The sequence below is a fragment of the Streptomyces sp. NPDC086766 genome (genome assembly GCF_044746005.1).
Taxonomy (GTDB): Bacteria; Actinomycetota; Actinomycetes; order Streptomycetales; family Streptomycetaceae; genus Streptomyces.
The window spans coordinates 167254-223968 of record NZ_JBIVBI010000007.1 but is presented as its reverse complement, the minus strand read 5'-3'; the positions used below and the strand labels follow the sequence as shown (position 1 = coordinate 223968).

At 75.3% G+C, this 56715-nt stretch carries 47 protein-coding genes and 1 pseudogene (1 of these 48 only partly in view); 22 read left to right on the top strand and 26 right to left on the bottom strand.

Features of this window, described 5'->3' with window-relative positions; translation table 11 throughout:
• Positions 1–258: 258 nt before the first annotated feature.
• Together ACIPM1_RS16230 and ACIPM1_RS16225 are read left to right on the top strand one after the other, a co-directional pair.
• Positions 259–762: a hydrogenase maturation protease gene (locus ACIPM1_RS16230; protein ID WP_402434517.1), complete on the top strand. Its 504-nt coding sequence runs from the start codon at positions 259–261 to the stop codon at positions 760–762.
• A gap of 174 nt (positions 763–936) precedes the next feature.
• Entirely contained in the window at positions 937–2532 is a 1596-nt protein-coding gene (locus tag ACIPM1_RS16225; RefSeq protein WP_402434514.1) for an MBL fold metallo-hydrolase RNA specificity domain-containing protein, read from the top strand.
• A 100-nt stretch (positions 2533–2632) separates the two neighbouring features.
• Here the strand turns inward: ACIPM1_RS16225 and ACIPM1_RS16220 are convergent, their stop codons facing one another.
• The 6 genes from ACIPM1_RS16220 to ACIPM1_RS16195 all read right to left on the bottom strand — a co-directional run bounded on the left by ACIPM1_RS16220 (position 2633) and on the right by ACIPM1_RS16195 (position 8220).
• Positions 2633–3157 (bottom strand): flavodoxin domain-containing protein, encoded by a 525-nt coding sequence (locus ACIPM1_RS16220; RefSeq protein WP_402434511.1) that lies wholly within the window; start codon positions 3155–3157, stop codon positions 2633–2635.
• A 16-nt stretch (positions 3158–3173) separates the two neighbouring features.
• On the bottom strand, positions 3174–3680 hold the full coding sequence (locus ACIPM1_RS16215; protein ID WP_402434508.1) for a universal stress protein: 507 nt from the start codon (positions 3678–3680) through the stop codon (positions 3174–3176).
• A 238-nt stretch (positions 3681–3918) separates the two neighbouring features.
• Positions 3919–4656, bottom strand: a complete 738-nt coding sequence (locus ACIPM1_RS16210) for a CBS domain-containing protein (protein WP_402434505.1) — start codon at positions 4654–4656, stop codon at positions 3919–3921.
• A 35-nt stretch (positions 4657–4691) separates the two neighbouring features.
• A complete protein-coding gene (locus ACIPM1_RS16205; protein WP_402434502.1) occupies positions 4692–7379 on the bottom strand; it encodes a GNAT family N-acetyltransferase in 2688 nt (895 codons plus the stop codon).
• Between the two features lie 101 nt (positions 7380–7480).
• Positions 7481–7675 (bottom strand): hypothetical protein, encoded by a 195-nt coding sequence (locus ACIPM1_RS16200; RefSeq protein ID WP_402434499.1) that lies wholly within the window; start codon positions 7673–7675, stop codon positions 7481–7483.
• Positions 7672–8220 (bottom strand): hydrogenase maturation protease, encoded by a 549-nt coding sequence (locus tag ACIPM1_RS16195; protein ID WP_402434496.1) that lies wholly within the window; start codon positions 8218–8220, stop codon positions 7672–7674. The genes ACIPM1_RS16200 and ACIPM1_RS16195 overlap by 4 nt, the downstream gene beginning before the upstream one ends.
• 205 nt (positions 8221–8425) lie before the next feature.
• On the opposite strand from ACIPM1_RS16195, the gene ACIPM1_RS16190 reads away from it, so the two are divergent.
• The 4 genes from ACIPM1_RS16190 (at position 8426) to ACIPM1_RS16175 (ending at position 13709) form a co-directional block, all read left to right on the top strand.
• Complete coding sequence (locus tag ACIPM1_RS16190; protein WP_402434493.1) at positions 8426–9295, top strand: universal stress protein; 870 nt, start codon at positions 8426–8428, stop codon at positions 9293–9295.
• Positions 9296–9332: 37 nt separating this feature from the next.
• Complete coding sequence (locus ACIPM1_RS16185; protein ID WP_402434490.1) at positions 9333–11708, top strand: glycoside hydrolase family 65 protein; 2376 nt, start codon at positions 9333–9335, stop codon at positions 11706–11708.
• 125 nt (positions 11709–11833) lie between these two features.
• Positions 11834–12739 carry a universal stress protein gene (locus ACIPM1_RS16180; RefSeq protein WP_356188692.1) on the top strand — a complete coding sequence of 302 codons (906 nt, stop codon included), beginning with the start codon at positions 11834–11836 and terminating at the stop codon, positions 12737–12739.
• 73 nt (positions 12740–12812) lie between these two features.
• Positions 12813–13709, top strand: coding sequence for a universal stress protein (locus ACIPM1_RS16175; RefSeq protein WP_402434485.1), 897 nt, complete (start codon positions 12813–12815; stop codon positions 13707–13709).
• Between the two features lie 159 nt (positions 13710–13868).
• On the opposite strand, the gene ACIPM1_RS16170 is transcribed toward ACIPM1_RS16175, so the two are convergent.
• Positions 13869–14141, bottom strand: a complete 273-nt coding sequence (locus ACIPM1_RS16170; RefSeq protein WP_356188688.1) for a DUF1876 domain-containing protein — start codon at positions 14139–14141, stop codon at positions 13869–13871.
• A gap of 207 nt (positions 14142–14348) precedes the next feature.
• Here ACIPM1_RS16170 and ACIPM1_RS16165 point away from each other — a divergent pair, with 207 nt between their 5' ends.
• Positions 14349–15410: an Acg family FMN-binding oxidoreductase gene (locus ACIPM1_RS16165; RefSeq protein WP_402434482.1), complete on the top strand. Its 1062-nt coding sequence runs from the start codon at positions 14349–14351 to the stop codon at positions 15408–15410.
• A gap of 51 nt (positions 15411–15461) precedes the next feature.
• On the opposite strand, the gene ACIPM1_RS16160 is transcribed toward ACIPM1_RS16165, so the two are convergent.
• Positions 15462–16499, bottom strand: coding sequence for a GerMN domain-containing protein (locus tag ACIPM1_RS16160; RefSeq protein WP_402434479.1), 1038 nt, complete (start codon positions 16497–16499; stop codon positions 15462–15464).
• A 205-nt stretch (positions 16500–16704) separates the two neighbouring features.
• A complete protein-coding gene (locus tag ACIPM1_RS16155) occupies positions 16705–19050 on the bottom strand; it encodes a heavy metal translocating P-type ATPase (protein ID WP_402434476.1) in 2346 nt (781 codons plus the stop codon).
• A 353-nt stretch (positions 19051–19403) separates the two neighbouring features.
• On the opposite strand from ACIPM1_RS16155, the gene ACIPM1_RS16150 reads away from it, so the two are divergent.
• A complete protein-coding gene (locus tag ACIPM1_RS16150; protein ID WP_402434473.1) occupies positions 19404–20285 on the top strand; it encodes a universal stress protein in 882 nt (293 codons plus the stop codon).
• A gap of 143 nt (positions 20286–20428) precedes the next feature.
• Positions 20429–20824: a rhodanese-like domain-containing protein gene (locus ACIPM1_RS16145; RefSeq protein WP_356189902.1), complete on the top strand. Its 396-nt coding sequence runs from the start codon at positions 20429–20431 to the stop codon at positions 20822–20824.
• Positions 20825–20884: 60 nt separating this feature from the next.
• On the opposite strand, the gene ACIPM1_RS16140 is transcribed toward ACIPM1_RS16145, so the two are convergent.
• On the bottom strand, positions 20885–21172 hold the full coding sequence (locus ACIPM1_RS16140) for a metal-sensitive transcriptional regulator (protein ID WP_356189886.1): 288 nt from the start codon (positions 21170–21172) through the stop codon (positions 20885–20887).
• Between the two features lie 264 nt (positions 21173–21436).
• Here ACIPM1_RS16140 and ACIPM1_RS16135 point away from each other — a divergent pair, with 264 nt between their 5' ends.
• Positions 21437–22351: a universal stress protein gene (locus ACIPM1_RS16135; protein WP_402434469.1), complete on the top strand. Its 915-nt coding sequence runs from the start codon at positions 21437–21439 to the stop codon at positions 22349–22351.
• A gap of 176 nt (positions 22352–22527) precedes the next feature.
• Here the strand turns inward: ACIPM1_RS16135 and adhE are convergent, their stop codons facing one another.
• The 4 genes from adhE to ppdK form a co-directional block, all read right to left on the bottom strand.
• Positions 22528–25209: a bifunctional acetaldehyde-CoA/alcohol dehydrogenase gene (gene adhE, locus ACIPM1_RS16130; protein WP_402434466.1), complete on the bottom strand. Its 2682-nt coding sequence runs from the start codon at positions 25207–25209 to the stop codon at positions 22528–22530.
• 360 nt (positions 25210–25569) lie between these two features.
• Positions 25570–26178 carry a CBS domain-containing protein gene (locus ACIPM1_RS16125; RefSeq protein WP_402434463.1) on the bottom strand — a complete coding sequence of 203 codons (609 nt, stop codon included), beginning with the start codon at positions 26176–26178 and terminating at the stop codon, positions 25570–25572.
• Positions 26179–26256: 78 nt separating this feature from the next.
• Positions 26257–26640, bottom strand: coding sequence for a hypothetical protein (locus tag ACIPM1_RS16120; RefSeq protein ID WP_402434460.1), 384 nt, complete (start codon positions 26638–26640; stop codon positions 26257–26259).
• A gap of 105 nt (positions 26641–26745) precedes the next feature.
• Entirely contained in the window at positions 26746–29442 is a 2697-nt protein-coding gene (gene ppdK, locus ACIPM1_RS16115) for a pyruvate, phosphate dikinase (RefSeq protein WP_402434457.1), read from the bottom strand.
• A 244-nt stretch (positions 29443–29686) separates the two neighbouring features.
• Here ppdK and ACIPM1_RS16110 point away from each other — a divergent pair, with 244 nt between their 5' ends.
• The 5 genes from ACIPM1_RS16110 (at position 29687) to ACIPM1_RS16090 (ending at position 35554) form a co-directional block, all read left to right on the top strand.
• Positions 29687–30607 (top strand): universal stress protein, encoded by a 921-nt coding sequence (locus tag ACIPM1_RS16110; protein ID WP_356189874.1) that lies wholly within the window; start codon positions 29687–29689, stop codon positions 30605–30607.
• Between the two features lie 36 nt (positions 30608–30643).
• On the top strand, positions 30644–31564 hold the full coding sequence (locus ACIPM1_RS16105) for a carbamate kinase (RefSeq protein WP_402434452.1): 921 nt from the start codon (positions 30644–30646) through the stop codon (positions 31562–31564).
• A gap of 146 nt (positions 31565–31710) precedes the next feature.
• Complete coding sequence (gene pflB / locus ACIPM1_RS16100) at positions 31711–33969, top strand: formate C-acetyltransferase (RefSeq protein ID WP_402434450.1); 2259 nt, start codon at positions 31711–31713, stop codon at positions 33967–33969.
• Positions 33966–34712 (top strand): pyruvate formate-lyase-activating protein, encoded by a 747-nt coding sequence (pflA, locus tag ACIPM1_RS16095; protein WP_402434447.1) that lies wholly within the window; start codon positions 33966–33968, stop codon positions 34710–34712. Before pflB ends, pflA begins: the two co-directional genes overlap by 4 nt.
• 101 nt (positions 34713–34813) lie before the next feature.
• Complete coding sequence (locus tag ACIPM1_RS16090; protein WP_402434444.1) at positions 34814–35554, top strand: SOS response-associated peptidase; 741 nt, start codon at positions 34814–34816, stop codon at positions 35552–35554.
• A gap of 102 nt (positions 35555–35656) precedes the next feature.
• Here the strand turns inward: ACIPM1_RS16090 and ACIPM1_RS16085 are convergent, their stop codons facing one another.
• Complete coding sequence (locus ACIPM1_RS16085; protein WP_402434441.1) at positions 35657–36076, bottom strand: MarR family winged helix-turn-helix transcriptional regulator; 420 nt, start codon at positions 36074–36076, stop codon at positions 35657–35659.
• 61 nt (positions 36077–36137) lie between these two features.
• On the opposite strand from ACIPM1_RS16085, the gene ACIPM1_RS16080 reads away from it, so the two are divergent.
• Complete coding sequence (locus tag ACIPM1_RS16080) at positions 36138–36932, top strand: alpha/beta fold hydrolase (protein ID WP_402434438.1); 795 nt, start codon at positions 36138–36140, stop codon at positions 36930–36932.
• Positions 36933–37049: 117 nt separating this feature from the next.
• Positions 37050–38222 (top strand): AI-2E family transporter, encoded by a 1173-nt coding sequence (locus ACIPM1_RS16075; protein ID WP_402434849.1) that lies wholly within the window; start codon positions 37050–37052, stop codon positions 38220–38222.
• A gap of 38 nt (positions 38223–38260) precedes the next feature.
• On the opposite strand, the gene ACIPM1_RS16070 is transcribed toward ACIPM1_RS16075, so the two are convergent.
• The 7 genes from ACIPM1_RS16070 to ACIPM1_RS16040 all read right to left on the bottom strand — a co-directional run bounded on the left by ACIPM1_RS16070 (position 38261) and on the right by ACIPM1_RS16040 (position 48765).
• Entirely contained in the window at positions 38261–38884 is a 624-nt protein-coding gene (locus ACIPM1_RS16070; RefSeq protein ID WP_402434435.1) for a hypothetical protein, read from the bottom strand.
• Positions 38885–39069: 185 nt separating this feature from the next.
• On the bottom strand, positions 39070–39441 hold the full coding sequence (locus tag ACIPM1_RS16065) for a hypothetical protein (protein WP_402434432.1): 372 nt from the start codon (positions 39439–39441) through the stop codon (positions 39070–39072).
• Positions 39442–40029: 588 nt separating this feature from the next.
• A complete protein-coding gene (locus ACIPM1_RS16060; protein ID WP_402434429.1) occupies positions 40030–42825 on the bottom strand; it encodes a prolyl oligopeptidase family serine peptidase in 2796 nt (931 codons plus the stop codon).
• Positions 42798–44582 (bottom strand): N-acetylglutaminylglutamine amidotransferase, encoded by a 1785-nt coding sequence (locus ACIPM1_RS16055; RefSeq protein ID WP_402434426.1) that lies wholly within the window; start codon positions 44580–44582, stop codon positions 42798–42800. The genes ACIPM1_RS16060 and ACIPM1_RS16055 overlap by 28 nt, the downstream gene beginning before the upstream one ends.
• Before the next feature lie 263 nt (positions 44583–44845).
• Complete coding sequence (locus ACIPM1_RS16050) at positions 44846–46057, bottom strand: YbdK family carboxylate-amine ligase (RefSeq protein WP_402434423.1); 1212 nt, start codon at positions 46055–46057, stop codon at positions 44846–44848.
• Between the two features lie 219 nt (positions 46058–46276).
• Positions 46277–46876, bottom strand: a complete 600-nt coding sequence (locus tag ACIPM1_RS16045) for a general stress protein (protein WP_402434420.1) — start codon at positions 46874–46876, stop codon at positions 46277–46279.
• Between the two features lie 125 nt (positions 46877–47001).
• A complete protein-coding gene (locus ACIPM1_RS16040) occupies positions 47002–48765 on the bottom strand; it encodes a SpoIIE family protein phosphatase (RefSeq protein WP_402434417.1) in 1764 nt (587 codons plus the stop codon).
• Between the two features lie 384 nt (positions 48766–49149).
• Here ACIPM1_RS16040 and ACIPM1_RS16035 point away from each other — a divergent pair, with 384 nt between their 5' ends.
• A complete protein-coding gene (locus tag ACIPM1_RS16035; RefSeq protein WP_402434414.1) occupies positions 49150–49626 on the top strand; it encodes an ATP-binding protein in 477 nt (158 codons plus the stop codon).
• A 13-nt stretch (positions 49627–49639) separates the two neighbouring features.
• On the opposite strand, the gene ACIPM1_RS16030 is transcribed toward ACIPM1_RS16035, so the two are convergent.
• Complete coding sequence (locus ACIPM1_RS16030; RefSeq protein ID WP_402434411.1) at positions 49640–51025, bottom strand: hypothetical protein; 1386 nt, start codon at positions 51023–51025, stop codon at positions 49640–49642.
• 112 nt (positions 51026–51137) lie between these two features.
• Between ACIPM1_RS16030 and ACIPM1_RS16025 the strand changes: the two genes are divergently transcribed.
• Together ACIPM1_RS16025 and ACIPM1_RS16020 are read left to right on the top strand one after the other, a co-directional pair.
• On the top strand, positions 51138–52472 hold the full coding sequence (locus ACIPM1_RS16025; protein ID WP_402434408.1) for a molybdopterin-dependent oxidoreductase: 1335 nt from the start codon (positions 51138–51140) through the stop codon (positions 52470–52472).
• Positions 52472–52966, top strand: coding sequence for a hypothetical protein (locus tag ACIPM1_RS16020; protein WP_402434405.1), 495 nt, complete (start codon positions 52472–52474; stop codon positions 52964–52966). The genes ACIPM1_RS16025 and ACIPM1_RS16020 overlap by 1 nt, the downstream gene beginning before the upstream one ends.
• A gap of 611 nt (positions 52967–53577) precedes the next feature.
• Here the strand turns inward: ACIPM1_RS16020 and ACIPM1_RS16015 are convergent.
• From ACIPM1_RS16015 to ACIPM1_RS16005, 3 genes and pseudogenes are all read right to left on the bottom strand, one after another.
• Positions 53578–53928 (bottom strand): annotated as a pseudogene (locus ACIPM1_RS16015) (class I SAM-dependent methyltransferase); the annotation flags it as partial.
• Positions 53925–54542, bottom strand: a complete 618-nt coding sequence (locus ACIPM1_RS16010; RefSeq protein ID WP_402434402.1) for a DUF2064 domain-containing protein — start codon at positions 54540–54542, stop codon at positions 53925–53927. The gene ACIPM1_RS16010 and the pseudogene ACIPM1_RS16015, both read right to left, overlap by 4 nt.
• Positions 54539–55252 carry a glycosyltransferase family 2 protein gene (locus tag ACIPM1_RS16005; RefSeq protein ID WP_356189835.1) on the bottom strand — a complete coding sequence of 238 codons (714 nt, stop codon included), beginning with the start codon at positions 55250–55252 and terminating at the stop codon, positions 54539–54541. The genes ACIPM1_RS16010 and ACIPM1_RS16005 overlap by 4 nt, the downstream gene beginning before the upstream one ends.
• Positions 55253–55492: 240 nt before the next feature.
• Between ACIPM1_RS16005 and ACIPM1_RS16000 the strand changes: the two genes are divergently transcribed.
• On the top strand, positions 55493–56245 hold the full coding sequence (locus ACIPM1_RS16000; RefSeq protein ID WP_402434846.1) for a response regulator transcription factor: 753 nt from the start codon (positions 55493–55495) through the stop codon (positions 56243–56245).
• A protein-coding gene (locus ACIPM1_RS15995; protein ID WP_402434399.1) for a sensor histidine kinase crosses the window boundary here: on the top strand, positions 56227–56715 show its 5' portion. 624 nt of this gene lie beyond the right edge of the window; the window shows 489 of its 1113 coding nt (coding positions 1–489); the start codon lies at positions 56227–56229; its stop codon lies beyond the right edge, outside the window. The genes ACIPM1_RS16000 and ACIPM1_RS15995 overlap by 19 nt, the downstream gene beginning before the upstream one ends.

Sequence of the window (56715 nt, the reverse complement as noted above, 5' to 3'; positions counted from 1 at the left end):
CCGGGGGCCACGGCACACCACGGGCCACCCGGGCCCGAACCTGGGTCCTTCGGCCCAAGGAGCGGGTGCGGGCGCGCGCCCCACCGGGGCGAGGGCCGGTTTCCGGGCGGGACCCCACCGGGGCGAGGGCCGCGCAGCCGCCCGCCGGGGCCCTTCGGCCCATGGCAGGGCGCCCGCGGCCCCGCACGCTGGAGGGACCGGCCGGGCGTCCGGCGGACCGGGGGAGCGGCAGGCGGAGGGGGTGGAGGGAGAGGAACCATGACCGTCCCCACACGTATCGCGGTCGTCGCCGTCGGGGACCCCGCGCGGCACGACCAGGGCCTCGGCCGGTCGGTGCTGGCGCGGTTGCGGGAGCGGGCCGCCGGCCGGCCGCTGCCGCCGGGCACGGTGCTCGCGGAGTGCGCCGAACCGGATCCGGGGCGGCTCGTCAGGCTGTGGGACCACGCGGGACTCGCCGTCGTGCTGGAGTCCGCCCCCGCCCGTGACGGCGACCCGGGGCGTGTCTACCGGCTCGACCTGCCCGGCGCCGAGCTGCGCCGGCCGGGCGCGATGGGCGCGCACGGTCTGGGCGAGGCAATCGAACTGGGCCGGGCGCTGGACCGTCTGCCCGGTCATCTGGTGGCGTACGCCGTCGCCGCGGCCGACACCTCGGCCGGGGAGGGGCTGTCCCCGCCCGTCGCGTCGGCGGTCGGCCTCCTCGCCGAGCGGGTGGAGGAGGAGATCGTCCGGCACCGGGTGGCGGCGGCGCACCGACACCCGTGACGGCACGTGTCGACGGGAAGGACCACCCGCTTCTCGCGGATCCTGATTGCGCGGTGCGCGGTTTCGCCGGCCGCTTCTCCGCGTCTGTCTCAGGTCCTTCCCGTCACTTACAGGACACCACTTCCGGCGCCCGTACGCCAGGGCCGTTCGGCCCCGACCGCCGAGGAGCACGACATGACCGTCGCAGGGGAGCCCCACGCGTCCGCGCAGACCGCCGCCGCGGAGACGGCCACCGCGGATTCCGCCGCGGAGACGGCCACCGCGGATTCCGCCGCCGTGGAGACCACCACCGTGCGGTCCGCAGCCGCGCAGTCCACCGTCGCCAAGTCCGACGTCGAATCCGCCGTCGCGGGGACCGGCCGGGCGCCGGGCGCCCGTTCGCGGCCGGCCCTGCTGACCTTCCTGGGCGGCGTGGGCACGGTCACCGGCAGCAAGTTCCTGGTCGAGAGCGACCACGCCCGCGTCCTGGTCGACTGCGGCCTCTTCCAGGGGCTCGCCGACCTGCGGCGGCGCAACTGGCGCCGGCTGCCCTGCGACGCCGAGGACATCGAGGCGGTGGTCGTGACCCACGCCCATCTGGACCACTGCGGCTACCTCCCCCGGCTGGTGCGGCAGGGATTCCGGGGCCCCGTCGTGACCACCGAGTCCAGCGCCCGGCTCATCGAGATCGTGCTGCGGGACAGCGCCCGGCTGCAGACCGAGGCCGCCCGGCACGCCAACGAGCACGGCTGGTCCCGGCACCGGCCCGCACAGCCGCTCTACGACGACGCGGACGTGGACCGCACGGTCCGGCTGCTGCGCCCGGTACGGACCGGCACGACGAGCGACGTGGCGGCCGGCACCCGGCTCACCCTGCACCCGGCCGGCCACATCCTCGGCTCGGCCTGGGCCCGGCTCACCCTGGAGGACGGCCACACCCTTGCCGTCAGCGGCGACCTGGGGCGCCCGGGCCATCCGCTGCTGCTCCCCCCGGAGCCGTTCAGCGGGGCGGACGTGCTGCTGATGGAGTCGACGTACGGCAGCCGCCGGCACGAGGAGGAGGCCGGGCGCGCCCACTTCACCGACGTGCTGCACCGCACCCTGGCGCGCGGCGGCACCGTGGTCATCCCGTCCTTCGCCCTCGACCGCACCGAGGTCGTCCTGCACGAGCTGGCCGAACTGCGCCGCACCGGACGGCTGCCCGCCGCGGTCCCGGTGTACGTCGACAGCCCCATGGCGCTGGCCGCCCTCGACGTCTACCGGGACGCCATCGTCGCCGGGGCGTCCGAACTGCGTCCGGAGGTCGTCGCCGCGGGGACGGCCGTGCTGAGCCCCGAGCCGTTCACCGCCGTGCGCTCCGTCCCGGAGTCCGTGGAGATCGCCCGGGCGGGCGGCCCCGCCGTCATCGTCTCGTCGGCCGGCATGGCCACCGGCGGCCGGGTCCTGCACCATCTGCGGCGCCTGCTGCCCGACTCGCGCAACGCGGTCGTCGTGGTCGGGTTCGCCGCCGAGGGCACCAGGGCCAGGGATCTCGTCGACGGCGCCCGGGTGCTGAAGATGTTCGGCGAGTACGTCCCCGTACGGGCCGAGGTCGCCGACGTTCCGCACTTCTCGGCGCACGCCGACGCCGCCCAGATCGTCGAATGGCTGCGCGGGGCGCCGGCCCCGCACACCACCTACCTCGTGCACGGCGAGCCCGACGCGTCCGAGGCGCTGCGCGACCGCATCGACCGGACCCTGGGCTGGACCGCCGTCGTCCCGCGTTCCGGGGAGCACGTGCTGGTGCGCTGAGCCGCGCGGCCGGTCCACGGGCCCGTCGAGGTCGGCGGGACCGGCCTCGCCGAGCTTCACACGGCGGACGGCGGGGAGGGCGGAACGCCCCCGTGGACGGTCAAGCGCCGGGGCGGCGTTCTCGGGCCAGCTCATCGGCGATGTCCGCGGCCCACCGCTCGACGGCGTCCCAGTCGCGGTGGTCGCCGTACCGCCCGCCGAACAGCCGGAACAGGAAGCGTCCCGTGCGCGGCAGCTGGGCCGGCGTGACGACACCCGAGAACAGGCGGTGGCTCCGGAACGCCGGCACCGCGGGCAGGCCCGCCTCGATCGCCGGGAGCTCCTTCGCCACCCAGCGCCTCATCGGACCGCGCAGGGCGGCCGGCATCCCGACGCTGAAGATCCACAGGGGCCGGGAGCCGAGCAGGTCGTGATGGTCGCGGACGAAGTCCCGGGCCGGGGCGAGCCAGCTCTGGTCGTGGACGGCGCTGCCGAGGACGAACGCCCGGTAGGCGCCGGCGTCGTCGACCTCCGCCAGGGGCCGGGCCTCTGCCGTCAGCCCGGCACGGCCGAGCACGTCGGCCGCCCGTTCGGCGATCTCGCGGGTGGAGCCGTGCGCGGACGCGTAACCGACCAGGACGTCCATGACGCCTCCCCGTGCCTCAGACGGCGGTGCCGGCGACCCGGTGGGCCCGGCCGCCCCGGGCGCCGGCGGGCCGGCCGGTGGCGGGCACCTCGACCACCGGGACCTTCGCGTGCCGCAGGCACTCACGGCCGACCGCGCCGATGGCTCCCTCGTCGCCCGGCCCGTGCAGGGTGCGGCCCAGGGCGAGCAGCCGCGCGCCGCGCGCCCGGTCCAAGAGGACGCGTGCGGCGGGCCCTTCCACCAGTTCGGCGCGCACGCCGGGACCGGTCCGCGGGCCGAGGGCGGAGCGCACGGTGTCGGCGAGCAGCCGCGCGGCCTCGTCGCGTTCGGCCTCGGCCGTCGGGCGGGCCGACACCGGGGCGTACGGAGCGATGTGCGGCCCCGTGGGCTCCCAGGCGTGTACGGCGACGACCTCCGCGTGCACGGCGCCGGCCTGTTCGGCGGCCCAGCGCAGGGCGGCCGCGGACGCCTCGGAACCGTCGACGCCCACGACGATGTCCCCGCCGGTGGCGAATGCGGTCATGGTCGGCCTCCCTTCTGGACGTCCGGCTTCCACCGTGCCCCGGACCGGGCCCCGGGCGCGTGGGCCGACAGGCTCCTCCCGGCGTCCGAGGGTCCCTGGACCGACTGCCGCGGGCGGTGTCCCGGCGGCCCGCCGCGCGGGATCCCGCAGACGCGGCGGTCCGGGGCGCACCCCTACTGGAGGGCCTCACGGCCGACGGCCCGCGCATGTGGGGCGCGGAGGACCGGTGCGCCGGTGCTCACAGCCTGCGCAGCCAGTCGTCGGCCACGCCGTGCAGGGCCTGTTCCACCGGCCGCAGACGCGTGTCGTCCAGCCGGTACGACAGCCGGTCGACGACGTCCACCACGCCGTCGATCCGGCGGGTCATGCCGACCGCGACGGGGATGTCGCCGCGCCGCTCCAGCTGCCCGGTCAACGTGACGACGCCGTCCCGCACGGTGGCCTCGACGACGTGCGGGGCCAGCCACAGCGTGTTCCCGAACACCTCCTCCTCCACCTCCCGGCGGATCTCCTCGTCGGCGCGCAGGAAACCCCGCAGCAGTTCGCGGCGGGTGACGATGCCGACGAGCCGGTCCTCCTCGTCCACCACGGGCAGGCGCTCGACGCGGTGCTCGGCCATCACCCGGGCGGCATGGGTGACGGTGGCGTCGGCGCGCACGGTGACCGCGGGCGCCGACATCACCCCGCCGGCCGACCGCGCACGGCTCTTGGCCGCGCGCCGGCGCGCCCCGCGGACCAGCCCGCGCAGCCGGTAGGACCGGCCGCCGAAGGCGCCCACCGGGGCGGGCCGGCGGGCCTCGCGCAGCAGCAGGTCCGTCTCGGAGATCACGCCGACCACGTGGTGGTCCTCGTCGATCACCGGGAGCCCGCTGATCCGGTGGTCCCCGAGCCTGCGCACCACTTCCTTGAACGGCGTGCCGGTCTCGGCGGTGACGACGTCGGTGACCATCACGGCGCCGATCTTCGTGGCCTTCATCGCTGTAGCTCCTCCAACAGGGGGTCGGTTCCCGGTCAGCGCAGGCGGCGCAGATACGGGTCGTGCGGGTGGCGCGGCACGAGCCGCACACGGACGTCGAGCGCCGTGACGCCGTGCGGTCCGGCCAGCACCGGGTTGAGGTCGGCCTCGGCGAGCTGCGGCAGGTCGCAGGCCATCCGGGACAGGTGGTGCAGCAGCTGCTCCAGCCCTTCGAGGTCGGCGGCCGGGCTGCCGGCGTAGCCGAAGAGCAGCGGGGAGCAGCGTGGGGACGTGATCAGCTCGCGCACGTCCCGTTCGGTGAGCGGGGCGAGCCGTCCCGCGTGGTCGGCGAGCAGTTCGGTGGCCGTGCCGCCGAGGCCGAAGACCACCAGCGGCCCGAAGACCTCGTCCTGCACGACCCCGGCGAACAGCTCCGTGCCGCGTTCGGCGAGCGGCTGGACCACCACCCCGGTGAGCCGGTCGCCGAACCGGGTGACCAGGTCCCGGTGTGCGGCCCTGACCTGCGGGGCGTTGCGCAGGTCCAGATGGAGGGCGTGCTGCTCGCTCTTGTGCAGCAGCCCGGGCCAGTGGGCCTTCATCACCACGCGCCCGTCGGGCCCGGCCAGCCGCTCCGCGGCGTCGACCGCCTCGTCCTCGTCCCGGGCCCAGGCCCACGGGATCTGCCGGATGCCGTAGCAGCCCAGGAGGGCGGCGGTGGCCGGCGGGTCCAGCCAGTCGCCCTCGGGGTGCTCGTCCAGGAACGCGGCGACCAGCTCGCGCGCCCGGTCGCTCTCCACGTCCGTCAGCTCCGGTACGGAGCCGGGGAGCTGGTCGAGCCAGCGGGCTCGGGCGGCCGCGTGGGCCAGGGCGCGCGCGGCGTCCTCGGCGTCGCTGTACGCGGGCACCGTCCCGTCGTCGTGCGCCGGGAGGAGCTCGACCCGGGCCGCCTGCGCGGGCAGCACCGCGAGCACCGGGCGGGGCAGCGGGCCGGGGCGGTGGGTGAGGGACCGCACCAGGTCCTCCCCGGTGGCCTCGGCGAGCGCCGTGGGGACCAGGGCCACCAGCACGGCGTCCACGGCTCCGTGCCTGGTCAGGCGGTCCACACAGGCGCGGAGCTGCTCCTCGCCGACGGCCGCGGTCGCGTCGACGGGGTTGGTGGCGGTGGCGCCCTCGGGCAGCAGCGCGAGGAGCTCGTCCACCAGCCCCGTGGCGAGCGGCGGTACGACGAGCCCCGCGTCCGCGCACGCGTCGGCGGCGAGCACGCCCGCCCCGCCCGCGTTGCTCAGCACGGCGACCCGGGTGCCTGCCGGCAGCGGTTGGGAGTGCAACAGGGCGGCTGCGTCGAGGAGTTCACCGATGGAACGGGTGGCCGTGACCCCGGCCTGGGTGAACAGCGCCCGGCGGGTCATGGTGCGGGTGGCGGCCGCCGCCGTGTGCGACGCGGCGGCCCGGCGGCCCGCCTCCGAGCGTCCGGCGTCCACGGTCAGCACCGGCATGGTGCGGGCCACCCGGCGGGCGGTGCGGGAGAAGGCGCGCGGGTTGCCGAAGGACTCCAGGTGCAGCAGCGCCAGGTCGGTGTGCCCGTCGGCCTCCCACCACTGGAGCATGTCGTTGCCGCTGACGTCGTACTTGTCGCCGAGCGAGACGAAGGTGGACACGCCGATGCCGAGCCGTGCCAGCCCGGCGAGCAGGGCGATGCCGACCCCGCCGGACTGTACGGCGACCCCGGCGGTGCCCGGCCCCGGATGGCGGGCGGCGAAGGTGGCGTCCAGGCGGACGTCCTGCTCGGTGTCGGCCAGGCCCAGGCAGTTGGGGCCCACCAGCCGCATCCCGTACCGGCGGCAGGCCCCCAGCAGGGCGCCCGACTGGTGGACGTCGAGGCCGGCCGTGACGACGAGCAGCGCGGCCACGCCGGCCGTGCCGCACTCCTCGGCGACCCGTGGCACGGCCGCCGCGGGGACGGCCACGACGGCGAGTTCGGGCACCTGCGGCAGCGCGGCGACGGACGGGTACGCGTGCACCCCGGCGACGGACCGGGCCTCGGGGTGCACGGCGAACAGCCGGCCGGTGTAGGAGCCGGTGCGGATGTTGCGCAGGATCGCCCGGCCGACCGAGCCGGGGCGGCGGCCCGCGCCGATCACCGCGACGGACCGGGGCCGCAGCAGGGGCCGCAGGCTGACGAGGTCGGCGGCGCGGCCGCGGGTGTCCACCGCCGTCAAGTAGGTCTCGTCCTCGGTCAGTTCGACCAGGCAGTGCACCTCGGGCCCCTCGTAGCGGCGGGTGACGCGCAGTCCGAGGTCGTGGAAGACCTTCAGCATGGCGTGGTTCTCCGCCAGGGCGTCGGCGGTGAAGGCGCGGACGCCCGCGGTGCGGGCGGCGTCCGCGAGGTGTTCGAGCAGCAGGGTGGCCACACCGCGGTGGTGCCAGTCGTCGGCGACGGCGAGCGCGATCTCGGCGGCGGTGCCCTCCGGGTCGGCCTCGTACTCGGCCAGGCCCACCAGACGGCCGGCGTGCTCGGCCACCAGGGCCTCATGGCCGGGGCGTCGCGGCGCGGCGGCGCGGTCGGCGGCCTGCCGGGCGGAGGCGCGGCTGAGGGAGAAGAACCGCAGCCGCAGGTTCGTGTCGGACATCTCCTCGTACAGGCGCAGCACTTGGTCGTGGTCGCCCGGGACCGCCCGCCGGATCCGGACGGTGGTGCCGTCGGTCAACAGGGCGTGGACGGGCGGTTCCTGGGTGTCGGTCATCGCGCTCTCCCTCCGGTGCCGTCGGCTTCAGCCTCGTGGGGCCGTCCCCGGGCCCCCAGGGGCTGACCGGGCACGGCGGCGGGCCGACCGGCCCACCGGAATCACCCGGGAGGGCCCGGCGGTTCGGGCGTCCGGGCCGGCAGGGGCTCTCCCGGTTCGTTCTCCACGGCGTCGGCCATCGCGCGCAGCACCTCGAGGGCGCGTTCGGCCTCGGCCTCGTCGGTCCGGGTGATGGCGAAGCCGACTCCCTGGACCCGCCCGAACACCTCGACGCGCCGGGCGATCCGCCCGGTCACGGCCCGTCCTCCGCGCCCGGCACGCCCTCGCCGCCGTCCCCGCGGCCGTCGCGGGCCTCCCGGGCGCGGTACCGGAGGATCTCCTCCTCCACGCTGCGCGCCAGTTCGTCCACCCGGGCCGCGACCGGGGCCGACAGACCGGTCCCCAGCGACTGGTCGGCGCCCTCGACGGCGTACACCACCAGGCGGTCCGGCAGCCGGTCCAGGGTCCGGGACAGCTCGACCGCCTCGCCCAGGCCCAGGCCGTGCGAGCTGGTCGACCCGGTCCGCGGCAGTCGGGCCGCGTCCAGTACCAGCCGGTGGACCCGGCCCGGACACGGCGGGTGCGCGTGCGCGGCGTCGAGGACGACGGCCAGCCCGGCGTCCTCCCACAGCCCGAGCAGCCGCGCCGGCTCGCCGTCGCAGGTCTCCAGGGTGGTCCCCGGCGGCAGCGGGCGGCCGGCGGCACGCTCCGCCAGGCGGTCGACGACGGCCCAGCCGACACCGTCGTCGTGGCGGAAGGAGTTTCCGACCCCGACGATCACGATCCGGGGCGTCACGGGCATCCTGCCGCTCCTTCGCTCCGGGCTGCGCGGTCCCTCACCACGGGCCACGCGATCAGCGTGGTCCCGCTCCGGTGCGCGACGGCATGGGCCGAACGTCCCGGGAAGGGGCCGAACCGCCCCTCGTGGCCGACGGCACCGGGTGCGACGGTCGACAGTGGGATCTTTGCCGCGGTGCGTGGCAGCCCGAGGAAAGGCGGTGGGCGCGATGGATCTGCCCTTGGTCGTCGGCGTCGACGGATCGGATCCGAGTCTGACGGCGATCGACTGGGCGGTGGACGAGGCCGCCCGGCACGGTCTGCCGCTGCGACTGGTGTACGCCTCCCTCTGGGAACGCTACGAAGGCACCTACCCGACCGGCAGCCGGGACCGGCCCTCCGAGCAGGTCATGGCCGAGCACATCGTCGCCTCCGCGGCGGAGCGGGCCCAGCGGCGCGACCCGGACGTGAAGGTGTCCACCGAGATCGTCCCCGAGGAAGCCGTCTCCGCCCTGCTGCGCGAGGCCAACAACGCCTCCGCCCTGGTGACCGGCTCCCGCGGCCGCGGTGAGCTGAAGGGGATGCTCCTCGGCTCGGTGAGCCTGGCGGTCGCGGGCCGGGCCCACTGCCCGGTCGTCGTGGTCCGCGGCGACCCGGCCGGCCTGGCCGGCACCCACGAGCGGATCCTGCTCGGGCTGGGAGACCCCGACACGGGCACCGAGGCCGTACGGTTCGCCTTCCGCGAGGCCGAGGCCCGCGGCGGCGTCCTCGACGTCGTCCGCGCCTGGCGCTGCCCCGCGCAGGAGGCGTCCGACCGGGCGGCCGAGGAACCGGCGCGCGTCCACGAGGAGCGGGCCCTGGCCCTGCTCGAGGAGCTGCTGCGCGAGCCGATGGCCGACCACCCGGCGGTCCGGGTGCGCCGCGCCGCGGTCGAGGGCCCGGCCCGCCGGGTCCTGGTGGACCGCTCGGCCGCCGCCGACCTCGTGATCGTCGGAGCCCGGCGCCGGGTGGGCCACTTCGGCCTCCAGCTCGGCCGGGTCAGCCACACGCTGCTGCACCACGCGCTGTGCCCCGTGGCGGTCGTGCCGCAACGGGTGTGACCCGCGCACCCGCCCCGCCCGAAGGGGGGCCACCGCAGTGACGGGCCGGACCTGGGAGTACGACGGCTACCGCCCCGCGGACGAGCGGCTCCGGGAGTCGCTGTGCGCGCTCGGCAACGGCTACTTCGCCACCCGCGGGGCGCTCCCCGAGTGCGACGCGGACGACGTGCACTATCCGGGCACCTACGTGGCCGGCTGCTACAACCGCCTCACCTCGCGCGTCGCGGGCCGCCGCGTCGAGAACGAGGACCTGGTCAACCTGCCCAACTGGCTGCCGCTGCGCTTCCGGACCGCCGGGGGCGCCTGGCTCACCCCGGACACGGCGCCGGTGCTGGAGCACCGGCAGGTGCTGCACCTGGAGTCGGGGCTGCTGGAGCGGCGGACCCGGTTCGCGCTCGACGGGGGCCGGACGCTGTCCGTGCGCCAGCAGCGCCTGGTGTGCCTGGCCGACGCCCATCTGGCGGCCCTGCGCACCGAGTTCACGCTCGACGGCGGCACCGGGGACGTCGGCCTCGACGTCGAGGCGGCCCTCGACGGCGGCGTCGTCAACGCCGGGGTGCGGCGCTACCGGGACCTGGAGGGCCGCCACCTGACCCATGTCCACACGGGTACGTCCGCCCCCGGCACCGTGTGGCTGCGGTGCCGGACCCGCACCTCCGACATCCGCATCGCCATGGCCACCCGCCTCACCGCCGACGCGCCCGTCGCGACCCGGCACGAGCCCCCGCGAGCCCTGCAGGACGTGACGCTGCGCCTTTCGCCTGGACGCACCGCCACCGTCGACAAGACCGTCGCCGTGCACACCTCGCGCGACCCCGCCATCAGCGACCCGCTGCGCGCCGCGATCGACCGGGTGGCCGCGGCCGCCGGCTTCGAGGAGCTGCTGGAGGCCCAGCTCACCGCCTGGGACCTGATGTGGCGCCGCGCCGACCTCGACGTCCCCGGGGAGCCCGGCCGCATCCTGCGCCTGCACCTCTTCCACGTCCTGCAGACCCTCTCCCCGCACACCGCCGACCTCGACGTGGGCGTGCCCGCCCGTGGCCTGCACGGCGAGGCCTACCGCGGCCACGTGTTCTGGGACGAGCTGTTCGTGCTGCCGTACCTGAACCTGCACTTCCCCGAGGTCTCCCGCGCGCTGCTGCACTACCGCCACCGGCGCCTGGAGGCGGCCCGCTCGGCGGCGCGCGCGCTCGGCAGGCGCGGCGCGATGTACCCGTGGCAGAGCGGCAGCGACGGACGGGAGGAGACGCAGCGGCTGCACCTCAACCCCCGCTCCGGGCGCTGGCTGCCGGACAACTCGCGGCTCCAGCACCACGTCGGCTCGGCGGTGGCGTACAACGTGTGGCAGTACTGCGAGGCCAGCGGGGACGCGGAGTTCCTGCACACCAAGGGCGCCGAGATGCTGCTGCAGATCGCCCGCTTCTGGGCGGACTCGGCCACCTGGGACGAGGGCCTGCGACGGCACCGGATCCTGGGCGTGATGGGCCCCGACGAGTACCACGACGCCTATCCGGGCGCGGTCCGGCCCGGCCTCGACGACAACGCCTACACCAACGTCACCGCCGCCTGGGTGCTCACCCGCGCGCTGGAGACGATGCGGATCCTGCCCGAACCGCGCCGGCGCGAGCTGGTCGAGCGCATCGGCCTGGACGGCGGCGAGCTGGAGCAGTGGGAGGACGTCTCCCGCACCCTCTACGTCCCCTTCCACGACGGCGTCGTCAGCCAGTTCGAGGGTTACGGCGACCTCGCCGAACTCGACTGGGACGGCTACCGCAAGCGGTACGACGACATCCGCCGCCTGGACCGGATCCTGGAGGCGGAGGGCGACAGCGTCAACCGCTACAAGGCCTCCAAACAGGCCGACGTGCTCATGCTCGGCTACCTGTTCTCCCCCTGCGAACTCCGTTCCGTCCTCGCCCGGCTCGGCTACCGGATCGACGACGACGTCTGGCTGCGCACCGTCGACTACTACCTCGGCCGCACCACCCACGGCTCCACCCTCAGCGGCCTGGTGCACGGCTGGATCCTCAGCCGGGTCAGGCGCGCCGGCGCGTGGGCCTACTGCCAGGAGGCGCTGCGCGCCGACATCGCCGACGTGCAGGGCGGCACCACCGGCGAGGGCATCCACCTCGGCGCCATGGCCGGCACGCTCGACCTCGTCCAGCGCGGCCTGACCGGCCTGGAGACCCGCGAGGGCGCCCTGTGGCTCGACCCGGTGCCGCTGCCCGAGCTGTCGTCCTACGGTTTCGCCATCCGCTACCAGGGCCACTGGGGCGTACGGCTGCGCCTGGAGCACGGCGGCATGGAGATCGCCGTGCCCCCGTCGGACCGCTCGCCGATCGAGGTCCGGCTGGCCGACCGCGACGTCTGCGTCCAGCCGGGGGAGACCTCCCACCTGGTGCTGCCGGAATGAGAGCGGCGACCGCGAGGAGGAGGGGCCGGTCGGGCCCCGGCGGGGACCTGACAGCCCCTGCCCGCCCGGCGGGATCGGCGGGACGCTGACAGCGGGAGTTGACCTGAGCTCAGGAGGTGGGCGTCATGCTTCCGCCCGTTGTCGCCGGAGTCGACGGTTCCGCGGAGAGCCTGTCCGCCGCCGAGTGGGCGGCCCGCGAGGCCGTGCGGCGCGACCGGCCGCTGCTGCTGTTCCACGCCCGCAGCTGGCATCCCCGCGAGGGGGAAGGGGCGACCGCCGACGCCGCCCAGCGGCATCTCGCGGCCCGCGTCCTGCGCGAGGCCGAACGGCGGGTGCGCCGGGCCTGCCCCCGCCCGCCGCACGTGTACACCGAGCAGGCCGAGGGCCCGGCCACCGCGGCCCTGCTGAAGGCGGCCGAGCAGGCCGAGCTGCTCGTGCTCGGCTCCCGCGGGCTGAGCGGCTTCACCGGATTCGTCGTGGGCTCGGTGGCCCTCGGCGTCGTGGCCAGGTCGGCACGCCCCGTCGTCCTCGTACGGGCCGGGGAGGAGGCGGCGGACGAGCACCTTCCGGCGGACGACGGCAGCGCCTCCGTCAGCACCGGATACCGGGACGTGGTGCTCGGCGTCGACGTCGGCGACCCGAGCGACGAGGTCGTGGAGTTCGCCTTCGAGCAGGCCCGGCTGCGCCGCGCGCCGCTCAGGGCCCTGTACGCCTGGCAGGCGCCCAGCCCCATCGCCCTCGGCCCCGGCGACGTCGGCCTGATGAGCGACCCGCAGCAGGCCGAGGAGTGGCTGGGGTTCCTCACCGCCCTCCTGCAGGTGTGGCGGGAGAAGTACCCGGACGTGGAGGTCCGGCAGACGGTGGTGGAGGACCGGCCGGCCGGCGCCCTCATGCGGGCGGCCACCGGAGCCGGACTCCTGGTCGTCGGCCACCGCCTCGTCGAGCGGCCCGTGGGACCGCGCACCGGCCCGGTCGCCCACGCCGCGATCCACCACGTCGGCTGCCCCGTCGCCGTCGTACCGCACTTCTGAGCCGCGTCCGCACGAGCCGCGGCGGGCGCCCGCCGGACCCCTGCCGCCACAGGGACCATGGGAGGTGACGGTCATGCCGAAGCCGGTCGTGGCCGGTCTGGACGGTTCCCGCGAGAGCCTCGCCGCGGCCCACTGGGCGGCCAGGGAGGCCCTGCGCCGGGGGCTGCCGCTCCGGCTGGTGCACGCCTGGGAGGGACTGCCCGACCGGGACGCCGCCGCCGGCCTGCCCGAGGTGCGGGTGCCGCAGTTCCAGGCACGCCGGGTGCTGCGCGCCGCCGCCGACCAGCTCGGCGAGCTGTACCCGCAGCTCCACATCGTGGCCGAGCAGGTGCGCAAGCAGCCCGGTCCCGCACTCCTCGACGAGGCGGAGCACGCCGAGCTGCTGGTCCTCGGCAGCCAGGGCCTCGGCTCGGTCGGCGGGTTCGTCGCCGGGTCGGTGGCGATGTCCACCGTGGCGCACGCCGACCGGCCGGTCGTCCTGGTCCGCGCCGAGGAGACCGCGGAGTCCGAACATCTGCCGGACGGCACCGGGAAGCCGTCGGCGCGCACGCCCCCGCGGGACGTCGCGGTCGCCGTCGACGTCGGCGGACCGTGCGACGCCCTCCTGGAGTTCGCCTTCCGCGCCGCCGAGCTGCGCCGGGCACCGCTGCGCGTCGTGCACGCCTGGCACGTCCCGCTCACCGAGGGCCTCCCGGACGCCGGGCACCGGGCCCGGATCCGGCAGGAGGCGGAGCGGGAGCTCACGGCCCTGGTCGAGCCGTGGCGCCGGAAGTTCCCGTCCGTGTTCGTCGAGGAGACCCTCCACGAGGGACGCCCGGCCCACGTGCTCGTACGGGCCGCGGCCGGGGCGGGGCTGCTGGTGGTGGGCCGGCGCAGGAGGCACGCCGCGGTCGGCTCGCACACCGGCCCGGTCGCCCACGCCCTGATCCACCACGTCAGCCGCCCGGTCGCACTGGTGCCGCACGACTGACGGCCCCGGGGTACGGCGGAGCGCGGCACAGGAAGGGCGCGTCACCCGCGGTGAGGTGACGCGCCCTTCCTGTGCCCGCGTACGCGAGTGCGCCTCCCGCCCGGGCCGGCGGGGACCGTCATGCCCGTACGAGACTCCGGACCACCACCGGCCGCGCCGTCATGCCTGAACGGGCCCCGCGTCCACAGGGCCGGCCAGCTCCACGATGTCGTCGGCGGCCACGTCGTGCAGCCGGACGGAGAGGTCCTCCAGGGCCCTGCTGACCGCCAGTTCGTCGCCGATCTCGGGGATCGGCCGGTCGATCGGGTTGCGCCGGGCCGCCCCGCGTCCGGTGAGGGTCGCGGTGTCGCGGGTGCTGAGCACGGCTCGCGCGTGCGTGTCGTCGCCGTCCTCGGTGATGAAGATCTGCACGGTCCACTGCTTGGCTTCCATGATGATCACTCCCGTACGAGCGTCGCTCCCTGCCCTCACCCTGCGCCCCCGCACCCGGCGGCACCAGAGCCGAACGGCCCCCGCGGACCGCGCCGGGGCCCCGGGCCGAAAGGCCCCTCGGCCCGGGAGGGGGACGAGCGGCCCATGCCGCCGGGCCCGGCACGGGCCGACCATGAAAGGAGGAAGCACCAGAAGGGCGGCTCGCTCATGTCCGTCGTCAGCGCACGCCCCAGCCACGCCAGCACCTACCTCGTCCGCGCGGCCGTCACCGCACCCTCGGTCCACGACACCCAGCCCTGGCTCTTCGTCGCGAACGGGGACCGGGCCATCGAGCTGCACGCCGACGTCGACCGGCGGCTGCTGCTCACCGACCCCTTCGGCCGGGAGATGGTGATCAGCTGCGGCGCGGCCCTGTTCAACGTCCGGCTCGCCATGCGGCACCTGGGCTTCAAACCGGTCGTCCAGCCCTTCCCCGACCCCCGGGACCCGGCCTTCCTCGCCCGGGTCACCTGGGGGGCCTACGCCGAGGCCACCCCCGAGGAGCAGGCCATGTACGCCGCCCTGCGCCGGCGCCACACCGTGCGCGGGCCGTTCCTGACCGACCCGCTGCCCTCCCACCTGGTCGACACGCTGAGCGTGCAGGCCCACGGGGAGAGCGCCGGGCTGCACCTCGTCGACGACAGCACGAGCCGCCGGCACCTGGCCGAGCTTGTACGGGCCGGCCAGGACGTGCACCGCACCGACCCCGCGCACGACCCCGAACAGGCGCTGTGGACCTGGCGCCTGGGGCACCCGCGGCGCGAGGGGATCCCGGCCGGCGCGAGCGGCGGGCCCCCCGGCGGCGGTGCCGGCGACCAGCCCCCCGAGGACGACGGCGGCGGCCGGCCCACCGGGAGCGACGCCAGCGCCGAGGCCCCCGGCAGCGGCGGTCCCGCGGGACGGGACTACGCGGGCCTCACCCGCATGTTCCCCACCCCGCCCCGCCGATGGCCCGCCCGCACCGGGCTGGTCGCCGTCCTGGGCACGGACCGGGACGACCGGCCGGCCTGGCTGAGAGCCGGCCAGGCACTCGAACGGATCATGCTGTTCGCGGCCGCCCGGGACGTCATGGCGGCCTTCCACACCCAGCCCCTCGAACTTCCCTGGCTGCGCGAGCAGGTGCGGCAGACGCTCAGCGCCGGCGAGTTCCCGCAGATGATCCTCCGCCTCGGCTACGCGCCCGGCACCCGGCCGCTGCCCCGGCGCCCGCTCACGGAGGTGCTGCGCTAGTAAGCGCACGGCGGCGGCGCCGCCCGGACGGCGCCGCCACGGATCCGGCGGTCAGCGCCGCACGGTCAGCGGCACGGTGTCGACGGTCACCGGCCTGCCGTCCGCGGGCGAGAGGAAGTACGCCTTCAGCAGGCCGGGTCCGGTGCGGACGGCCTTGTAGGGGAACGTCACGTCGAAGGTGCCGCGGGTGCCGGTGCCCGACGTGGCGCGCACCATGACGTCGGCCGCGGTGCGGCCGGTGGCGTCGGTGACCCTCAGCCGGAAGACGGCCTCGAAGGTGTCGGCGCTGCCCCGCACCCGCAGCGGACTGCCGACGGTGTCGCCGATCATCGGCGAATCCGCCAGGACGGCCGGGGCGAGATCCTCGAAGTCGGCACGCCCCACGGGCCCGTTGAGTACGACGCCCTCCCCGCCGAAGTGCCGCACCGGCTCGCCGTCGAGCGCGAACCGCACCTTCCGCACGCCGGGGAAGCGGGTGACCGTGAAGACGACCTGCGCGAGCCGTGCCCGCAGGGACAGGCTGCCGCCGCCGTCGTCGTACCGGCCGGACAGGTCGACGGTGGCGACGCGGTCGCGGATCACGACGGAGCGCAGCGCCGTCCCGGACGGGATGGCCGTGGTGCGGCCGTGCGCCCGTTCGTACGGTCCGGGCCCGGCCAGCAGGGCCCGGACGGCACCGGCGGCGGTGGCCGGGGCGGTCACGGTGCGCGGGGCGGGCGAGACCTGCTCACCGTGCAGGAAGTAGACGCCGGTGCGGACACCGCGCGTCCCGCTCGCCGTCCCACCGCCGGCCGGGGGCCGGGCCGTTCCCGTCGCCTTTCCCGCTCCTGTTCCGGGCCCCGTGCTTCCGGGGTTGCCGCCGACGGACGGCGCGGCCGCTCCGGGAGCGCTCCCCGGGTCCCTCGAGGTCCCCCCGGAGCTCCCTCCCGGCGTCCCGGCGGCCGGGCCGGCCGCCCGGCCGCCGTCCTGCCCGGCCGGGCCCGTGCCCGTACCGCACGCGCCGACGACGAGAAGCGGCAGCGTCAGCGCCGCGGTGCACACCCATGGACGCCGCCCGCGAGCGCGCGGAGCCGAAGTCACGCTGTGCATGGCATCCTCCCTCGGACACCTCCAGCAAAGCGCCGGGCGAGGCCGCCCTCCAGGGACCGGTCGGCACTGCCGCCGGGCCGTCCGGCGGGCCAAGCCGACCGACCGGCCCAGCGCGCGACGCACCTGTGACAGATCCGACAGGCCTTATCGCGCTGGGAGTTGACGGGATGTCAGCATGCCGAACCGTCCGGGCGGCCCCCGCCTCTCAGGGAGCGAGGGAGAAGTAGTTCTCCTCCTCCTGCGTGAAGTGCAGCCGGAGCACGGTGTGCAGGCCGTACAGGCACGCCCGCAGGTCCTCCAGCTGCTCCGGCGCGAGTCCGCCGTCCGCGTCCGCGAGCGTGAGATGGGTGGCGATGCGCCGGGCCAGCCGTTCGATCTCCGCGTGGGCGCGGCTCATGGTGGCCGTCGCCTCGGGCCCGCCGAGGGTGGGCATCAGCGCCGGGTACAACTGGTGCTCCTCGGCGTACTCGTGGGGCAGCAGGCGCTCGGTGAGCAGCCGGTGCACCTCGCGGACCGAGGCGAGCGCCTGCGCGCCGCCGCCGTCGGCGAGCTGCGCCGCGGCGCCGCGTACGGCCTCCAGGACGTCCTGCAGGTCGTCGTGTTCGGCGGCGAAGCGCCGGATGAGGGCCTCCGTGGCGGGCTCCAGGGTGGGCCGGGCCGCCTGGTCGACCCGCAGGGCCCGCAGCGCGTTGAGGATGACGGCCACGTCGATGCCCTCCTGCAGCAGGGCGCCCACGGCGGGCGGCAGGAGTCCCAGGGCCGCCGCGGCCATCGCCGCCAGGGACATCACCATGCCGCCGAGGGCGCTCTGGACGGCGATGCGCCGGGCGCGGACGGCGATGGCGACGGCGTCGGCCAGCGGGTCCACCCGGTCCCTGGTCAGGACGACGTCGGCGGCCTCGGAGGAGGCGGTGGAACCGCGTGCTCCCATCGCCACTCCCACGGTCGCCGCGGCCAGGGCGGGCGCGTCGTTCACGCCGTCGCCCACCATCACCGTGACCGCGCGCTCCCGCTCGGCGCGGACGGCGGCCACCTTGTCGGCCGGCGCGAGTTCGGCGCGTACGTCGTCCAGACCGAGGACGGCGGCGACCTCGCGGGCGGGCTCGGGCCGGTCGCCGGTGAGCATCACGATCCGCTCCATGCCCGCGGTCCGCAGACGGCGCAGGGTCCGGGGCGCGTCGTGGCGGATCGGGTCGCGCAGGAGGATAGCGCCCACGGGCACGCCGTCCACGGTGAGCCAGGCGACGGCGGCGCCGTCCAGCAGCGCCCGGTTCTCGACGGTCCGGGCCCACGCCGGCGGCTGGACGCCGGGTTCCAGGCGGCCCACGGCGGCCCGCCGGCCCTCGACGACTCCCCGGGCCCCCCGGCCGGGCTCCTCCGCCACGTCCGTCACCTCGGCCGGCTCCAGCCCGCGCTCGCGGGCCGCGTCGACGATGGCGTGCGCCAGGACGTGCGGCGAGTACTGGTCGACCGTCGCCGCCAGGCGCAGCACGTCGGCGGGCTTCCAGCCGGGCGCCGCGGACACGTCGAGCACGCGCGGGCGGCCTCCGGTGAGCGTGCCGGTCTTGTCGAGCAGCAGGGTGCGGGCCCGCCCGAGGTTCTCCAGGGCGCCGCCGTCGCGGACCACCACGCCGAGGCGGGACGCGCGGGACAGGCCGGAGACGACGGCCACCGGCGCGGCGAGCAGCAGCGGGCACGGCGTGGCGACCACCAGCACCGCGACCGCCCGCACCGCCGAGCCGCTGAGCAGCCAGGCCAGGCCGGCGGTCGCCACGGCCAGCGGCAGGAACCAGGCCGCGTAGCGGTCGGCCAGCCGCACCACGGGCGCCGACTCGGCGCCTGCCTGCTGGGCCAGCCGTACGATCTCGGCGTACGTGCTGTCCTGCTCGGTCGCCGTGGCGCGCAGCTCGAAGGCGCTGCCCGCGTTGACCACGCCGCTGCGCACCGTCTGGCCGTGCACCCGCTCCACGGGCGCGGACTCCCCGGTGAGCACCGACTCGTCGAGCACGGCCGTGGCGCCCACCACCAGGCCGTCGACCGGGACGACCTCGCCGGGGCCGACGACGAGCAGGTCGCCGACGGCGACCTCGGCGAGCGGCACCGTGCGGACCTCGCCGTCGGTGCGCCGCCGGGCGGTGCGCGGCGCGTGCTCCAGCAGCGCGCGCAGGTCGTGGGAGGCCCGCTGCTGGGCCGCGGCCTCCAGGGCGCGGCCGGTGGCGAGCATCAGGGCGATCAGGGCGCCGGCGAGGTACTCGCCGACCGCGAGGGTGCCGCCGAGCGCCAGTACCGCGATGAGGTCCACTCCGGCGCGGCCCTGCCGGAGCGCCCCCAGCACCCATCCCACGGCGGGTCCGACGGCGGCGATCGTGCCGAGCGCCCAGCACAGGTCGGCGCGGCTGCCCTGGCCGAGCAGCCAGAAGACGCCGCCGGCCGCCAGGGCCGCGGTCGTGACGGCCAGCAGGACGGGTTCGAGCCAGGAGGATGAGGTCAGCACCGAGGCGGGGCGGGGGACCTGCTGCTCCGGCTCGGTGCGGCGCACGGCGGTCCTCATCGGAGCCGCCGTCCGGCCCGGGCCCGGGGGACGGCCGTCACCCGCGCGGCGACGCCGTCGGCTGCGGCGGCGACGGGTCCGGTCATGGCGCGCACCTCCTGGGGGCGACGGTGGGGACCGGCCGGCCCGGCCGCGGCTCACGGGCGGAGCGTCCGGGACGGCATCGCGGCGGTCTCTCCTCCAGGGTCCCGGCGGCCCGCGTGCCGGAGCCAGGGCCGGATGGCACGCGCCGGGTCCCCGTCCGGCCCCTGTGAGGGGCACCCCGGGCCGCACCGAGGGCACGCGCAGAGCGCGCGGCTCCCCGTGCGGGCCCCGGCGCGGTGACGGACGCTGGGCGGAAAGGAGGTGCCGTCATGGCGGACCCGGTGGTCGTCGGGGTGGACGGTTCGCCGTCGAGCCTGGACGCGGTCGAGGTGGCGGCGCGGGAGGCCGCTCTGCGCGGTGTGGGGCTGCGCATGGTGCACGCCTTCGGCTGGCCGTCGCTCCATGTGCCGCCGGGCGGCACGCCCTGGAACCCGGCCGCGGCGGGGGTGCGCGACCTGGTGGACGGCACCCTCGGCGCCGCCGAGGAGCGGGCCCGCCGGGCGGCGCCGGGGGTGGAGCTGACGCGGGAGGTGACCGTCGGCGAGCCGCTGATGGTCCTGGAGCTGGAGTCGCGCACCGCCTCGCTCGCGGTGGTCGGCAGCCGCGGCCTGAACGCCTTCGGCAGCCTGCTGCTCGGCTCCACCGCCGTGCACCTGGCCGCCCACGGCCACTGCCCGGTCCTCGTGGTGCGGGGGCTGCCGGACGCCGCGGGTCCCGTCCTGCTGGCGGTCGACGGCTCCCCGGCGGCCGAGGGCGCCGTGGAGTTCGCCTTCGCCGAGGCGTCCCTGCACGGGGCCGACCTGGTGGCCCTGCACGTCTGGAACACCTGGAACGAGCGGGCCTACGACGGTCCCGGCGACCCGCCCTTCGTGACGTACGACGAGGAACGCCTGCGCGCGGAGGAGGAGCGTGTCCTGGCCGAGGCGGTCTCCGGCCACCAGGAGCGCTGTCCGGAGGTCACCGTGCACCGCCGGCTGGTGCGGGGCCGGATCCGCGCCACCCTGGTCGACGCGAGCGCCGGGGCCCGGCTCGTCGTGGTCGGCGCCCGTGGCCGGGGCGGCTTCGCGGGCCTGCTGCTGGGATCGGTCAGCCAGGCCGTCCTGCACCACGCCCACCGTCCCGTCGCCGTGGTCCGCTCCGGCGGGAGGTGACGCTCCGGCCTCCGCGGGGCGGCCGGGATGTCTCGCGGGCGGCCTTCCCAGGAGGCGGCCCGCTGCAGCAGAATACCCCTGGGGGTACAGTGCCGACCGGAAGGCACCGGAAGGCACCGGGAGAAGGGGGACGGCACGTGCCGATGCGCCTGTTCCGTCGGGGCCCCGGCAGGGTCACCGCGCGCGAGGCCGCCGAGCGCACCGGCCACACACCGGCCGGCCGCGGCGGCGCGCCCGCGGCGCCGGGTGGATCCGTGCTCCTGGACGTACGGGAAGGGCACGAGTGGCGGGCCGGCCACGCCCCCGGAGCGGCGCACCTGCCGCTGTCCGCGCTCGCCGCTGGGGCACCCCTGCCGCCCGAGACGAGCGGGCGTCCGCTGGTGGTCATCTGCCGCTCCGGTCAGCGCTCCCGGAAGGCCGCCGCGCTGCTGAACGCCCGCGGCGCCGCCGCCGTCGACGTCGTCGGCGGGATGCGGGACTGGGTGCGGGCCGGACTGCCCGTGGTGGACCAGCGCGGCGAGGACGGCACGATCGCGTGACCTGTGACCTGTGACCCGTGACCCGTGCGGTCGGTGCGGCGGCGCGCGGGTCGCCCGTGCTCACGCCAGCGACAGGAAGAGCTTCTCCATCCGGGCGCGCATCTGCGTGGCGTCGGCGCCGTTCGTCCGCCCGGCCTCGATGTCCGCCACGCACTTCTGCAGGCCGGTGGCGATGATGGCGAATCCGGCCCGGTCCAGCGCACGCGAGGCGGCGGCGAGTTGCATCACGACCTCTTCGCAGTCACGGCCTTCCTCGATCATCCGGATCACCCCGGAGATCTGGCCCTGCGCACGGCGCAGCCGATTCAGTACGGCCTTCAGGTCGGCGCCCTCGAGTTCCAGGTCCACGTCCACTCCTCGCAAAATACCCCGAGGGGTACTGTACGTCCCCTTTCGGGCCCGCGTCGACCACCTCGGATTCGTCGCGGGGCCGCGGTGACCGGGAACGTCCCGGGCCGGTGCCGACCCCCGACGGTACCCCTGGAGCGTATCCGGCGGCGGCGAACACTCTTTCGGCGGCCGGTCGGCGACCCGGGAAGGACCTCTGGTCCCTGCTGTCACAGGCCCGCCGATCACCACAGTGGAGCCAGACCCTGAAGGAGGTCAGCTTCCATGTCCCCCACCTCTGCCCTGCCCGTCGTCGCCGGCCTGGACGGCAGCCGGGCCGGCTCCGCGGCCGCCGACTGGGCCGCCCGCGAAGCCCTGCTGCGCGGTGTCCCCCTGCGTCTCGTGCACGCCTGGGACCACGTCCCCACTCCGTACGCCACCCTGGCCGGGGTGGCCGTGCCGCCGGACCCGGGCTGGTCCGAGCGGCTTCTGGCCGAGGCCCGGGAGTCCCTGGCCCGCCGTCACCCGGAGCTGCGGATCGACACCGCCCGCGTCTGCGGGGACCCCGCGACGGCTCTGGTGGCCGCCGCCTCCGAGGCCGAACTGCTCGTGCTCGGATCGCGCGGCCGGGGCAGGACCACCGGTCTCCTGCTCGGCTCCGTCAGCCGCGCCGTGGTCGCCCGGACCGGGCACCCGGTCGTCCTGGTCCGGCCCGAGGACTCCGCCGAGCAGGCGGAGGACGACTCCCTCGCCGTAGCCGGCGAACCGGTGCCGGACGGCGACGTGGTGGTCGGGGTGGATCCGGACCGGCCCGACGACGCCGTCCTGGCCTTCGCCTTCGACGCCGCCGCACGGCGCGGCACCGGTCTGCGGGTGATCCACGGGCGGACCCCGGCGGCGGAGGACTCCGCCGCGGGCTTTCCGCGGGCGGACGACCTCGCCACCGCCGCCGCACCTCTGGAAGGGGCACCGGCCGATGTGCTGCGCCCCTGGCAGCGCAAGTTCCCCGGCGTGCCGGTGACCGCGCAGGCCGTGGTCGGCCGGGCGTGCTCGCACCTGGTGGACGCCTCCCGGCACGCCGCCCTGCTCGTCGTCGGGCGCGCCGGTCGCCAGGCCGCGCTCGGCGCCCACATCGGGCCGGTCACCGACGCGGTCCTCCACCACGCCGCGGCGCCGGTCGCGGTCGTCCCGCACGACTGACCCGCGTCGCACGAAGAACGCGAAGGACACGAAGAGCACGAAGAGGCCGAGCCAGGGCCGTAAGGACCTGGCTCGGCCTCTTCGCTTCGAGGCGGACGCCGCTTCGACGGACACCTTCGAGGGACGTCCGGGAGACCGCGGCGCCGCAGCGGGACGGCGCTGCCTCCCGGCCGCCCTCAGCCGTAGTAGGCCGCGCGCATCAGCCCCTCCATGTCGGCGAGCATCGGCATCCGCGGGTTGGCGGGCGCGCACTGGTCCTCGTAGGCGTTGAGCGCCTGCTGCGGGAGTGCCTCCAGGAAGGACCGCTCGTCGATGCCGAGGTCCCGGAAGGCCGGCTCGATCCCCACGGCGTCCCGCAGCTCCTCCACCGCGCGGGCCAGGGACTCCACGCCCTCCTCCGGGGTCGCGGCGGGCAGGCCCAGGGCCGCGGCGATCTCCTGGAAGCGCCCCGGGGCGCGGTAGTCCTCGTACTTGGGCCAGCCCGTCAGCTTCGTCGGGACCGTGCCGTTGTAGCGGATGACGTGCGGCAGCAGGATCGCGTTGGTGCGGCCGTGCGCCACGCGGAAGGTGGCACCGAGGGTGTGCGACATGGCGTGGACGATGCCGAGGAAGGCGTTGCCGAAGGCCATGCCCGCGATGGTGCCCGCGTTGTGCATCTTCTCCCGGGCCTCGGGGCGGCCGGCCCGGTCGGTCACCGCGGCCTCGATGTTGCCGAAGACCAGGCGGATCGCGTGCAGGGCGAGCCCGTCGGTGAAGTCGTTGGCGTAGACGGAGACGTACGCCTCGATGGCGTGCGTGAGCGCGTCGAAGCCGCTGTCCGCGGCCAGCGCCGGGGGCAGTGCGGTGGTGAGCAGTGGGTCGACGATCGCCACGCTCGGGGTGAGCGCGTAGTCGGCCAGCGGGTACTTCTTGCCGCTCGCGGGGTCGGAGATGACGGCGAACGGGGTGACCTCCGCGCCGGTGCCGGAGGTGGTGGGCACGCACACCAGCCGGGCCAGCGCACCCGGCGTCGGGAAGCGGAAGGCGCGCTTGCGGATGTCGGAGAACTTGTGCCGCATGTCCGCGAAGTCGATGTCGTGGCCCGCCGCCTGCTGCTCGTACAGCAGCCACATCACCTTCGCCGCGTCCATGGGCGAGCCGCCGCCCAGCGCGATGATCGTGTCGGGCCGGAAGTCGCCCATCAGCCGCGCGCCCCGCCGTACGGAGTCGATGCTGGGCTCCGGCTCCACGTTGTCGATCACCTGGACGGTCACCGGCTCGCGCCGCCGTTGCAGTACGCGGCTGACGCGGTCGACGAAGCCGAGGCGGGTCATCGTCGCGTCGGTGACGATCGTGACGCGGTGCACCTCGGGCATGGAGGCCAGGTACCGCAGGGACTGCGGCTCGAAGTAGATCTTCGGCGGCACCTTGAACCACTGGAGGTTGTTGCGGCGGGTGCCGACCCGCTTGACGTTCAGCAGCTGGGCGGCCGAGACGTTGTTGGACACCGAGGTGCTGCCCCAGGAGCCGCATCCCAGGGTCAGCGACGGCAGCAGGCTGTTGTAGATGCCGCCGATCGCGCCCTGTGAGGACGGTGCGTTGACGATGACCCGCACCGTCTTCATGCGCCGGCCGTACGCCTCCGCCAGCTCCGGGTCCTCGGTGTGGATGACGGCGCTGTGGCCCTGGCCGTGGAAGGCGACCATGTCGGCGGCCAGGTCGAAGCCCCGCCGCTCGTCCTCGGCCCGCAGCACGGCCAGCACGGGGCAGAGCTTCTCCCGGGTCAACGGCTCGTCCGGGCCGACCCGTTCGGCCTCCACCAGGATGACGGAGGTGTCCTGCGGCACGGAGAATCCGGCCTGTTCGGCGATCCACGCCGGACTGCGGCCCACGGCGGCCGAGTTGACCCGGGGCTCGCAGCCGCCGCCGACGGCACCGGCCGCCGGGAAGAGGAAGTCCTCCAGCTTCGCCTTCTCCTCGGCGGTGGCCAGATGGGCGTGCAGGGTCCGGAACTCGGCCAGCGCCGCGTCGTAGATGCCGGAGTCGAGGATGACGGCCTGTTCGGAGGCGCAGATCATGCCGTTGTCGAAGGACTTGGACAGCACCAGGTCGTTGACGGCCCGGCGGAGCCTGGCGTCGCGGTGGACGTACGCCGGCACGTTCCCGGCGCCGACGCCGAGGGCCGGCTTGCCCGCGGAGTAGGCGGCCTTCACCATCGCGTTGCCGCCGGTGGCCAGGATCAGCGAGACCCCCGGGTGGTGCATGAGGGTGCGCGTGGCCTCCACGGACGGGGACTCGATCCACTGCACGCAGTGCTCGGGAGCCCCCGCGGCGACGGCGGCGTCGCGCACGGTCCGCGCCGCCTCGGCACTGCACCGCTGCGCGGAGGGGTGGAAGGCGAAGACGATCGGGTTGCGGGTCTTCAGCGCCAGCAGCGCCTTGAAGATCGTGGTGGAGGTCGGGTTGGTGACCGGGGTGACCGCGCAGACCACGCCGACCGGTTCCGCGATCTCGACCATGTCCTCGATGTCGTCCCGCGCTATGACCCCGACGGTCCTCATGGGGCCCATGCTGTGCGTGACGTGCTCGCAGGCGAACATGTTCTTCGCGGCCTTGTCCTCGAACACCCCGCGGCCGGTCTCCTCCACCGCGAGGCGCGCCAGCGCGGTGTGCCGGTCGAGCGCCGCGACCGAGGCCTTCTTGACGATGTGGTCGACCTGCTCCTGGGTGAGGGCGTCGTAGTCGGCGAGCGCCTTGAGACCGGCCGTGACCAGCCGGTCCACGGCGACCGCGGTGTCGGAGGGCGCTTCGGCGGCGACAGCGTCGTCGAAGCGCGCCTCGGCGACCGCGGCTTCGGTCCCGGCGTCGTGTCGGGTCATGGGGGTGTGCCTCCACTCTCGGGGTCGCCGGGGATCCGCGGCGGCATACGGACGGGAGCGGCACCGCGGGGGATCGGTACCACTCCCTGACTCCACTGTCCCGCCGGGCGCTTCCCCGCCCCAGACACCCGAAGGTCCCGTCTCGAGCCCGTCCGTCCCGGGCCCGGGGGGCCTTCCGGCCCGGCCCCGGAGGCGTGCGCGCGGGCCGGGCCCGGAGGCGTGTGCACGGGGCGAGCCGGGCGAGGGCGTGGGCCCGCGTGACGGTCCCGGAGACGGGCGTACGGACGGGGCCTGAGACGGGGCCCGAGAGAGGTGCACGCCCGCGTGACGGTCCCGCGGACGGGCGTACGGGCCGGCCGGTCAGCAGTCGTCGACCCGGTACGACAGGTCGTTGACCACGCCGATGACGCCGTCCACCCGCCACGACAGGTGCAGGGCCAGCGCGATGTCGCTGCGCAGCTCCACCCGCCCGTCGAGGGTGACGACGCCGTCCCGGACGGAGACCACGACCTCCTCCGACGCCAGCCCCAGCTCCCCGGCCACCACGTCGTCGGTGACCTGCCGGCGGATGTCGTCGTCCGTCCGCAGGAACACCCGCAGCAGGTCGCGCCGGGTGGCGATGCCGATGAGGCGGTCCTCCTCGTCGACCACGGGCAGCCGCTCGATGCCGTGCCGCTCCATCACCCGGGCGGCGTCCGGGACCGGCTGCTCGGGGTGCACGGTGATCGCGGGCGTCGACATCAGGTCCTGCGCCGTGACCGCGCTCCCCGGCGCCCGGCCCGTCCGGGCCGCCTCGCGGACGAGGTCGGTCCCGGAGATGACGCCGAGCACCTTGTCGTCGTGGTCGACCACGGGCAGCCCGCTGATGCGGTGGTCGTCGAGCAGCCGGACCACTTCCTTGAACGGCGTGCTGCGGTCGGCGTGGACCACCTCACTGGTCATCACTTCGCCGACGGTCTGGGAAGTCACGGCAGGTTCTCCTCGAGCGGAGGGCAGAGAGGGAGGGGCGACCGGCCCCTCCCCGCCCTGCCGAGTCGCGGTCACGACCTAGCGCTCCGGACCGCCGCGCCACGGCGGCGGCGTGGCCGTCCTGCGGGCGGTGTCCGGGCGGTGGGCGGCCCGGTCCGTCCGGCTGCGCAGCCGGTCCTGCAGCCGGTCGGCCAGCTCCCGGGCGCTCGCCTCGCGGGCGCGGACGACCACCAGGTCGCCTCCCACCCGGATCTCGGCCCCGGCCGACCAGGGCTGCTCGGTGTGGGGCGCGGCCGCCCGCGCGATCCGCACCTCGCCGCTGACGGGCGGCAGTCCGGGACGGTCGAGCGCGGCGCCGACCTTCTCCCGGACGTAGGCGAGTGCCTGCTCGTCGACGTCGCCCTCGGCCCGCACCCGTACGGCGCCGGTGTCGTCGCCGGTGCCGAACTCCCTGGCAGTCATGTGCTCCACTCCTTCTGATCGTTCGGGCAGCGGCTCAAGACTGCTGCGTGTCCCCGCCCCTGCCCCAGGGCCGGCCGACCCGGGGACAGGGGCCGGGAGTCCCGCTCACCTGGTGTCGCTCACGTCGGTTCCCTCCAGAGCGGCCCGCCCGGCCTCCAGACGCGCCACCGGCACCCGGAACGGCGAGCAGGAGACGTAGTCCAGGCCGGCGGCGTGGAAGAAGTGCACGGACTCCGGGTCGCCGCCGTGCTCGCCGCAGACGCCGATCTTCAGGTCCGGCCGGGTGGCGCGGCCCTCCTCGACGCCGATCCGGACCAGGCGGCCCACGCCGTCGCGGTCGATCGTCTCGAACGGCGAGGCGGGGAAGACGCCCTTGTCGAGGTAGGCCGAGAAGAACGCGGCCTCCACGTCGTCGCGGGAGAACCCCCAGGTGGTCTGGGTCAGGTCGTTGGTGCCGAAGGAGAAGAACTCCGCCTCCTCGGCGATCCGGCCCGCCGTGAGCGCCGCCCGGGGAAGTTCGATCATGGTGCCGACCGGGCAGGCGACCGCCACACCGGACTCCTCGGAGACCTCGGCCAGCACCCGCGCCACGTCCTCGCGCACCAGCCGCAGCTCCGTGACGTCCCCGACCAGGGGGACCATGATCTCCGCCCGGGGGGCGCCGCCGGCCCGGGTGCGGGCCACCACGGCCTCCGCGACGGCGCGCACCTGCATGGCGACCAGTCCGGGCACCACCAGGCCCAGGCGCACGCCCCGCAGGCCCAGCATCGGGTTCTCCTCGTGCATCCGGTTCACCGCGTCGAGCAGTTCGGCGTCGTGCGGGTCGGGCCGGTCGCCGCGCGCCTCGGCCGCCGCGATACGGGTGGCCAGCTCGGTGCGGTCGGGCAGGAACTCGTGCAGCGGCGGGTCCAGCAGCCGGATGGTGACCGGCAGGCCGTCCATCGCCTCCAGGATCCCGGCGAAGTCCTGCCGCTGGAGCGGTAGCAGAGCCTGGAGCGCGCGGTCCCGCTCGGCGTCCGTGGCGGCCAGGATCATCTCCTCGACCAGCTTGCGGCGCTCGCCCAGGAACATGTGCTCGGTGCGGCACAGGCCGATGCCGCGGGCCCCGAACCGCCGCGCCCGGGCGGCGTCCTCGGGTGTGTCGGCGTTGGCCCGCACCTCCAGCCGGCTGACCGTGTCGGCCCGGTCCAGGGCACGGGCGACCGCGTCGACCACCTGCGCCGAGGCCTCGTCCACGGCACCGTCCTCCAGGTACCGGATGACCGCGGAGTCGACCAGCGGCACCGTGCCCAGGTAGACCGCGCCGGCGGAGCCGTCCACCGAGAGCACCGTGCCCTCCTCGACGACGGTGCCGTCCCGGGTGGTCAGACGCCGGACCCCGGTGTCGACGGCGAGCTCCTCCGCGCCGCACACGCACACCTTGCCCATGCCGCGGGCGACGACCGCCGCGTGACTGGTCTTGCCGCCCCGGCTGGTGAGCACCGCCTGCGCGGCGACCATGCCGGGCAGATCGTCCGGGGTGGTCTCCTGCCGCACCAGCACCACCTGGTCGCCGGCCGCGGCCCGCCGCACCGCCTCGGCGGAGTCGAAGACCGCCGCGCCGACCGCCGCGCCCGGCGAGGCCGCGATGCCGTGGGCGAGCGGCTCACCGGTCGCGGTGGAGTCGAAGCGCGGGAACATCAGCCGGGCCAGTCCCTCGCCGCTCACCCGGGCCAGGGCCTCGTCGGCGGTGACGAGCCCCTCGTCGGTCAGCTCGGCGGCGATGGCGAAGGCGGCCTCGGCGGTGCGCTTGCCCACCCGGGTCTGCAGCATCCACAGGGTGCCGCGTTCGATGGTGAACTCGATGTCGCACAGGTCCCGGTAGTGCCGCTCCAGCGTCTCCATGTGCTCGCGCAGTTGTGCGTACGACCGCGGGTCCAGGCGTTCCAGGTCGGCCAGGGACACGGTGTTGCGGATGCCGGAGACGACGTCCTCGCCCTGGGCGTTCTGCAGGTAGTCGCCGTACAGGCCGGGGCGCCCGGTGGCCGGGTCGCGGGTGAAGGCGACACCGCTGCCGGAGTCGGGGCCGAGGTTGCCGAAGACCATGCGCTGCACGTTGACCGCGGTGCCGAGGTCGTCGGGGATGTGCTCGCGCCGCCGGTACAGCCGGGCCCGCTCGGCGTTCCAGGACCGGAAGACGGCGAGGATCGCCCGGCGCAGCTGCTCGGCGGGGGACTGCGGGAAGTACTCCCCGGTCTCCAGGTGGATCAGGTTCTTGTACGTCTCCACCAGCTGGGCCAGGTCGGCGGCGTCGAGGTGCACGTCGTCGGGAGCACCGCGCAGGTCCTTCAGCAGGGCGAGGGCCTGCTCGAACAGCGCGCCGTCCACCCCCATCACCGTGCTGCCGAACATCTGCACGAGACGGCGGTAGGAGTCCCAGGCGAAGCGCTCGTTCCCGGAGACCTTCGCCAGTCCCAGCACCGAGTCGTCGTTGAGGCCGATGTCGAGGATGGTCTCCATCATGCCCGGCATGGAGAACCGTGCTCCGGAGCGCACCGACAGCAGCAGCGGGTCGTCCGGCTGCCCGAGCCGCCGCCCGGCCGCACTCTCCACGGCCGCCAGGTGCTCGGAGACCTCGCGCGCCATGCCCTCGGGCTCGGCCCCGGTGGCGAGGAAGACCCGGCACGCGTCGGTGGTGAGGGTGAACCCCGGGGGGACGGGCAGCCCCAGCCGGGTCATCTCGGCCAGGTTCGAGCCCTTGCCGCCGAGCAGGCCGGCCTGGTCACGACCGCCCTCCGTGAAGTCGTACACGTAACGGACCATGACGCTGCGCTCCTCGGCTCTGCGGGCCCTGTCCGTTCCAGCGTCTGCCGGGCCGCCGGGGCCGGGGAGGTGCCGGGTGTCCCGGGCGGGGGGCCGGTCGGCCCCGGCCGGGAGCGCGGGCCGACCGCCGGCCGGGACCAAAGGACCCGGGGGAGGACTGTGCGGCCCTTGGGCGCGAGCCGCCCCGCGCCGCAGGCTCGGTACACAGGAGGGCCCACGGGCCCGGAGCCGGGAGGGGCAGGTCATGCTTCGCAACGTCACGGCGGGGATCGACGGATCCCCCGAAAGTCTGGCGGCCGCGCACTGGGCGGCCCAGGAGGCCCTGCGCCGGGGCGCCGGGCTCACCCTCGTGCACGCCTGGTTGCCGCACCCCCGCCCGGCGCCGTACGTGCCCCTGGGCACCAGCGAACGCGGATGGGCCGAGGTGGTGCTGAAGGAGGCCGTGCACAGCGTGCACGCCGCGCATCCCGGCCTGGAGATCACCCGGCGCCTGGTGCGCGGCACCCCGGTCTCCGCGCTGCTCGAGGCGGCCGGCGAGGCGGAGCTGCTGGTGCTCGGCTCGCTCGGGCTCGGCAGCGTGGCGGGCTTCGTGACCGGCTCGGTCTCCCATCGCGTGGTGGGCCGCGCCCCCTGTCCGGTGGTGCTGGTGCGGGCCGGGCAGAGCACCGCCGCCGAGCACCTGCCGGCCGTCGACGGGGTGGCCCCGGAGGAGATACCGCAGACCCCGTTCCGCGCGGTCGTCCTCGGCCTCGACATCGCCCACCCCTGCGACGAACTGCTCGAGTTCGCCTTCGACGCCGCCCGGCGGCGCGACACCGGCCTGCGCGTCGTGCACGCCTTCAGGGCGCCGCCGCCCGCCGGTCCCGGCCCGGGCCCCGGCGCCGCGCCGGGCCCGGCGGCCGGCCCCGAGGTGCTCGCGGCCGAGGAGCGTGCCGTCGCCGCGGTGCTGCGTCCCTGGTGCGAGAAGTACCCCGGAGTCCCGGTGACCGAGACCGTCGCCGAAGGACGGGCCGGAGCGGTGCTGGTGCGCGCCGCCGCCGGCGCCGGTCTGGTGGTGGTGGGGCGCCGCACCGGCGGCGGCCGCCTGGGCGCCCACACCGGGCCCGTCGCGCACGCGGTACTGCACCACGTGGCCGCCCCGGTGGCCGTGGTCCCGCACTCCTGAGCCACCCGCCCCCGAGCACCAGAAGGACCGAGATCCATGCGCATCGTCATCGCCCTCGGCGGCAACGCCCTGCTGCTGAGCGGCGACCGTCCGGACGGGGACGTCCAGCGGGCGAACGTCATCCGGGTGGCCACCGCGATCGCCCCCCTGGCCCACGAGCACGACCTCGTGGTCACCCACGGCAACGGGCCGCAGATCGGCCTGCTCGCCGAGGAGAGCACGGTCGACCCCGAGCTGTCCGCCCCGTATCCGCTGGATCTGCTCACCGCCCAGACCCAGGGCATGATCGGCTCCCTGCTGGCGCGTGCCCTGCACGACGCGCTGCCCGGACACCGGGTCGCCGCGCTCGTGACGCACACCGTGGTGCGCGGCGACGACCGGGCGTTCGCACGGCCGAGCACGCCCATCGGCCCGTCCTACCCCCGCGAACTGGCCCATGCCTTCGCCCGGTTCCGCGGCTGGCACATCGCCGAGGACGGCCACGGCGGCTGGTGCCGGGTCGTCCCCTCACCGTCCCCCGAGCGGATCCTGGAGACGGAGACCGTCCAGGAACTGGTCGGCAGCGGCACCCTGGTCGTCTGCTCGGGCGGCGGAGGCGTCTGCGTGACCGGCGACCAGGGCGTCCTGGGCGGCACCGAGGCGGTCGTCGACAAGGACCTCGCCGCCGCGCGGCTCGCCCAGGACCTCAAGGCCGACTTCCTGCTGATCCTCACCGACGTGCCGAACGTCTACGCGGACTTCGGCACGCCCGGCCAGCGGCCCGTCCTCGACGCCACGCCGGGGCAGCTGCGGGCCGGCCACTACGCCGGCGACACGATGGGGCCCAAGGCCGAGGCGGCGGCCCGCTTCGTGGCGGGGACCGGAGCCCTCGCCGCGATCGGCGCCCTCGACGCCGCCTACGAGATCGTGCACGGCAGGTCGGGCACGCTGGTCCGCCCCGACCTGGCGGTGGGCTGACCGGCGGGCGGCCCCGCGCACGGGCCGAAGGTCCCCCGCGGCAGGGGCCGTTGGGGGCGGCACACGGCGCTGTTGGGCACTCCCCGTGATCGGCGCGGACGACGAGGATCGACGGTGGGACAAGTGCTCAGGGAGAGGACCCCGTGATGACCGCGACGGTGACAGCCGGAGCCCGTACCGCCGAGGCCTGGCGGCACTTCGCCGGGACCGAGTGGCGCGCACGCATCGACGTCCGTGACTTCGTCCAGGCCAACTACACGCCGTACGAGGGCGGTCCGGAGTTCCTGGCCGGCCCCACCGAGCGGACTCTGGCCGTCTGGGGGAAGGTCGGCGCGCTGTTCCCCGAGGAGCGCCGCAAGGGCGTCCTCGACGTCGACGCCGCCACCCCGTCGACCATCACCTCGCACGCCCCCGGCTGGATCGACCGGGACCGGGAGCTGATCGTCGGCCTGCAGACCGACGCCCCGCTGAAGCGGGCGATCATGCCCAACGGCGGCCTGCGCATGGTGGAGAACAGCCTGAAGGCGTACGGGTACGAGCCCGCCCCCTTCGTCACCGAGGTGTTCGGCACGTACCGCAAGACCCACAACGACGGCGTCTTCGACGCCTACACCCCGGCGATGCGGGCCGCCCGCAAGGCGGGGATCATCACCGGCCTGCCGGACGCCTACGGCCGCGGCCGGATCATCGGCGACTACCGGCGCGTCGCGCTGTACGGCACCGACCGGCTGATCGAGGCCAAGCGCGCCGAGCGTGCCCTGCTGGACGCCCGCCCCTCCACCGAGCACGTCATCCGCGACCGCGAAGAACTCGCCGAGCAAATAAGGGCGTTGGGCGAACTCGCGCGGATGGCGGCGTCCTACGGCTGCGACGTCACCCGCCCCGCCGTCACCGCGCGCGAGGCGGTGCAGTGGCTGTACCTCGGTTACCTCGCCGCCGTGAAGGAGCAGAACGGCGCCGCGATGTCGCTGGGCCGCACCTCGACGTTCCTCGACGTCTACCTCCAGCGCGACCTGGCGGAGGGAGCCATCGACGAGAGCCGCGCCCAGGAACTGGTCGACGACTTCGTCGTCAAGCTGCGCATCGTGCGGTTCCTGCGCACGCCCGAGTACGACGCCCTGTTCTCCGGCGACCCCACCTGGGTGACGGAGTCCATCGGCGGCATCGGCGCCGACGGCCGCACTCTGGTCACCCGCACCTCCTTCCGCTTCCTGCAGACCCTGTACAACCTGGGACCGGCCCCCGAACCCAACCTGACCGTCCTGTGGTCGCCCCGGCTGCCCGCCGCATTCAAGGAGTTCTGCGCCCGGGTCTCCATCGACACCAGCGCCGTCCAGTACGAGTCGGACGACCTGACGCGCCCGCGGACCGGCGACGACACCGCGATCGCCTGCTGCGTCTCGGCCATGGCGGTCGGCCGGCAGATGCAGTTCTTCGGCGCCCGGGTCAACCTCGCCAAGGCCCTGCTCTACGCGGTCAACGGCGGCCGCGACGAGATGACGGGTGATCAGGTGGCGCCCGCCATGCCGCCGTTGACGGGGGAGTACCTGGACTACGAGGAACTCTCGGCGGCGTACGACCGCGTGCTGGACTGGCTGGCCGGGACCTACGTCGACGCGCTCAACGTCATCCACTACATGCACGACAAGTACGCCTACGAGCGCGTCGAGATGGCCCTGCACGACCACCCCGTGCACCGCTTCATGGCCTGCGGCGTCGCCGGTCTGTCGGTCGCCGCGGACAGCCTGTCCGCCGTGAAGCACGCCCGGGTCAGGGTGATCCGGGACGAGACCGGGCTCGCCGTCGACTACGCGGTCGAGGGGGAGTACCCGGCGTACGGCAACAACGACGACCGCGCCGACCGGCTCGCCGTCGACCTGGTCGAGTCGTTCATGGCGAAGGTGCGCCGGCACCCCACCTACCGGGACGCCGAGCACACCCAGTCCGTGCTGACCATCACCTCCAACGTGGTCTACGGCAGGCACACCGGCAACACCCCCGACGGCCGGCGCGCCGGAGAGCCCTTCGCGCCCGGCGCCAACCCGATGAACGGCCGCGACCGGCACGGGGTCGCCGCCTCGGCGCTGTCGGTGGCGAAGCTGCCGTACGAGCAGGCCCGGGACGGGATCTCGCTGACCACGACGATCACCCCCGAGGGGCTGGGGCACGTGCCCGCCGAGCGCGCCGGCCATCTGGTCGGCATCCTCGACGCCTACATGTCGGCGGGCGGCTTCCACATGAACGTCAACGTGCTGGACCGGGCCACCCTGGAGGACGCGATGGAGCACCCGGAGAAGTACCCCGAGCTGACCATCCGGGTCTCCGGCTACGCCGTCAACTTCGTCCGCCTGACCCGGGAGCAGCAGCTCGACGTGATCAGCCGCACCTTCCACGGCTCGCTGTGACCGCCGTGCCCGGCGCGCTCACCGGCCGGATCCACTCCTGGGACCTGTCCACCGGCGTGGACGGTCCCGGGACCCGGTTCGTGCTCTTCGTCAGCGGCTGCCCGCTGCGCTGCCTGTACTGCGCCAACCCCGACACCTGGCACATGCGGGACGGACGCCGGGCCACGGTCGACGAGGTGATGGCCGAGATCGGCAAGTACCGCGACTTCGTCACCACCGCGGGCGGAGGGGTCACCCTCACCGGCGGGGAGCCGCTGCTCCAGCCGGCCTTCACCGGGGCGGTCCTGCGCCGCTGCAAGGAACAGGGACTGCACACGGCCCTCGACACCTCCGGCCTCCTCGGGGCGCGGGCCACGGACGGGATGCTCGCCGACACCGATCTGGTGCTGCTGGACGTCAAGTCCTTCGACGCGGCCACCTACCGCAGACTCACCGGCGGCGCGCTGTCCCCGACCCTCGACTTCGCCACCCGCCTGGACCGGCTCGGCGTCCGTACCTGGATCCGCTACGTCCTGGTCCCCGGCTGGACGGACGACCCGGAGGCGGTCGACGGCCTCGCCCGCTTCGTGGTTGGCCTGGACAGCGTCGAACGGGTCGACGTGCTGCCCTTCCACAAGCTCGGCGCGGCCAAGTACGACGCCCTCGGCATCCCCTTCCCGCTGCGCGACAACCCGGTCCCGGACCCGGCGCTGACCGAACGGGTCCGGCGGCGGTTCCACGAGCGGGGCGTGGCCGCCCACTGACCGGTACGCCCCTCCGGCGGGGTGTCGCCGCTCGCCGACCGGCGCGCCCGTCCGGCGGGGCGTCCCGTACGGCGGCCGCGCTCCCGTGGCACCCTGGCGGCATGTGCGGCCGCTACGCTTCCACCCGCCGTCCCGAGGACCTGGTCCAGCACTTCGGGGTCACCGAGTGGCGCCCCGAGGAGACGCTCGCGCCGAGCTGGAACGTGGCCCCGACCGACGACGTCTGGGCCGTCCTGGAGCGCGCCCCGCGCGAGGACGGCGGCGGGCGGATCCGCCGGGAGCTGCGCCCGCTGCGCTGGGGGCTGGTGCCCTCCTGGGCGAAGGACGTGAAGACCGGCGCGCGGATGATCAACGCGCGGGTGGAGACCGTGCACGAGAAGCCCGCCTTCCGTCGCGCCTTCCGCCGGCACCGCTGCCTGCTGCCCGCCGACGGCTTCTACGAGTGGGAGCGGATCGAGGCGCCGGACACCGGCAGGGTGCGCAAGCAGCCGTACTACATCCACCCCGAGGACGGGGGGCTCATGGCGTTCGCCGGGCTGTACGCGTACTGGCGCGACCCGGCGGTCGCGCGGGACGACGACCCCGCCGCCTGGCTGGTGACCTGCACCATCATCACCACCGAGGCCACCGACGCGGCCGGCCGCGTCCATCCCCGGATGCCGCTCGCCCTCAGCCCGGACCACTACGACGCCTGGCTCGACCCGCGGCACGAGGACGTCGCCGGGCTGCGCGAGCTGCTCGGCCCGCCGGCCGGCGGGCACCTGGACGCCCGGCCGGTCTCCACGGCCGTCAACAACGTGCGCAACAACGGCCCGGAGCTCGTGGCGGAGCAGACGCCGTAGCGCCGCCCGGCCCTTCTCGGCGGACGGCGTGGCGCCGCCCGGCCCTCCGCAGCGGACGCCGTGGCGGCGCTCATCCCTCCGGAGCGGGCGCGGTAGCGGCGCTCACCCCTCCACGTCGGCCGTGAGGCGCCGCAGCAGCTCGAGCAGGTCCGCGCGCTCCCGCCCGGACAGCGCGGCGAAGCACGAGGCGAGCACCTCGTCGGCGATCCGGTGGCCCGCGGCCAGGACCTTCTCGCCCTGAGGAGTGAGGTGGTGCTCGATCCGGCGGCCGCGACCCGGACGGCGCTCCACCAGTCCCTGCGCCGTCAGCCGGCCGACCAGGGTCCCGAACGCCTGCTCGCTCTGGAAGGTCGCCCCGGCCAGCTCGCGGGCGGAGGCTCCCGGAGTGCGGCCGATCGCCCGCAGCGCGTCCCACTGGGCGAGCGTCGTCCCGGCGGACGACAGGGCGCCGTCGAGCGCCCGATGCTGCCGGTACTGGGCCAGCTTGACGGCTCTTCCGAGTGCTTGCAGGTCACCATGCATGTGCCGAGTCTACGCCATGACCAAGCTAGCTTATATAAGCATGTTTAGTTAAGGTGGCGTCATGCCCACAGACCACACGGCGGACGTGTACGCCGACCTGCCCCTCACCCTGTCCGAAGCCGGCGCGGGACGGCCCGTGCTCGTCCTGCACGGCGGCGGGGGCCGCGCCACCGTCGCCGGCCTCGCCGCCCACCTCTCCCGGACCGCCCACGCCCTCACCCCCGTACATCCCGGCTGGGACGGCACCCCCCGCCCCGACTGGCTCACCGGCGCCGACGACCTCGCCCTCGCCTATCTGCACCTGCTGCACGACCGCGGCCTGGCCGACGTCCTGGTGGTCGGCTCCTCGTTCGGCGGCTGGATCGCCGCCGAGATGGCGGTGCGCGACACGGTGGGCCTCGTCACCGGTCTGGTCCTCATCGACGCCGTCGGCGTGCACGTCCCGTCCGAACCGATCACCGACGTCTTCGCCCTCGACGCCCGCGCCCTCGCCGAGCACTCCTGGCACGACCCCGACCGGTACCACGTCGACCCCGCCGGCATCCCGGCCGGTGAGCTCGCCGTCCGACGGGCCAACATGGCCACCCTGCGCACCCTCGCCGGCGACCCCTACATGCACGACCCCAAGCTGCTGCGCCGGCTCGGCCGGGTCGACCGGCCCGCCCTGCTGCTGTGGGGGGAGAGCGACCGCGTCGTGACCCCCGCGTACGGAGCGGCGTACGCCCGCGCCTTCGGAGACGGCCGGCTGGAGGTCGTCCCCGGGGCCGGGCACCTGCCGCAGATCGAGCGGCCCGACGCCACCCTCGCCCTGGTCGACGCCCACCTGCGGCACACGGGCACCGGGGCCGCCCGCTGACCACCCGGCGCTCGCCCACCCGGACGCGCCGCGCCGTGCCGCCCGGCCGGCTTGTGCTTACCGTGCTCTAGAAGTGACGTGACGTGAGGTGGGCGCCGGTCGGCGACGGGAGGCGTGGTGACGGATGCGGGCGGCCCGGCGGCCGGGCGGGGCCGGGCGCGCCGGCCCGGCGGAGAGGTGCTGGGCAGCCGGCCCGCGCACGCCGTGCGGATCGGACCGCGCCACCGCCCCGGCCCGGCCCCCTCGGCGGCCGAGTTCACGGTGCCCTGGCTGCGGATCGCCGCCGCCTACGCCTGGCGCCTCGTTCTCGTCGGTGTCGTCGTCTACGGCGTCTTCACCGTCCTCGGCCGCTTCCAGCTCGTGGCCGTGGCCCTGTTCCTCGCCCTCGTCATCACCTCGGTCCTGCGCCCCCTGGCCGACCTGCTGAACCGCCGGCTGCCGAGATCGCTGAGCGTCGCCGTGGCCCTCGTGGGCAGCATGCTGGTCCTGTTCGCCGTGCTCGCCCTGGTCGGCAACGCGGTGGCGGGCGAATCGGCCAGGCTGACCGGAGAGTTCCGCGGCGGCGTGCGCCAGATCGAACAGTGGCTCCAGCGCCCGCCGTTCCGCCTCGGACCCGGCACGCTCTCCGAGCTCCAGCGCCAGCTCCTGTCCTACCTCTCCACCCACCGGGGCAGACTGCTCAGCAGCGCCGTCAGCGGATTCGGCCGGGTCGTCGAGGTGATCACCGGCGGCGCGCTCGCCCTCTTCGCCTCCGTCTTCTTCATCCACTCCGGCGAGGGCCTGTGGGCCTGGGGGCGCGACCAGCTGCTGCCCGCCCCCGCCCGCGCGGCCTGGGACCGGGCCGGGCGCGCGGCCTGGGGGACGTTCGCCGGGTACACGCGCGGCATCATCATCGTGGCCGCCACCAACGCCGTACTCGTCGGCGTCGCGCTGTTCCTGCTACGGGTGCCGCTCGCGCTGCCGCTGACGCTGCTGGAGTTCTTCGCCACGTTCATCCCGCTGGTCGGCTCCCCGGTGGCGCTCGCGGTGGCCACGGTGGTCGCCCTCGCCGGGCGCGGCCCGCTCACGGCCGCGGCCGTGCTCGTGCTCATCGTGGTCATCGGCCAGCTGGAAGGGCACGTGCTGCATCCGCTGGTGATGAGCTGGGCGGTCCGGCTCCATCCGCTCGTCGTCGCCGTCGCCGTCATCGCGGGCACCATCGTCGCGGGCGTCATCGGCGCCGTCGTCGCCGTTCCCTTCGTCTCGGTCGTCTGGGCCGTGCTGCGCGCCCTGCGCTCCGTGCCGCCGTGAGCCATCGCCGGCCTGCCGGGCGGGGCGCGGGGGCCGGCTCAGGACGGGGTGGGGGACTGGTCCGCGAGGGCCCGGCCGCGGTAGGCGCCCGGGTAGCGCTGGGTGAACTTGATCGCCCAGATCAGCAGGACGACGGGGAGGACCCAGTTGAGCCAGTCGGCCGCGGACGGGACCCGCAGGGCCAGCCAGCTCAGGAGGGCCATGGCGGCGAACACCGCTCCCCAGGTCGCGGTGAGGACGATGTTGACGTGCCGGAAGATGGGGGAGTGCCACAGGTGAGGCGGTGTGCTCTGCCGGGCGTACTGCGCCGTGAACGGGTCGAAGAACAGCGAGGCGAGGGCGACCAGGGCCACCACACCGTTGGAGATGACCTGCGCGTACTCCTCCACTCCGTAGAGCTGTTGCCGGTCCAGGGCGAGCGCGAGCACCGCCAGCACGGCGAAGAAGGCGATGCCCGTCATGTCGAGGAGGTGGAAGCGGCCACTGGCGAAATCCCGGCCGGACAGCCCGATCGCGGCGACCAGCGCGGCCAGGGCCGCGTACTCCCAGGTGCTGGGACCGGCGACGACGCCGAAGATGATCCAGGGGGCGAACGAGTAGAAGACGCTGCTCGTGCCGACGGTCCGCTGTGACGCCGCCTCAGTCGCGGCCTGATGTTCCATGAGCTCTCTCCGGGCCCGGGGCGGCTCCGGGCGGTGGCGCAAGGTGCGCGGGTGGCGCAGGCTGTACGGCTGGCAGATCTTGACACCTTGTCACCATGTGCCGCGGTACGCGGTGGGCCCTGACGTGCCGCGGTGTGCGGCTCCGGTGAAGGAACCGCACACCGTGACTTCAGTGGGTGGTGGGGTCAGCGACCTCCGTGGCCTCCGTGGCCTCCGTGGCCTCCGTAGCCCCCGCCTCCGTGGTTGTACCCGCCGTGGTCGTACCCGTGGTTGTAGTACCCGTGGTTGTAGTACCCGTGGTACCCGTAGTCGTGGTCGTACCAGTACCAGTAGTTGTTGTGGTGGTGGCGGTAGTAGTAGCAGTCGTCGTCGTCCCACCACCAGTTGTTCCAGTAGCCGCAGTAGCGGTTGTAGTGGTGGGAGCTGTAGGTGCTGAGGGTGCTGTGACTCTGGGGGGCGGCCGAAGCCGTTCCCGCCGTGCCGATCGCGGCGCCACCGGCCATCAGAACGCCGGCCGCCGAGACCGCGAAGAGACGCTTCACGCGCTGTGCTCGCATGGGAATACCTTTCTGTCCATCGTCTCGCGCGTTGTACAGGGCGCGAGATGGATGGCCGCCGCCGCCCTTGGGGAGAGCGGCGCGGTCGTAGGCGTCGCCGCATGTCTGTTGTCTAGAGCACGTCTCGGCTTCCGACGCCGCCGTGCCGGCCACGGACAGATCCGTGGACGGACGCTGCGACCACGGCCCCCGTTGGAGGACCTGCCGGACGGGGCGTGCCCCCGTTGCGGCTCTCACTTATCGACGCTAGCCGCCCGTCGGCGAGTCGGCATCTCGAGCGGGCGATCCGGACAACACCCGCGCCCCCGGCCGGAATCGTCCGGCCGGAATCGCCCCCCTGCGGTCAATTTCCGGGCGGGGACGGGGCAGTTCGACGCTCGGGCATGTTTCGTGACTCAGCGTGGCGGGCCCGACTCGCAGCGTGTCCGCGGTGTCCTCGGCGGCATCGCACGGGGTACGAATTCCGGCCGTGGGACCGGCCCGGCGCCCCGTGCGCCACCCGGACGGAGCAGAAGGCAGGATCCCGGCCCCGTCCCTCCCGCCGACCGCACGCCACCGGCGGCTCGGACGCCGCCGCCTGAGGGGGCGCTAGCCGAGGTACCGCTCCATCCAGTCGGCGGCGGTCCTGCGGAACAGACGGCGGTTGTCCGCGCGCCGGAAGTCGTGGCCCTCCTCGCGCAGGACCAGGATCTCCGCCTCCAGCCCGCGCTCCCGGGCCGCCCGGACGAACTGTTCGGACTCGCCCGGCGGCACGTTGGTGTCGTGCTCGCCGTGCACGGCGAGCACCGGGACGCGCAGCGCGTCCACGCGGCTCATCGGCGACAGGGCGCGCAGCAGGTCGCGGTCGCGGTCCGGGTGCCCGTACTTGTGGGCGGCCGACTCGGCGATCCACGGCTCGGTGCCCGCGAAGAAGGTCGCGAAGTCCGACATCCCGCAGACCGCCACACCGGTGCGGAACAGGTCCGGATGCCACACCAGCGACGCCATCGTGAGGTAGCCGCCGTAGGAGCGCCCCATCACGGCCAGCCGGCGCGGATCGGCGAGGCCCGCCAGGACCACGTGGGCCGCGCAGTCGGCCACGTCGTCGAGGGCGGCGAACCGCCCCGTGCCCAGGTCCGCGTCGACGAAGGAGCGGCCGTGCCCCGAGGAGCCGCGCACGTCGGGGGCGAAGACGTCCAGCCCCCGGCCCAGCAACTCGTGGTAGAGCGGGTGGAACTCCGGGCGCTCCTGCTCCTCGGGGCCGCCGTGCAGATGCACCACGCACGGCGCCGGCTCGCCGGGCGAGCGGCCGGGCGCACGGTAGTACCAGCCGCCGAGTGTCAGCCCGTCCCGGGCGAGCGGATGCACCGGCACCGGTCGCACCGGAGGCCGATGGCCGGGAACCGTGTCCCGGTCGGCGGCCGACCAGGGGGTGCGCAGCGCGGCGCCCTGGGGCAGCCACCACACGCCGGGGCGGCGCTGCGAACCGGACAGGGCCACGACCGGGGCGTCCGGGTCGGCCAGGGCGGCCACCCGGGTGACCACCTCGTGCGGCAGCCTCACGGCGCGCGACGGGCCCACCACCGCGCCGGGCACCGCGCTCCCGACGGGACGCGGCGGTGAGGGAGCCGCCTCCACCGCCGTGTCCCCGGAGACCCCGGTACGCCCGTCCCGAGCGCCCGGGGAGCGCAGCGCGGCGACCTCCAGTTCGCTGACGCCCCGTATGTTCCAGCACAGCACGGCGCCCCGGCCGTTGCGGTCCAGCTCCAGCAACTCCAGATCGCAGTGGTCGCGTTGCGCCACCACGGCCAGGTCCACCCGCCGGCCCCGCGCGTCGAGCCGGACCGCGTAGAGGGCCGCGTACTCCCGGCGGTGGTCGCTGCGCAGCCAGAGGGTACGGCCGTCCGGCGAGAAGCCGCCGATCCAGGGATCGCCGTCGGCGACCCGCTGCGTGCAGGTCACCCGCAGGTCGCGGACCCGGACGACGAGGGCCTCGCGGTTGCCTCGCGGGCCCCGGCGCACCAGCGCGAGCCGGCCGTCCCGGCTCAGGTCGCACACGCGCAGGGTGGCGGCCCCGCGTTCGCTGGCCAGCAGCACGGGGGCGGACAGGCTCTCCGGGTCGACCAGGTAGGCCGACAGCGTCTTGGGCGGCGCCGCCTCGGGGGAGACGATCCGCTCGCCCCCCGGGGAGACGAGCCCGTCGACGGCCGGGCCGCGCGGCGTGGCGAGGGCCCCGACGAGGAAGCCCGGGGTGGGCGCCTCGTTGTGCGCGGGGGCCTGTGGACCGACCCGGTGGGAGGAGGCCGCGGTGTCCGCGGCGAGACGGGCGGTACGAGGGTGGGCGTTCCCGGGATGCGCGATGCCGGGGTGCGTGGAGTGAGGGGTGGCGCCGGAGTGGGCGATGCCCGGGTGACCGGCGCCGGGATGCGCGATGCCGGGGTGCGGGGCGCCCGGACCGGCGGCGCCGTGGTGGAGCGCGCCGGAGGTCTCCCGCTCGCCCGCCGGCTCGCCGGGGACGTGGGACTCGGCGACGGTCACGGCGACGGCCGAGCCGTCGTGCTGCCAGCAGCCCAGGTGCGCCGAGCTTCCCGGCTCACCGCCGCCCAGGAGGCGTCGGCCGGTGCCGTCGGGGCGTACGCACAGCACCCGGGTGAGCTCCCCGCCGCCCGGGGCCGTCGTGTAGGCGATCCACCGGCCGTCCGGGGACCAGGAGACCTCGGTCACCGGGTCCGGGGTGGTGTCCAGCAGATGCACCTCGTCGCCGTCGACCGGCCCGGACCACAGTTGCGGCACACCGGCCCGGTCGCAGATGAACGCGACGTGTCGGCCCCCGGGATCCACCGAGGGATACCAGCAGCCGTGCGCCGTGAGGACCGTGGGCACCTCGTGCGGCGCCGCCGTGTCCGGCAGCGGTACGGCCACCGGCGCGGCCCGCGCGACCCCCGCGGCCTGACCACCGGACAGCTCCGTGGCCCACAGGTCCCGTGTCGGCCCCAGCGTGTCGGCGTCCGGGCCCCTCCGCGCCGCTCCCGGCGTGTCCGCGCTGCGTGCGGCGCCGGCCGGCGGGCCGGTGCGGGCGTGCGTCCTTCCCGGCGTGTCCTCGACGGCGGCGACCGGCGCCGACCCGGGCGGGTCCGTGCCCTCCGCGTCCCGCACCGCGCCCGGCGCGCCGGCCTTCGCGTCGCGGTCCGGGCCGTGGTCGTGGGTGCTGCTGTTGCCGTTGCCGTTGCCGTTGCCGTTGCCGTTGCCGTCGGTGGCGGCGCGGGCGCCCGCCTCCGTCGCGCCGCCCTGCTCGGTGATCCGGGGATCGATCGGGGGGCCTCCCGTGTCGGTCGGTTCCGGGCCGGGCGGGGACGGGTGCGGCGTCGGCGCGCCGGTCAGCGGATTCCGTGCGTCTGAAGCCATATCTCCAGCAAAGCTACCTGCCACAGGGTGTTCGCCCCGCGCTTGGTGCGGTGTGCGTTGGGGGCGGCGAGGAGGTCGGCGACGTAGTCCTGGCGGAAGACGCCCCGTGCCGTGGCCTCGGGGGCGGTCAGGGCCTCCCGGACCCGGTGCAGCACCGGCCCGGCCATGTGCTTGATCGCCGGGACCGGGAAGTAGCCCTTGGGCCGGTCGACGACCTCCCGCGGCAGGACCTTGCGGCCGGCGGCCTTCAGCACGCCCTTGCCGCCGTCGGCGAGCTTGAGCCCGGGCGGACAGGCTGCGGCCAGCTCGACGAGCTCGTGGTCGAGGAACGGCACCCGGGCCTCCAGGCCCCAGTCCATCGTCATGTTGTCGACCCGCTTGACCGGGTCGTCGACCATCATCACATGCGTGTCCAGCCGCAGATCCGCGTCCAGGGCGGTCTCCGCGCCGGGCGCCGCCATGTGCGCGCGGACGAAGTCGCCGGAGACGTCCCGGCCGGGCAGCACGGCGGGTTCGAGGATGTGGGCGAGGTCGGCGTGCGGCCGGTCGAAGTAGGTGTCGGCGTACGCCTCGGCCGCCCGCTGCCGCGACACCCCCGCCATGGCCGGGTACCAGTGGTAGCCCGCGAAGACCTCGTCGGCGCCCTGACCGCTCTGCACGACCTTGACCTCCTTGGCCACCTGCTCGGACAGCAGGTGGAAGGCGACCACGTCGTGGCTGATCATGGGTTCGCTCATCGCCAGGACCGCCCCGTCCAGGGCCCGGGACACCCGGTCGGAGGGGACCATCAGCTGGTGGTGGTCGGTGCCGAAGTGCCGCGCCACCAGGTCCGAGTAGTGGAACTCGTCCCCCTCCTCGCCTCCCTCCGACTCGAAGCCCACGCTGAAGGTGGCCAGGTCGGTCTGCCCCTCGTCGGCCAGCAGCGCCACGATCAGGCTGGAGTCCAGGCCGCCCGAGAGCAGCACCCCCACCGGCACGTCGGCGACCATCCGGCGGCGGACCGCGGTGCGCAGGGCGTCCAGCACCGCGTCCGTCCAGTCCTCCGCGCCGAGGCCGGCGTACTCCGCGCGCCGGGTGTACTCCGGCTGCCAGTAGCAGTGGTCGGCGTGGGAGCCGTCCGGGTCGATGACGCGGACGGTGGCCGGCGGCAGTTTGCGCACGCCGTTGAGGATGGTGTGCGGGGCCGCCACGGTGGCGTGCCAGCTGAGGTACTGGTGCAGCGCGACCGGGTCGAGCGAGGTGTCCACGCCGCCGCCGGCCAGCAGCGCGGGCAGCGACGAGGCGAACCGCAGCCGTCCCGGCGTCTCGGCCAGGTAGAGCGGCTTGATGCCGAGCCGGTCCCGGGCCAGGACCACCCGCCCGCTGTCCTGCTCGACGATCGCGATGGCGAACATGCCGTAGAAGCGCTCGACGAAGGACGTGCCCCACTCCTGGTACGCCTTGAGCACGACCTCGGTGTCCGAGCCGGAGAAGAACCGGTGTCCGAGGGCGGTCAGTTCGTCGCGCAGCTCGCGGTAGTTGTAGACGCAGCCGTTGAAGACGCCGGCGATCCGCGCCCGCGGGTCGGCCATCGGCTGCGCGCCGCTGTCCGAGAGATCGATGATCTTCAGCCGGCGGTGGCCGAGGGCGACAGGGCCCTGTGACCACAGCCCGCGCCCGTCGGGCCCGCGCGGAGCGAGCCGGTCGGTCATCCGCTCGACCGCTGCCAGGTCGGGCGTGTCGCCGTCGAAGCGGACCTCGCCGCTGAGCCCGCACATCAGGCGGACCTCCTTTCCGAGAACTCCTCGTACGCCGTCGGCGGCACCGTTCCGCCCCGGGCCGCGCGTCTGCGACCGGGGACGGTGGCCCGTGCGTCGGCCGAGGGCGCGGGCCCGGAGGCCTCGGAGGCGGATTCGGCGGATGCGGTGGACGAGGCGGGAGTGGCGGAGGCTGCGGGAGCGGTGAGGTAGGACATGGTGTCGACGACTCTCCTTGGATCTGCGTCGGGTGCCCGGGGCACCCCGGGCGAGGCGGCGAGGGCTCAGGCGCCCGTGCCCCAGCCGACCGGGCGTGTCCGTGCCTGTCCTTGTGGCTTGGCCTGGGCCTGTGCCCGGATGCGCGCCGGTACGGGCCCCGGCCTGCGGACCGGCGCGCCCGCTCGGGGCGCGGGCGCGCCGCGCGTCTCGGCGACCATCAGGTCCACGCTGGCGAGCAGGTCGTCGGCCTCTGCGGCGCGCCGCAGCCGGTGCGCCGCGCTCCCCTCGGCCAGGGCCCGGTCCAGCAGCTCGTGCACGGTCTCCCAGTCGCCGGACGCCTCCAGCGCGGGCCGCAGCCGGGCCAGCATCCCGAGCAGGGCGACCCGGGCCGGTACGGCGCGGCGCGTGGCCGGGTCCACCAGGGGCCCCTCCAGGCCGGAGCGCGCGGCGCGCCAGGAGGCGGCGCGCAGCCAGTCGTGGCGCCCGTCGCACCCGGGGCCGTCCGTGCGGGCCAGCCGCTCGCAGGCGTCGCGCACCAGGGCGCGGAACAGCCCGGCGACCAGCACGACCGTCTCCACCCGGGGGCAGGCGTCGCAGATCCGCAGCTCCAGCGTGTGCTGGTGCGCCGAGGGACGGACGTCGTGGTAGACCATCCCGGCGTCGCTGATCACGCCCGAGCGGATCAGTTCCTCCAGCGCCGCGTCGTAGCTGCCCGCGTCGGCGTGGCAGCCTGCCGGGCCCGCGGTGGGCCAGCGCTGCCACAGCATGGTCCGCCAGCTCGCGTACCCCGTGTCCGAGCCGAGCCAGAACGGCGAACTGGCCGACAGCGCCAGGAGCGGCGGCAGCCACGGCGAGACCAGGCACATGGCCCGTACGGCGGTGTCGCGGTCGGGCACGTCGACGTGCACCTGCGCGCTGCAGATGAGCTGTTCGTCGGCGACCCGGCGGTACTCGTCGACCATGTGCCGGTAGCGCGGATCGGCGGTGATCTCCCGGGAGGTCACCCGGGCCAGCGGGACGGTGCCCGCCGCGACCACCGCGAGGCCCAGCGAGGAGGCCGCCGCGTCGAGCCGCCGCCGTGCCCCGGCCAGGTCCGCGTACAGGTCGTCCAGCGTGCCGTGGACCCCGCTGTTGCTCTCCACGACCGACTGCTGCAACTCGGTGGTGAATTCCGGACTGTTCAGGCGGTCGAGTACGGCCGGTGCCCGTGGGACCAGTCGGCCGCTCTCCACATCCAGTACGTGGAACTCTTCCTCTGCCCCGATGCGCAACGTCACGATCTCCCCTAGCCCTTTTGATCTGTCCGGGCGCCGCGCGCGAAGCGGCCCGGCCGCGTGAGCGGACCGGTGATGCCACGTGCGCGGCGTCCGGAGTGTCCGAGTGCCCTTCTGCCGCGATCACAAGCCTCGGGCTCACATCTGACGACTCACTGGCATCAGATGAGCGACGCCGCGTGGGCGGCGCCGCCGGGCCCGGGGCCGGCCCGCGCGGCACCCTCAGGACTCGCGCCAGGCGAGTTTGACGAGCAGGTTCCTGGCGTCCCCGGCCACCTCGGGATCGGCCACGACGTCGTAGCGGGAGGCCACGATCTGGCTGCGGGAGGTGAAGTCGCGCCGGCCTCCGGTGAACGCGTGGCCGATGAAGCCGAAGACCGCGCCGAAGACGGCGCCGTAGGCGAGGCCGCTGAGCAGCAGCACGACGGCGTTGTGGGTGCCCGCCGCGAACAGGGAGAGCAGCAGGCCGATCAGCAGCCCGAACCAGGCTCCGGACCCCGCTCCGGCCAGGGCGGCGCGGCCGCGGGTGAGGCGGCCGAGCACGGTCTCGACCATCCGCAGGTCGGAGCCGATGATCGCGGTGTGCTCCACGGGGAAGCCGTTGTCCGACAGGAAGTCCACCGCCCCCTGGGCCCCTTCGTAGGTCGGGTAGGAGCCGACGACCGGGCGCCCGGAGGACGGGGCCGGCCGCCCGGCCGCGGAGGGCCCGTTGGCTGGGAGGGGCTGGTCACCACCGGCCGGGGGTGGCTGCCCGCTTCCCGGGGGCGGCTGCCCGCCCACCGGGGACGGCCGGTCGCTGGGCGGGGACGGTTGCTCGCTCATCGGCACGCTCCGTGATCGAGTCGAGTGCACCGGGCCGGCGCGCCGGCGTGCCGGTGCCCTTCGGACCTCCGGGTTTCCCCCGGGGCCCGCGGGAAACGGAAGCGGCTCCTCCGGGGAGGGGGCGGTCACTCGTGAGCGGGGGTCCGCAGCGCGAGTATCGCGACGTCGTCGTCGTTGTCCTCCGGGCGCACCCGCACGAGCAACTGGTCGGTGAAGGACTCCAGGGGTTGATGGCTGAGGGAGGCGGCCTGCCGGCGCAGCCGGTCGAGTCCGTCGTCGATGAGCCGTCGCGGCGCCTCCACCAGACCGTCCGTGTAGAGCACGAGGGTGGAGCCGGGCGGCAGGACCGCCGACGCGTCCACGCGGGCCCGGTTCGCCCGGGTGCCGAGGAGAAGTCCGTGGCCCTGGGTGAGATAGCGGCTCCGGCCGTCCTGAGTGATCAGCAGGGGCGGCGGGTGCCCGGCGTTCGTCCAGGACAGCTCCCACTGCCCGCCGGTGAGCGGGCTTATCCGCGCGAAGATCATGGTGGCCATGCTGACCTCGCTGAGGTGCTGGGTCGCGTGGTCCAGCCACTCCACGATCATGCTCGGCAGCCGCTGCTCCGACCAGGCGTAGGCGCGCAGCATGTTGCGCAGCTGGGCCATGCCGGCCGCCGCCTCCAGATCGTGTCCGACGACGTCGCCGATGGCCAGGGCCGTGGCCCCGTCGCTCAGGACGAACGCGTCGTACCAGTCCCCGCCGACCTGCGAGGCGTCCGGGGCGGGCAGGTACCGGGCGGTCATCTCCAGATGCGCCACGGGCGGCAGCTGGGGCAGCAGATGGCGCTGCATCGTCTCGGCGACCTTGCGCTGACGCTGGTAGAGGCGGGCGTTCTCCAGGGCGAGACCGGCCCGGCGCGTGATGTCCTCCAGCAGGGGCAGATCCGCGACGGTGAACGGCTCGGGCCGCCGCGAACGGCCCAGCGTCAGCGCGCCCAGGACCTCGCGCAGGCTGCTGATCGGCGCGATGACCGCCGAGTGCATGCCGGTGGTGTCGAACAGCCGGCGCTGTTCGACCGCGATGCCGGAGTCCGCTTCGCCCTGGTAGGTCTCCGGACCCACCACCGTGGACGCCGCCCCGCGCAGCGCCCGCGACAGCGGCAGCGACGACTGCTCGGGCAGCGGAGGCATCGGCCCCTGGAGGTCCTCCCTGGTCACCAGGCCGCCGTCGTCCGCCTGCACCACCAGCGAACGCCACACCTCGTCGCTCTCGGCGAGCAGGTCGATGATCGCCCAGTCCGCCAGCCGGGGCACCACAAGCCGCACCAGCCGGTGCAGGGCCGCGTCCACGTCCAGGGTCGAGGTGAGCTGCGTGGTGGTCTCCGCGAGCAGGGCCAGCCGCTCCAGCTCCGAGAGCGTCTCCGTGCCCGGCCCAGTCTCCGGGACCGCCCCGAACACGTCCTCCTCCAGCACCGGATGGAAGATCACCAGCGTGCCCGCACGCCCGTCCCCGAACTGGTACGGAGTGATCAGCCAGGAGATCGTCAGCAGGGACCCGTCCCCCCGCTCGAACCAGTCCTGCCTGGCCTGCGCGGTGCGGCCGGTCATGAACGCCGGGCGCATCGCGCACCGGGACCGCGGCAGCTGCTCCCCGAACCGGCTGCGGTGCAGCAGGTCGTGCGCGTCCTGGCCGAGGAGCTCGGCGGCCGTGCGCCCCAGCAGCTCCTGGGCCCGGGCGTTCACGGCCACCACGTATCCCTGCTCGTCGACCACGTACGCCCCGGCGCCGATCGCGTTCAGCGGCCCCGTGAGACCGGCCGACACGGCCGCGGCCGCGGTCGGGGCCGGGTGGGCTGGGTGGGCCGGGTGGTGGGGCTGGTCGACGGCCCCGGTGGCCTTCGCACCCGTCACTTCGCGCCTCCTCGTCCTGGATGGAGGCTCGCTGGCCGCCCTCCGTGCCGGAACCCCGTGTTCCGCACGTCTGTGCGACACTCCTGGGCCTCCCGGGAGTGTCCCGCGAATGGGGATTCCATTCTCCTCCGACTTCCCGGCAGATCCCCGCCGACTTTCCCGTCGGGTGTTTTTCGGCCTTTCCCCGGGTCTCGTCCGGCTCGCCCGCGGACATTATCCAGGTGAGGCCAGGAAGTGGGACGACGGGCCTTCGCCCCGCGTATCCGGCCCCGGCGACCCGCGCCGGCCGATCGGCCGTCCGGCGGATCGGCGGACGGAAGTGCGTACCCCTCGTGACTGCGGGTACCTGCGGAGTCTGTGTTCGCGGCAGTTAAGGCGGTGCGTATGGAACCCTTTTCGTCGGACGGCTGCACGCCGCCGGACCTCGAGGGCCTGCGGACTTCGGCGGCCCTCGGGGGCGGCGGGGCGTGCATCGCCGAGGCACGGCATCTCGCGGCGGAATTCCTGAGCGACGTACGCGTGGGTCACGGTCTGCGGATCTCGACGCGGGCCGAGGAGGTCACCCAGCTGGTGGTCAGCGAGCTGGTCACCAACGCCCGCAAGTACGCGGCCGGTCCTGTCCAGCTGGAGCTGCGGATCGCGGGGGACGACGTCGAGGTGGTGGTCGCGGACAGCGATCCGAGGCTGCCGGTGGCCTGTGCCGCGGATCCGGAGCGGATCGGCCGGCACGGGCTGGAGATCGTACGCGCCGTATGCGAGGGCTTCGCCGTGCGGCGCGGAAGCACCGGCAAGCGCATCTCGGCCAGGGTCGCCCTCCACGACGACCCGCACGCCCACCCGGCCGGGCGGCGCTCCGCGTGAGCGCCGCCCCCGGTCACCAGCCCGTCAGCAGCAGATGGTTGACGAGGAGGGCGACCAGCGCCTGGAGGGCGAGCCAGACGCGGGGGCGGGGCAGCAGCGCGCAGGCCGGGAGCAGCCACATCGCGAACGGCAGCCAGATGCGCTCCGTCTCCGCCTTGCTCATGCCGGACAGGTCCGCGACCAGGAGGGCGAGCAGCGCGCAGAGGGCGAGCAGGGCCAGGCGAGCCTCGGCCGCCCCGGCCCCGCCCTCCGCTGCTTCCGGCGCCGGACGGCCCCGCACCCCGGGCCGCCGGCGCAACAGCGCGGCACCGGCCCGGCCCAGTCCGGCCACGGTGGCGAGGCCGACGACGAAGACGGTGCACGCGAGATTGGCCCACACCCAGTAGCCGTAGGGACGCGTCCCGCCCACCCCCTGGTAGTAGCGCGTGACCAGCAGCCGGTACGCCTCCCACCAGTCGAACCCGGCGAGGGTGAACAGCGCGGGCACCACGGCGAGGCCGGCGAGCAGGAACGCAAGGACGTCGGCCCGCGCGCCGGGACGGCGGTCGCCGAGCAGCAGCACACCCGCCGCGATCAGCGCGAACAGGGTGAGACCGTAGGAGAGGTAGCAGGTCAGGCCGAACAGCAGCCCCGCGCCGAAGGCGGCGGCCCGCCGCCCGGGCGTCGGCCCGTCCGTCACCGCGAGGGCGAGCAGGGCCACGGACCACGCGGCGACGGCGGCGAAGTAGCCGTCCGCGGACGCGCCCACCCACACCGCGGCCGGCGCGAGCGCCAGGAACGGCGCCGCCCGGCGCGCCAGGCCGTCCCCCGCCAGTGCCCGCACCGCCACCAGCACGGCCACGCTCGCCGTGGCCCCCACGGTGATGCACCAGGCACCGGCCCAGCCGCCGCCGCGCAGGCCGATCCGGTCGAGCAGCACGAAGGTGAGCGTCGCCCCCGGCGGATGGCCGGCGATGTGGGCGGGCCAGGGGGAGGGCGAACCGGCGACGATGTGGTGGGTGAAGTCCCGCAGTGCGGCCGGGACGTCCTGGAAGCGGCCGACGACCCGCAGGTACTCGTTGGGGGTGGTCAGCCGGACGGCCACGCCCCGGTGCCAGCCGTCCACCAGGGCGAGCGACCAGGTCCAGGCCATGGCGGTGGCCCAGGTGGCGGCGAGAAGGGCCCGCCACGGCAGCCGCGCCGCGAGCGTCGGCCCGTACGCCACCACGGAGACCGCCACCAGCACGGCGGCCGGGGTGCCCGGCCCGGTGTGGGGGTCCCAGTCGGCGAACAGCGGAGGCCAGTGGAGGAACAGCGTGTGGCGGGTGAACTGGATGTGGCGGCCGACCAGGACGGCCGCCACCACCAGCAGGGTGGCGGCCGCGGCGGCGCAGAGGTCGCGCAGAAGAGGGCGGGTCACACCGGCACGCTAGGGCGCGGGACGGGCCCGGGGACGGCGCACGGGCCGGACGTCAGCGTTTCGTCATGGGTCGCGGACCGTTTCGGGGGTCTTCCCGGCCTACCGTCGGATCATGAGCGATCCACGGCTCCCCTCCTCGCCCGGCTTCTGGCGCAGTCCGCTGCGCGGCCCCTGGTTCACCTCGGTGCTCGGCCTCGTCCTGCTCGCCGGCATCACCGTGCTGTTCGTGACCGGTCTGGTCTCCTACGCCGCCTACAACCCCGACCTGTCGCCGGTGAACGACCAGACCCCCGGCAAGGGGATCCTCGGTTTCTACCTGTTCGCCTGGCCGACCCACCCGTACTGGCTGTACCGGGTGAGCCAGGGCGTCCACGTCACGCTCGGCATCACCCTGATCCCCGTCCTGCTGGCCAAGCTGTGGTCGGTGGTGCCCGGGCTGTTCGCCCTGCCGCCCGCCCGGTCGCTCGCGCACGCACTGGAGCGGCTCTCGCTCCTGCTCCTGGTCGGCGGCGGGCTGTTCGAGTTCACCACCGGGGTGCTCAACGTCCAGCTCGACTACGTCTTCCCCGGCTCGTTCTACCCGCTGCACTTCTACGGCGCCTGGGTGTTCTTCGCCGCCTTCGTCGCCCACGCGGTCCTGAAGCTGCCCGCGGCCCTGCGGACCGTACGCCGGGCGCGGGACGCGGGCCGTGCCCGGGACGCGGGTCACGTGCCGGAGGCGGGCCGTGCACGGGACACGGGTCAGGCGCGCGAAGACGGTGCGACGGCGCCGGAGGACGGTCCGGTCGCGCCGGAAGAGAGTCTGGTGGCGCCGCGGCCCGACCCGCCCACCGTCTCCCGGCGCGGGGCGCTCTGGCTGGTCGGCGGCGGCTCCCTGCTGCTGTTCGGCACGACCGTGGGCCGCAGCTTCGACGGGCCGCTGCGGCGGACCGCCCTGCTCGCGCCGCACGGCTGGGCCGAGCCGGGCAGCGGTCCGGGCGGCTTCCAGATCAACAAGACCGCCGCGTACGCGGGAATCCGCGCCGTGGACACGAGCGCCCAGGCGTGGCGGCTGACCGTGGCCGGCCGCACCGGCACCGTCCGGCTCACCCGGGCCGACCTGGAGCGGCTCCCGCTGCACAGCTCGGCGCTGCCCATCGCCTGCGTGGAGGGATGGTCCACCTCGGACCAGTGGTGGCGCGGGGTGCGGCTGCGCGACCTGGCCGCCCTCGTCGGGCACGACGATCCGCCCGACGTACTCGTGGAGTCGCTCCAGCGGCACGGCGCCTTCCGCCACGCCGCCCTGCGCGCCAACCAGGTCGCCGACCCGCGGTCCCTGCTCGCCCTGTACGTCAACGGCGAGGACCTGACCCCCGACCACGGCTACCCGGCCCGCGTGATCGTGCCCGCGGCGCCCGGTGTGCTCAACACCAAGTGGGTGGCCCGGATGACCTTCGGAGACCTGTGATGCCACGCCGCCGGCGCTTCTACCGCACCAAGCTGCCGCACTGGGCTCCTGTGGTGGGCAGCCCGCTGCAACTGCTGCTCCTGGCCTGCTCGTTCGCGCTCGCCGCGTACGCGGGGGTACGGCTGCTCGCCGGCGACTGGTTCGCGGTGGCGGTGTGGTTCGTGGGCGCCGCGCTGCTGCACGACCTGGTGCTGCTGCCGCTGTACTCGGCGGCCGACCGGGCCCTCGTCCGGACGGCGGGCGCGGCGGGCCGCCGGGAGCGGGTGCTGTACGTCCGGGTCCCGGCGGTCCTGTCCGGTCTGCTGCTCCTGGTGTGGTTCCCGCTGATCAGCGGTCAGGTGGCCGGGCGCTACCAGTCGGCCGCCGGGCTGCCGGTGGAGGGCTTCCTCGCTCGCTGGCTGCTGATCACGGCCGTGCTCTTCGGCGGCTCGGCGCTGCTGTTCGTCCTGCGGCTGCGCAGCGCGACGAAGCACCGCCCGCCGGCCGTCCACTGATCGACGGGCCGCCAGCCGGCCCGGTCCGCGTGGCGGAGCAGGGCGGCGGCGCCGAGCCGCGCCCAGGGGAACGGGGCGCCCGTGTCGCCGCGGGCGCCGGGGACGCCCACCACCTGCACGTGGACGCGTTCGTCGACGTCCATCGGCGAGGTCTCGGCGATCAGCAGTCCGCCCGCGCGCACCAGCCGGGCCAGACGGCGCAGCAGGGCGCCCGGGTCACCGCCGATGCCGACGTTGCCGTCCATGAGCAGCGCGGTGCCCCAGCACCCCGCCCCGGGAACCGCCTCGAAGACCGAACGACGCAGCACGCACCCGTGCCCGGCCTCCGTCCCCGGGGGATACGGCCGGGACGCGTCGCCTCCCGTGCCGGACGGCCGGGCCGCGTCGTCGGCTTCCGCGCCCGGGGCGTGCGGCGCGGGCGCGTGCCCGGTTCCCGTCCCCGGGGCGTGCGGCGCGGGCGCCTGCCCGGTTCCCGTCCCCGGGGCGTGCGGCGCGTACCCCTCCCCGGGGTCTCCCCTCGGCTCACGTGTTGCCGACCGGGTGGCGTCCTCCGTCCCTCGCGCGGGGGCTGCCGCTGCGTCCCGGCGTTCCCTGCCCGGCCCACGCGGCGGACGACCCACCCGCCGTCGCGTGTGGGCGACCGCCGCCTCGCTGACGTCGATCCCCAGCACGTGGCGTCCCTCGGCCGCGAGGGCCGCGACCAGGCGCCCCGGTCCGCAGCCCACGTCGAGCACGGCGCCCTCGCAGCGGGCCAGGACCGCCAGGTCCGCCGGGTCCGGGTCGGCGCACCACCGTTCCACCTCCAGCGGCAGCAGCCATCCGTCGGTCCGGCGCAGGAAGAGCGGGCCGTGGCCGGTGCGCAGGGCGGCGGAGTAGGGCTCGTCCGCGGCCCACGCGGGCGCCGCCGGCCGCGCGCGCCGACCGGAGGCGTCCGACGGCGCGAGGTCGTGTGCGGTGCTCATCGGCCACCGACCGCCGTGAGCCGGGCGAGCCGCGCGGCGAACCGGCCGTGGGGGGCCCGGGCGGCGACGGCCCGGGCGTCGTCGGCCGTGTCGACGTCGCGCAGACGCGGCAGGTCGCGTACGCGCAGCCCCGCGGCGACGAGCCGCTCGCGCTGCACGGCGCCCGTGGTCGCCGTCGACATGGGCACGCCACGCAGCAGCGCGGGGTCGGGAACGGCCATCCCCAGGGCCCAGAAACCGCCGTCCTCGGCCGGTCCCAGGCAGGCGTCGCAGTCGGCGAAGTCCACGGTCAGCAGCGCCGGTGTCACCTGCGGCGTGTCCATCCCGACGAGCAGCGCCGGACCGGCGCAGCCCGCGAAGGCCGCCGCCAGCCGCACGTCCAGGCCGCCCCCGCACTGCGGTACGACGTCGAAGCCGGGCGGAAGCCAGGGGCCGGGCGTGCCGTCGAGCACCAGGACCCGCCGGTCCGCGGGCGCGGCGGCGACGGCGTGCAGGGTGTCCGCGAGGGCCGCCTCGGCGAGTTCCGCCGCCTCACGCGGGCTGAACGGGGGCGTCAGCCGGGTCTTCACCCTCCCCGGCCGGGGTTCCTTGGCGATGACGAGGAGGGTGGTCACCGGGGCACCCCCGCGGCCCCGGACGGGGCCGGTTCGGCCAGTACGCGGCTCATGTCCCGCACCGTCTGCCAGGTTCCGCGCCAGGTGCCGGTGACCTTGGAGGCGCCGGTGCGCGGCAGGTACGGGACGTCGTGCTCGGCGACCCGCCACCCGGCGTCGGCGGCGCGGACCACCATCTGCAACGGGTAGCCGCTGCGGCGGTCGGTCAGGCCGAGGGCGAGCAGCGCCTCACGGCGTGCGGCGCGCAGCGGGCCGAGGTCGTGCAGGCGCAGTCCCGTGCGGCGGCGCAGCATCCGCGTCAGGGCGAGGTTCCCGGCGCGGGCGTGCGCGGGCCACGCGCCCCGGCCCTGCGGACGGCGCCGGCCGAGCACCAGGTCGGCCTTCCCGGCGCGCACCTCGCGGACGAAGGGGACCAGCAGCGCCGGGTCGAGGGAGGCGTCGCAGTCGCAGAAGCACACGACGTCCGCGGTGGCCGCGGTCAGCCCGGCGTGGCAGGCGGCGCCGAACCCGCGGCGCGGCTCGGACACGACGGTCGCGCCGAGGGAGCGCGCCAGCCCGGCCGAGCCGTCGGTGGATCCGTTGTCCACGACGACGGCGCGCCAGCCGCGGGGGATGCGGGCGAGGACCCAGGGAAGGGCCTCGGCCTCGTCCAGGCAGGGGAGCACCACGTCGACGTCCGGGGACGGGGGAGAGGTCGTCACGGTGTTCACCCTACGAACGCGAACCGGGCATATCGGGCCCTCGCTCCTTACGAAACGCGGACGTCGCGGGACGGAGAGCCCCTTCGGCGGCACGGGCGCGGCGCGCGGTGCGAGGCTGGACCCATGCAGCAGCCGTACGAGCCCCCCGGGGCCGACGCCGTGAGGGCCGACGACACTGCGGCCCACGCCGTGCGGGCCGGCCACACCCCGGCCGAGGCCGTGGAGGCCGCCTCCGTGCACGCGACCCCCATGACACCCGGGACCGCGGCCGGGGCCGCCCGGGTCCTGGTCGTGGAGGACGATCCCACCGTCGCCGAGGTCGTGTCCGGCTACCTGGACCGCGCCGGCTACGTCGTGGACCGCGCCGGGGACGGGCCGACGGCGCTCGCCCGGGCCGCCGCGCGCCGCCCCGACCTGGTGGTGCTCGACCTGATGCTGCCGGGCATGGACGGCCTGGAGGTGTGCCGCCGGATGCGCGCCCGCGGACCGGTCGCCGTCATCATGCTGACCGCCCGCGGCGACGAGGACGATCGCATCCTCGGCCTGGAGGTCGGCGCCGACGACTACGTCACCAAGCCGTTCAGCCCGCGTGAACTCGTCCTGCGCGTGGAGTCGGTGCTGCGCCGTACACGCCCCGCGACCGCGGCCCACCCGCCGGGCGCGGCCGGCCCCCTGGACGCGGCCGGTCTCACCGTCGACCCTGCCGCCCGCCGCGCCACCAAGAACGGCGCCGAACTCGCCCTCACCCTGCGCGAGTTCGACCTGCTCGCCTTCTTCCTCCGGCACCCGGGGCGCGCATTCAGCCGCGAGGACCTGATGCGGGAGGTCTGGGGCTGGGACTTCGGCGACCTGTCGACCGTCACCGTGCACGTGCGGCGGCTGCGCGGCAAGGTCGAGGACGACCCCGCCCGGCCCCGCCTGATCCAGACCGTCTGGGGTGTCGGGTACCGCTTCGACCCCGCCCGCTCCGAGGGGAGCCGGCCGTGCGCGACGCCCTCCTGATCGCCCTGTACGCCTTCCTCGGCGCCGCCGCGACCGGCCTGGCCGGAGCGGGCGTGCTGCGGCTGATCCGGCGCCGCTCGCTCACCGCGTCCCTGGCCGTGGTGGCCGCCGTGGCCGTGCTCGCGATGCTCGCCGGAACCCTGGCCGTGGCGCAGGCGATGTTCCTGTCCGCGCACGACCTGTCGGTCGTCACCACGGTCGTGGCGATGGCGGCCGTGGTGTCCCTGGCCACCGCGCTGCTGCTGGGCCGCTGGGTCGTCGCCCGCAGCCGCGAACTCGCCCGTGCCGCCCGCTCGTTCGGGGACGGCGGCGACTTCGCCGCCCCCGCGGGCCCGGCCACCGCCGAACTGGAGTCGCTGAGCCGGGAGCTGGCCGCCACCAGCGCCCGGCTCGCCGCCTCCCGGGAACGCGAGCGCGCCCTGGAGTCCTCGCGCCGCGAACTGGTCGCCTGGATCTCCCACGACCTGCGC

What these genes read in the sequence shown, in the direction of transcription:
- ACIPM1_RS16045 (WP_402434420.1), bottom strand. Translation starts at nt 46,876, where the DNA reads ATGAGCGAGCAACCGTCCCCGCCCAGCGACCGGCCGTCCCCGGTGGGC.
- ACIPM1_RS16205 (WP_402434502.1), bottom strand. Translation starts at nt 7,379, where the DNA reads ATGACCGACACCCAGGAACCGCCCGTCCACGCCCTGTTGACCGACGGC.
- ACIPM1_RS16070 (WP_402434435.1), bottom strand. Translation starts at nt 38,884, where the DNA reads ATGGAACATCAGGCCGCGACTGAGGCGGCGTCACAGCGGACCGTCGGC.
- ACIPM1_RS16215 (WP_402434508.1), bottom strand. Translation starts at nt 3,680, where the DNA reads ATGACCGCATTCGCCACCGGCGGGGACATCGTCGTGGGCGTCGACGGT.
- ACIPM1_RS16145 (WP_356189902.1), top strand. Translation starts at nt 20,429, where the DNA reads ATGCGCCTGTTCCGTCGGGGCCCCGGCAGGGTCACCGCGCGCGAGGCC.
- ACIPM1_RS16105 (WP_402434452.1), top strand. Translation starts at nt 30,644, where the DNA reads ATGCGCATCGTCATCGCCCTCGGCGGCAACGCCCTGCTGCTGAGCGGC.
- ACIPM1_RS16120 (WP_402434460.1), bottom strand. Translation starts at nt 26,640, where the DNA reads ATGACTGCCAGGGAGTTCGGCACCGGCGACGACACCGGCGCCGTACGG.
- ACIPM1_RS16225 (WP_402434514.1), top strand. Translation starts at nt 937, where the DNA reads ATGACCGTCGCAGGGGAGCCCCACGCGTCCGCGCAGACCGCCGCCGCG.
- ACIPM1_RS16035 (WP_402434414.1), top strand. Translation starts at nt 49,150, where the DNA reads ATGGAACCCTTTTCGTCGGACGGCTGCACGCCGCCGGACCTCGAGGGC.
- ACIPM1_RS16025 (WP_402434408.1), top strand. Translation starts at nt 51,138, where the DNA reads ATGAGCGATCCACGGCTCCCCTCCTCGCCCGGCTTCTGGCGCAGTCCG.
- ACIPM1_RS16220 (WP_402434511.1), bottom strand. Translation starts at nt 3,157, where the DNA reads ATGGACGTCCTGGTCGGTTACGCGTCCGCGCACGGCTCCACCCGCGAG.
- ACIPM1_RS16080 (WP_402434438.1), top strand. Translation starts at nt 36,138, where the DNA reads ATGCCCACAGACCACACGGCGGACGTGTACGCCGACCTGCCCCTCACC.
- adhE (WP_402434466.1), bottom strand. Translation starts at nt 25,209, where the DNA reads ATGACCCGACACGACGCCGGGACCGAAGCCGCGGTCGCCGAGGCGCGC.
- ACIPM1_RS16165 (WP_402434482.1), top strand. Translation starts at nt 14,349, where the DNA reads ATGTCCGTCGTCAGCGCACGCCCCAGCCACGCCAGCACCTACCTCGTC.
- ACIPM1_RS16160 (WP_402434479.1), bottom strand. Translation starts at nt 16,499, where the DNA reads ATGCACAGCGTGACTTCGGCTCCGCGCGCTCGCGGGCGGCGTCCATGG.
- ACIPM1_RS16190 (WP_402434493.1), top strand. Translation starts at nt 8,426, where the DNA reads ATGGATCTGCCCTTGGTCGTCGGCGTCGACGGATCGGATCCGAGTCTG.
- ACIPM1_RS16155 (WP_402434476.1), bottom strand. Translation starts at nt 19,050, where the DNA reads ATGAGGACCGCCGTGCGCCGCACCGAGCCGGAGCAGCAGGTCCCCCGC.
- ACIPM1_RS16210 (WP_402434505.1), bottom strand. Translation starts at nt 4,656, where the DNA reads ATGAAGGCCACGAAGATCGGCGCCGTGATGGTCACCGACGTCGTCACC.
- ACIPM1_RS16180 (WP_356188692.1), top strand. Translation starts at nt 11,834, where the DNA reads ATGCTTCCGCCCGTTGTCGCCGGAGTCGACGGTTCCGCGGAGAGCCTG.
- ACIPM1_RS16195 (WP_402434496.1), bottom strand. Translation starts at nt 8,220, where the DNA reads ATGCCCGTGACGCCCCGGATCGTGATCGTCGGGGTCGGAAACTCCTTC.
- ACIPM1_RS16085 (WP_402434441.1), bottom strand. Translation starts at nt 36,076, where the DNA reads ATGCATGGTGACCTGCAAGCACTCGGAAGAGCCGTCAAGCTGGCCCAG.
- ACIPM1_RS16110 (WP_356189874.1), top strand. Translation starts at nt 29,687, where the DNA reads ATGCTTCGCAACGTCACGGCGGGGATCGACGGATCCCCCGAAAGTCTG.
- ACIPM1_RS16000 (WP_402434846.1), top strand. Translation starts at nt 55,493, where the DNA reads ATGACACCCGGGACCGCGGCCGGGGCCGCCCGGGTCCTGGTCGTGGAG.
- ACIPM1_RS16175 (WP_402434485.1), top strand. Translation starts at nt 12,813, where the DNA reads ATGCCGAAGCCGGTCGTGGCCGGTCTGGACGGTTCCCGCGAGAGCCTC.
- ACIPM1_RS16230 (WP_402434517.1), top strand. Translation starts at nt 259, where the DNA reads ATGACCGTCCCCACACGTATCGCGGTCGTCGCCGTCGGGGACCCCGCG.
- ACIPM1_RS16090 (WP_402434444.1), top strand. Translation starts at nt 34,814, where the DNA reads ATGTGCGGCCGCTACGCTTCCACCCGCCGTCCCGAGGACCTGGTCCAG.
- pflB (WP_402434450.1), top strand. Translation starts at nt 31,711, where the DNA reads ATGACCGCGACGGTGACAGCCGGAGCCCGTACCGCCGAGGCCTGGCGG.
- ACIPM1_RS16135 (WP_402434469.1), top strand. Translation starts at nt 21,437, where the DNA reads ATGTCCCCCACCTCTGCCCTGCCCGTCGTCGCCGGCCTGGACGGCAGC.
- ACIPM1_RS16060 (WP_402434429.1), bottom strand. Translation starts at nt 42,825, where the DNA reads ATGGCTTCAGACGCACGGAATCCGCTGACCGGCGCGCCGACGCCGCAC.
- ACIPM1_RS16055 (WP_402434426.1), bottom strand. Translation starts at nt 44,582, where the DNA reads ATGTGCGGGCTCAGCGGCGAGGTCCGCTTCGACGGCGACACGCCCGAC.
- ACIPM1_RS16020 (WP_402434405.1), top strand. Translation starts at nt 52,472, where the DNA reads ATGCCACGCCGCCGGCGCTTCTACCGCACCAAGCTGCCGCACTGGGCT.
- ppdK (WP_402434457.1), bottom strand. Translation starts at nt 29,442, where the DNA reads ATGGTCCGTTACGTGTACGACTTCACGGAGGGCGGTCGTGACCAGGCC.
- ACIPM1_RS16170 (WP_356188688.1), bottom strand. Translation starts at nt 14,141, where the DNA reads ATGGAAGCCAAGCAGTGGACCGTGCAGATCTTCATCACCGAGGACGGC.
- ACIPM1_RS16150 (WP_402434473.1), top strand. Translation starts at nt 19,404, where the DNA reads ATGGCGGACCCGGTGGTCGTCGGGGTGGACGGTTCGCCGTCGAGCCTG.
- ACIPM1_RS16065 (WP_402434432.1), bottom strand. Translation starts at nt 39,441, where the DNA reads ATGCGAGCACAGCGCGTGAAGCGTCTCTTCGCGGTCTCGGCGGCCGGC.